Below are 56,280 nucleotides of genomic sequence, written 5' to 3'. Positions count from 1 at the left end.
ATCAGTCGCAATAAGCTGGTTGTCACCGTGTTTATCGCTTTAACTGTTTGCCTTTACTTTTACCACCGACAGCAACAGGAAATCTCTAGTTATCGTTCTTTATTAAACGCACCTGAGGTGGATGATATTATTATCTTTGATACTGCAAAACGGTCTCAGCACCTTTATGAACCAGCTTTCCAAGTGCTGCAAGTTACCGCATTATCCGATGACTATATAGAAGTAAAAGCAGGTGCATTTACCTACCGTACCATGCGCAATATTACCCGTGATATTCGTGTCAGTATGCTAATGACAGACCGCTACTTTAAACCACAAAAGCAGACTCTAGAAAAAAGTAAATTACTGGATTTACTAGATAATGAAACGATAATGTCAGTCTATCGCCCTGTTGGTATTCATGTTTTAGGCGGCGTAGTCAGGCCAAGATTTAAAAAGCCTAAACCGCTTTACCATGGGCCAAACATTTCGGCACAAAACCAAGATGCGATTCGAGCTTATCATCGAGAAGAATTTGAAGCCGCAAGACAGGGGTTTGCCGATACAGCTAAATCTGGCAATCCATGGGGACAATATAACTACGCAACTATGCTACGTGATGGTGAAGGAGGTGTTAAAGATATTCCAGCGGCAATCCATTGGTTACAGCTTTCCGCAAAGCAAGGAAATCACAAGGCCAAAGCTGCGTTAGATACGCTGTGTAAAACCCATCACTGCCAGACTACGAATAACTAGTTGTGGTTTTGCTTATGATAGGCAGTTGTCAGTATATTTTCTTCAAAGTCCGACTGGTTTAACGGCTTAGAGTGAAAATATCCTTGTGTCATATCACATAGCAACCCTTTTAAGAACATGCACTGAGCTGGAGTTTCGACCCCTTCAGCGATGACTTTCAGATTGAGTTTATGTGCCATCAAAATAATAGCACTAACTAACGCTTTGTCCTCTTCGTCTTCAGGCAGATCGCGGATAAAAGTTCTATCTATCTTCAACTTAGATAAGGGGAATCGCTTTAAATAGCTCAAAGAGGAGTACCCCGTTCCAAAGTCGTCAATAGCCAGCTCGACTCCCAACGCTCGCAGCGCCTTTAACTGTGCCAATATTTTATCTGAATTATCAACTAACACCGATTCGGTAATTTCTAATGTCAGATACTTTGCTTCCAGTTTTGTGTCTCTCAATACTTTTTTGACAAGCTCAACCATATCTTGACGTTTAAATTGAATGCTGGACACATTAACCGCAATAAAAAGAGGATTGCCATAATTGTCTTGCCATGCTTTAGCCTGTGAACAAGCATGATAAAGCACCCATTCACCGATGGGTAAAATAAGGCCTAATTCCTCGCATACCGGAATAAACTGCTCAGGAGAAACATGTCCTAATAATTCACTTTTCCACCTCAGTAATACCTCGCAGCCCACTACTTCTGCGCTGCCTAGTTGGGCGAAAATCGGTTGGTATACTAATGATAACTCTCTGTTTGACAGCGCTTTGTGTAAGGCGCTTTCCAGCACACTTCTTGCCTTTGCATGTTGGTGCATAACCGAGGTATAAAATTGGAAGCAGTCACGACCATGATCTTTTGCTTTATACATCGCACTGTCGGCATTGCGCAATAGCACTTTACGATCAGCCCCGTCATCAGGGTACAAAGTGATCCCCATACTGCCGGACACATAGGCCTCATGTCCCTCCAAATGGAATGGGTTTGCCAATGCCCGCAATATTTTTGTCGCGATATGCTCCAAGTCACTAATTGAGCTGACATCTTGCAGTAGCAATGCAAACTCATCGCCACCGAGACGCGCTACCGTGTCAGAACTGCGGACGCACTTATGGATACGACTTGCTGCTTCTTTTAGCAATAAATCACCGATATGATGACCAAGGGTATCATTAACTGCTTTGAATCGATCGAGATCGATAAAGCAAATCGCAATCCGTTCGTCTAATTGCGCAGCGCGCTTTAGCGCTAGGTCAAACTTCACATGAAAATGATGACGATTGGCCAGCCCCGTCAAACTATCAAAGTTAGCCTGCTGCCACATTAGCTGCTCATTGCGCTTTCTAGACGTAATATCACTGAAAAGCGCAACATACATATCAATTTCTCGCGCTTCGTTAAATACAGAAGACACTTGTAGCCAACTTGGATAAATTTCGCCGTTTTTACGCTTGTTCCAAATTTCCCCTTCCCAATGACCTTTATGAATTAAGTCTTCATACAATCCGTTGAAAAATCTATCATCATGCCTGCCTGAATTTAATAATGACGGTGTCTGGCCGATAACTTCGTCTACGCTGTAGCCGGTGATCTCAGTAAAGGCACGATTTACCATCTGAATATGATTGTGTTTGTCGGATACCAGCACACCTTCTGATGTTGTGGCAAATACTGTGCTGGCTAAGCGTTGCTCACGTTCATTCTCAAGCTCTAGGGTAATATCTTGTATAACGTAGATAAACCCGAGCCTAGCCTGATTTTCACTCACAACAGGTGCACACAATACCCTTACGTTTAAATAGTCAAAGCGCTCATCTAACTTACACTCTATCGTGCCTTCTTCTAATAGGCGCTCTGAATCCAGCACGTCAAATAAGGTATAGATAGATTGGGATTTTAAACTATCAAACTCTCCCAACTCTTTTAGTACCGCGCCATTCACGGCCTCTATGTGATGGGTTTCATCAGTAAAAACCAAGTAGGCGTTAATGCTATCGAAGATAGCACTAAGCTTTGCCCCTTGCGCTTGTGAGCGCTGATTAGAACGCTTAAGCCTCACCAATACTGCCATCAACACCGCCATAGAGAGGATCAAAACCGCAATTACGGCTGTTAGCAGCACCACTTGTACCATATTGGCTTGCTTGATCTTCTCCGTCTGCAACAGGACTTGTTGCTCAAGGTTAGCTTGATAGTGCCATAGGTCTTGTTGTAATTTGCGCTGCTCGCTCATGTCTTGAATGATTGACAGTAACTTGGGGTTGCCATTTAAGTCTTCAAAAGGTGTGGAATGCACGCTCACCGTTTTTATGCTGCCATCGGCGATTTGATGCTGAAAGATAAAGTAATTACGCCCCTCATTTAATGCGGCTTGACGCTCATTAGCAACTTGTTCGGCAGTAAATAAGTTGATGTCTTGAATAGCTTTACGCTCTAACGTTGCCTCACTATAACCATAAAACGCTGCTGCTGATTTATTGGCATCTACAATTTTACCTGTGGCAGGGTCAATGATTAGCATCACAGCACTATGGTTGGAAAAAGTATAATATGGCAGCTCAGTTGCACCTGCGCCCAAGCAAACAAGCGACAGCAGACATCCAAGCATTTTCGACAACAACTTCAAACTCTGACCCCTTAGGATATCGATTTATCTAACTGCAGCAGCTATAGAGCAAAGGGCATGTGAGCGACATCTTACACCAACTGCGCTTAAAATTCGCTCCATGTAAGGGAGTAAACCCAACGCAGACTGCGTTAACTTTGGCATTAAGTACCCTATACTTTGGATAAATGATGCTTTTTTAGCAGCCAGTTTTAGCGTATTCCTTATCCAAACCTCAGGCCATGTAGACTTTTGTTTTTTTCATGAAAAAAAACTCAACACACTCGTCTTTAGATAACAATTTATACACCTGACCAAACCAACTGACAAGACGGTGCATTCTGAAAATATGGTCTAATTCGCAATAATGTCAATTTGCTTGCTAAACCATTTACGCTTCCAACTCGTACAGCTAGGAAAAATATACTTAGTTGATATACTAAACCAAACTTAACTCATAGTGCGCCAATGAAATACCAAGACTTACGTGATTTTATAAAACAGCTTGAAAAGCAAGGGGAACTTGTTCGCGTCACCCAGCCTATTTCTACTAAACTAGAAATGACTGAGATTGCCGACCGAACGCTTCGTGCCGGCGGCCCCGCCATTTTATTTGAAAACCCTATCGGCTTCGATATTCCCGTTTTAGCCAATCTTTTTGGTACCCCGAAACGTGTTGCTATGGGTATGGGGCAAAATGATGTCAACGAGCTAAGAGAGGTTGGCAAACTGCTCGCGTTTTTAAAAGAGCCTGAGCCACCCAAAGGGATTAAAGAAGCTCTGGGTCAAATACCGGTATTTAAACAAGTGTTAAATATGCCCGCCAAAGAGGTAAAAAAAGCCCCATGTCAGGAGGTTGTACTTAGTGGTGATGAAGTTGATTTAACCAAGCTACCTATCCAGCACTGTTGGCCCGGTGATGCTGCACCTTTGATTACTTGGGGCTTAACGGTTACCAGAGGCCCTTATAAAAAGCGCCAAAACTTAGGAATTTACCGTCAGCAACTACTCGGTAAAAATAAAATAATCATGCGCTGGCTCTCACATCGAGGTGGCGCACTAGACTTTCAAGAGTGGTGTAAAGAGCACCCGGGCGAACCATACCCGGTCTCAGTTGCACTGGGCGCCGATCCAGCAACTATTTTAGGCGCCGTTACGCCGGTGCCGGATACTCTGAGTGAATACGCATTCGCAGGGTTGCTGCGTGGTAGCAAAACTCAGGTCGTCAAATCTATCTCGAACGAACTTCAAGTTCCAGCAAGTGCCGAAATCGTCTTAGAAGGATATATTCAACCGGGCGAGCTCGCGCCAGAAGGTCCGTATGGCGACCACACCGGTTACTATAATGAAGTAGATGACTTCCCTGTGATGACGGTCACTCATATTACCCATCGTAAAGATCCAATTTACCACAGTACGTATACTGGCCGTCCACCTGATGAACCAGCGATTCTTGGTGTTGCCCTTAATGAGGTATTTGTTCCCATCCTACAAAAGCAGTTTCCAGAAATCGTCGATTTTTATCTTCCACCAGAAGGCTGCTCGTACCGTATGGCGGTCGTCACCATGAAAAAGCAGTATCCGGGGCATGCTAAACGCGTCATGATGGGAGTATGGTCTTTCCTACGTCAGTTTATGTACACCAAGTTTGTGATTGTTTGTGATGATGACGTCAATGCAAGAGATTGGAATGATGTGATCTGGGCTATTACCACCCGCATGGATCCTGCAAGAGACACCACCCTAGTTGAAAGCACACCTATTGACTACCTAGATTTTGCTTCGCCTGTGTCAGGACTTGGTTCCAAAATGGGCATGGATGCCACAAACAAGTGGCCAGGAGAAACTGACCGCGAGTGGGGGGAGCCTATTGTGATGGATCCTACGATAAAACAACGTGTTGATGAAATCTGGGACAGTCTCGGGATAGACATCAAATGACATATATCATCTAACATTGTTCACTTAGCTATGCTAGAGTGCACAGACTTTAGCCACGTGCTTAATAAAGGTAAGGTATGCAAGTATTAGCAGCAGAGGTTGTTTCTATTACACCTCTTACAGAATTTGTTCACAAAGTTATTTTAAAACCTGAAGAGACAGTCAAGTTTGAAGCCGGTCATTATCTGCAAGTCGTACTTGGAGAAAAAGACAAGCGCGCTTTTTCTATCGCCAGTAGCCCATCGACTCAAGATCAACTGGAATTACATATCGGTGCCTCTGGTGCAGACTCTTATGCCATGCAATCTTTAGAGCACCTACGTCAGGCATTTGATACCAAGCAAACCGTACAGTTAGAGGTGGGTCTTGGCATCTCGCAGTTACGCACGGATCAAAACCGCCCAGTAGTATTACTGGCGGGCGGCACAGGATTTTCTTACGTAAAATCAATGGCTGACTATCTGGCTGAAACGGGATACGACCAACCCGTACTGTTTTACTGGGGCGTAAAAGAAGAGTCAGCACTTTATGCAAAAGCAGAAATGGAAGCTTGGGCATCATCCAACAAACACTTTCAATTTATTCCTGTAGTAGAAAATGCCAGCGATGCTTGGCAAGGCCATCGCGGCTATGTACATCAAGCTGTGATGAAAGATATTGTTTCGTTAGAGCCATACAGCATCTATATGGCTGGGCGCTTTGACATGATTGGCATCGTGCGTGATGATTTTATCAACCATGGCGCAGAGCGTGAGTTTATGTACGCAGATGCCTTCGCGTTTATTAAGTAACCAGAACTAAGTTATTTAATAGCAATTTATTCAATGTGTGACTGGTCGTCAGTCACACATTGAAAAAACAGAACAAACCAATCAAAACAATCCATTTTACCAAAAGTCACTCGCCCGCTATTCTCTTCGTACACACAAAGACCGCGAGAAGTATGATGAGTAAACTCTATGTTCGTGACATTATGTCACCCGATTTTCCAGCACTAACCGCTGACACTGAACTTACTGATGCCATTACTTTGCTGCAAAAGCATCATTTAATTGGTGCTCCTGTGGTAGATACACAGCGTCATCTGGTTGGATTTGTATCAGAACAGCAAATGCTCAAGCCTTTGCTTAATTCCAGCTACTTTTGCGATGGTAAAGTGCAGGTAGGAGATTTACTGGCAACGCCTGCCCTGAGTGTTGAAGCTGCAACAACCGTTGTCGACCTAGCACAGCGAATGCAGCAAAATAACCCTAAGGTTTATCCTGTCATAAACGAAGGTAAAGTCATAGGAATTGTGACGCGTAGCCAAGTGGTTGCGGCACTCAAAGAAAGTTATCTTAGCTGTGCGGGATAATCCCACACAGCTAGTTCAATTTAGGCTTCCTTTGCAAGTAAGGCTTTTTTATCGGCCTCACTTAAAAAAGCAATCTCAACTGCATTGCGCTGCGCTTTATGGATATCACTCAAGTCTAGACCTGCCGCCGCAGCTGCATGGCTATACTCGTTATCTAGCTCAATACCTTGAACCGCAGGATCGTCAGTATTGATGGTTGCCAACACGCCATGATCTAAAAATGCTTTTAACGGATGCGTGGTTAAGCTTTCGACAGTGCTTGTTTGGATGTTACTGGTTAGGCAAGACTCGATCCCGATACGATTATCACGTAAATAGTCCATCAGAGCAGGGTCATGGATTGCTTTAACTCCGTGACCGATACGTGTTGCACCAAGCTCCTTAATAGCTTGCCAGATACTTACCGCGCCCTCAGCTTCGCCAGCATGCACGGTCACACCAAGATAAGCATCACGAACCTGTTTGTAATGTTCAATAAACAGCTCGCCAGGGAAGCCCAGCTCGTCACCCGCGAGGTCAATCGCAACTAACTGCTCCTTAAAGGCAAGTAGCGCGTCTAGCTCATATTGGCATTTCTCAACACCAAATGTGCGTGACATAATGCCAATCAGGTTAACCTGAATGTCTTGACCCTTGACTGCACTTTGCACTCCGTCGACTACGGCTTCAACCACGCCCTGCGGGTGTAGATTATGGGTTTTTGCCATGTAGTAAGGGCTAAACCTTAACTCAGTGTAATCAATACCTTGTGCAACTGCGTCGGCAACATTTTCCACTGCAATACGGCGACAAGCACCGTAGTCACCTAGTACCTTTACACCCCAATCTAGTTTTTCAAGAAACGCCATGAGGTTGGGGGCATTGTCTAACACTTGCACATGGGGGCGCAGGCTTTCAATATCTGTAGCAGGGAGTTCCATATTAAACTGCTGGCCAAGTTCTAAAATCGTTGTCGCACGAACGTTACCATCTAAGTGGCGATGTAAATCTAATAGCGGAAGTGTGTTATTGATCATAAGAGGCTCGATTTGCAGTTAAAATTTTTGGGATCATACGCACCTAACCTAAGATAGCAAGGACAAATGTCAGTCTTGAGTATAGCTAACTTTAATACAAAAAAGCCTGCACATCGCTGGGCAGGCTGTTTGTTACGATTTTGCGATTAAATACGCTTTTTCGTAGGTATGTATTTTTTCGTAGGCGAGCTGAGCTTGTTTACTCCAGCGCGCTTCCCATGGGTGGGCACTTAATGAGTCAAAAATCTTAGCGGCGAGTTCATAATCCGCTTCTGCGTTACAAAGGCACGCAAGTGCAAACAATAGCTCTTTATCATCAGGGTGCTTCTTCAACTGTTGTTGTAAGGCTAATTTAAGCTCTGCGTTAGCCTGTGTATTGTATTGCAGATATTCAGCCAATTGATGATATTGACCCTGCTTCAATAACTTCTTCAAGTCTCCAGTGACTTCTGCAATACGCCCCTGTTGTAACTTAACTTTGGTTAGCGCAGGTACTGCATGTGCCTTTACAGCTTTAGGTAGCATATTAAACAAAGTGTCAGCTTGTTCTGGTGTGGCTGTAAACAAGCGCTCAAACAGAGTTTGCCACTGTGCATCACTCCAATTTAGCTTTTTATGCCACTTTGCAATTTGTGTCGTGGCTTGTTCAGACTGCTGCGCCTCAACACATGCTGCAATATACCCACTTAGCACCGCAGCGGTTGGCTTCGCCGCTGACATTTTGTCATCTAATAAAGCCAACGCTTGCTCACTATTATTGGCTTCAAGCCACAGCGTCGCAAGCTGTCCTTGGTTATCATCGGATATCGCTTCTAACTCAGTATTGGCTTTAACAATATCCCCTTGCTTCAAAGCTGCTTTTGCAGCGATGGCGCGAACATAGTCTTGACGCTCATCTGGCTGCGGCGTTTTTGCTAACAACGTTGCGGCTTGCTCTACTTCACCATTAATTAATAGCCACAAGCTTTCATCCCAAGCTTGCTGCGCTTTTAATTTACGCTTTCTTGAAAAGTGACCTTTGGTATTTATTAGGTGACGCCACGACCAACGCACTATCTTACCCAGCAACACTAAAGCTGTGATAGCGAGTAATAACAAGATAGTGAAAGACACTATGCTGCCTTCAATCGTAGTTTGATTGAAGGAGATAAGCACATAGCCTTTTTCATCAATCAGTAGATGGCTCGCAGCTAAGGCAATGAAAATGAGTACGAAAGTAATGATTTTTGCCATCATTTGAGCCACCCCTTCACAGCCGCAGGCGTTGCTAGTTCAACAGAATCTTGGCGTTGCACTTCGCTGCGGCTTAGTTTGTGCAGCGCCTGTTGCATCGCATTCACCGAGGGGTGCTGGGTGTCAAAATAACGCGCCAGTGTTTCGGCTGCACCATCAAGGGCACTAAAATAAATGCCTGCTTGTTGATCCATTAGTGCCGTTTGCGCCTGAGTCAAATAAGCACGTAGCTGAGCGCGAATAAGTAGCTGTTCATTCTTATCAAGGAGCGGGTCGATGATCACTTCGTCATGATGGCGTATGGTAATAAAGTCATCAACTAATCTCTGCCAAGAGCGCTGTAAGTTTGCTTTCCAATCATCAACCTGTTGCGATAACACAGCGTCTTCACTCACACTCGTTTGGGGGATCTGTTTGGTTTTAATCGTTAGCACGTCAACCTGAGACAGCAAGCCATGAAGCTCGAAATAGAGCGACTCTGTTTGTGGTTTGGGCAAAGCTTTCAAGGTAGCAATGTCGGTGGCAATCGCCTGTTTCACCACTGCGGTGTTGGACTCAGACGCTAAGCTCTCTAACAACCGCTCAAGGATAGCAACAGCACCAAGGTAATCTTGTTCTGCTGCAACCTTAAACGTAGCTAAGCGCTGTAAATATAAAGCTTCTGAGGCAACTGCACCACTTACTTGCTGCTGCGCCTTAGCAAGCGTCTGCATAAGCTGTGTATCCACATTTTGCTGTTGCTCAGCCAATCGCTTTGTGACATCACCTTGCAGCGAGTCGAGCACTTTTTCTACCCGCTGAAGTTGTGATTTAGCGCCATTCAATTGTGTACTTAGGAGCTGATTTTCCGCGCTAATTGCTTGATTAGCCAATAATGTTTGTTGCAACTGTTGTTGTTGCTGTAGATAAACATAGCCAGCACCAGTACCACTACCAAGCGCGACGAGTAACGCCAAGAGCGCAACCTTACTCACTCTTGTTTTTGCTTGATGTGATGCGACCGTTTGCTCAACTGCTCTTTGTGTTTGCTGAGTATTTGTATGCTTTGTTTGCGATTCAGACTGAGTCATTTTGCGCCCTTGCTGCCTGGTATAGTCGATGATACTCCCTGCGATGGCACGATTATCAGGGCCATGACATACCACAATTTGAGACTGTTCAATGTTATAGGATTGCTGTACATGCTCAGCAATACGTTGGCTCACAACAAAGAAAGTACGCTGAGCCAACCAATCTTTACTTGCTGACGACTGCGTATTAAAAATCGCATCCGCTGCACTGTTACTGGTAATGACTATACCTTCAATCTGCTGGCTTCGCCAGTGGTCTAACCAGCTATCCGAGGTATCCTTTACCGCTGTGCGCTCATACACCGCCAAGCTATCAACGATGGCACCTCTTGCTTTGAGGGTTTGGGCAATAACGGGACGCCCACTTTTGCCTTTAACCAACAATACACGTTTACCCTCAACCGACGACAGCTGCCGAAGTGCAAGCAACCCTTCAGAGTCTGGTTGCTTAGGATATTTAGCCTTGATATTAAGAGTTTGCTGTATAGCATCGGCCGTGCCTTCACCAACAGCAAAGGCTGCGCAATGCCCCGCTAATGGTACTGCTAATTGGCTAAAATAGCGCACTGCATCTGGTGATACGAAAATGGCTAACTCGGCTTCATGTATCATCGCCTGAGCCGCGTCACTAACCGCGACTTCATTTAACCTTAGTACAGGGCAAATCACAGAGCTTATCTGCTGCTGTGACAATAACCCAGATAACGGCTCAGATTTTCCAACAGGTCGAGTCAGCGCAACTTTCATTTAAGCGTCCTTATAAACCTCAGCTAAAATCTTGTCTGCTCCTTGTGCAAGTAACGATTCGGCGAGTTGAATGCCAAGTTGCTCAGCCTCTGCGACAGTACCACGGCACTCACCACGCAAGATTTCACTACCATCAATTGCACCGACTAGACCTCGTAAGTGTACTTGATCACCCGAAACTTCAGCGTACGCACCGATTGGAACCTGACAGCCCCCCTCTAAACGACGGTTCATTGCTCGCTCAGCAAGTACACGAATGCGCGTGTCAGTATGTTCAAGTGGTGCTAAAAAGGCTTTGGTCTGTGCATCATTGCTACGACACTCAATGCCCACCGCGCCTTGACCATTTGCCGGTAACGAAGCTTCAGGCTCAATATAGCTTGCGATTCTATCAATCATTTCTAGACGGATAAGTCCCGCTGCGGCCAAAATAATGGCATCAAACTCACCGGCGTCCAACTTGGCTAGGCGGGTGTTCACATTCCCCCTCAAGTCCTTAATTACCAGATCAGGACGTGCCGCTCGAATTTGACACTGGCGTCGTAAACTAGAAGTGCCCACTATTGCACCTTTTGGTAGCTCTGCCAGTGACGCATAAGTATTAGATACAAACGCATCCCTTGGGTCTTCTCGCTCACAAATAGTGTGCAGTTCTAGCCCTTCAGGAAAATCAACAGGCACGTCCTTCATTGAGTGCACAGCAATGTCAGCTCTGCCCTCTAACATTGCCTGCTCCAGCTCTTTTACAAAAAGCCCTTTACCGCCGATCTTGGCCAAAGGTGTATCTAAGATTTTGTCGCCTTTCGTCGACATTGGCACAAGCTCTACTTTTAAGTTTGCATGGTGTTTTTCAAGTTCAGCTTTTACAAACTCAGCTTGCCAAAGCGCTAACGCGCTTTTACGAGTCGCAATACGTAATACGGAAACTTGTTCTGTCATGATTTGCCTTTTGCGTTAGTACAGCAACTCAAAGCGTCGCTGTATATTCTTATATTTGGTAACTTGGCCGCACAAATGAACGGCCTCAGCATGAGTGGGTCAGATCATTGCTGTGTATTATCAACGATGCGAAATGACTTCTGTGCTAATAACTGTCCAGCATTCGTTACTACTTCAACTCGCCAGTCGCCAGTTTGACTCGGCATAATATTTTTACTCGAGTAGGTTCGATAACGCATCGCTTCAATAGGTAGTTCAACTTCAGCCATTAATTCATCTTGATGAAACCACAAGTGCGATACAAGCTCCCCCTTGAGAGCATGTACTTCAGTGAAAAAGTAAAGTTTCTCTTTGATTTGCGCTGCGGAGATAATGTCTTTGAGTACATTAGTCGGCTCGCGATTATCAACCATCGTGGTTAACACCGCTCGACTAATAAATTGTGTATCAATCTTTGCTCCCAGCGCTACGCTTGCTACCTGCGCATCTGGGTTAAATCGCTTTATCTGCCCTGTTTCTGTTTCTGTTTCTGTTTCTGTTTCTGTTTCTGTTTCTGTTTCTGTTTCTGTTTCTGTTTCTGTTTCTGTTTCTCCAACAGGTTGCTGCACCACTTCATTCAATGCAAGATCTGAAGCGGTATTCGTGGTAAGCACAGCTGTAACAGGCGATTCATTGTCAGCTGTTCCTTGCGCTACACTAGGTAGAGCCTCACTCGTGTCTAACGCTACAGCCATATCATCAGCGCTGTCGATATCAATCGTGGCGGCGACAACTTGGCCATCATCTTCGTCAGCATTCACACTGTTGACGACACCGTAGACACCCGCAGTTGCAATGCCAGCAAATGCCACCGTTGCCATAAAAATGCGCTTCCAGTGCCATTGATAGGTCACCGCTGAGGGCTTTGAAGGCTGCTTACTCACCGACGTTTTTATGACAATTTTTTGTGACATTGCTTTGCTCCTGTATCTGTCACCTGCATGTGATACTAAGTGATATTAATCACTCAGTCTTTCAATAAGCCAAGCACGAATGGCTTTTAATTCTTCAAGACAAACCTGATGCTCCATGGGATAGTCTTGCCAGCTTACCTCATAACCTTGCTGCTTTAATGTATTAAAGGCTTGTTCACCAGCAAACACTGGAACCACTGGATCTGCACTACCGTGTGCCATAAAAATCGCAAGTTCAGTTTGCTTCGCTTCTGCACTCAGTTTTTCAGGCACACACATATAAGTAGATAGTGCCATGACACCAGCTAGTTTTACAGCCAAACGCGGTGCAAGATGAAGCGCAATCACGCCACCTTGAGAAAACCCAGCAAGAATAATACGGTTAGCTGGAATACCTTTATCTAACTGTGCCTGAATTAACGCTTCAACCTGAGCTGAAGAGTCTCGCACACCTTGCTCATCCGCTCTTTTATCCAGATCAAATGATTTAATATCATACCAAGCACGCATGACCATACCACCATTTATGGTGACCGGCTGCTCTGGTGCATGTGGAAAAATAAATTGTACGCCTAATTCACCTGGTAAGTTTAGCTCAGGTGCAATCGGTAAGAAGCCATTACCTGAGTCGCCCAAGCCATGTAACCAAATGATGCTCGCTTTATGCTCTCCCACGGCGGGGTGTTCTACAAACTCCAACATCAATCGTGCTGCCACTCTATAGGGGTGTTTGCTTGCTTCGTGGCTGCGTCGCTCATAAATTGCCAAAACTCAGCACCGGAGCGATTATCAATCCACTGATCACCACTCAATTCAAAGTGATGACCATTAAACTTAGTCGCCACCCATACTTGGTGCAATGGTGCTTGTTTGTTGATAACAATTTTGCTCTTGTCAGGGAAAATAATCTCTAGAATTCCCGCTGCTGATTCGTAATCTAAATCAGCGTCACAATCATCGATCTGCTCTTCAATAGTCAACATTAGCGCATCGGCTAACTCATGATATTCACTTTCTGTCATCGTGATTTCCTCTTACTGACGCACTACGGCATGGTGCCTAAGCTTAACTCGCTATTTGAGCAATTTGATGAAGACGAAATTTCAATAGCGAAAAGCTGCTTTTTTTATCAATTCTGTTACTCTGCGATTATAAAGGCACTGACACGAATTATCTAATGAAAGCGACACCTTATAAATTTAGCGTAACGGCACTTGTTTTTACTACTTTAATCGGATTATCGGGTTGCGGTCAAAGCGGTCCGCTTTATTTGCCTGAGCAACAGGCTAAAAAATCAAACCAATCGAAAGTAGAACAAGCAAACCAGCCTGCAGCAGAACAACAGGAGCGTTAAAATGGATTATTTCAATTACCGAGATGGTAAGTTATTTGCAGAGGATGTCTCGATTAGCGATATAGCCAAGCAATATGGTACTCCCTGTTATGTCTATTCGAAAAAAACCCTCGTTAGGCATTATCACGCTTTTACGGATGCCGCAGCCGGTCATCCCCACTTAGTGTGCTATGCAGTAAAAGCAAACTCCAATATTGCCGTCTTGAATGTCTTAGCTCAGCTTGGTTCTGGTTTTGATATTGTGTCAAAGGGTGAACTTGCTCGTGTACTTAAAGCCGGTGGAGATCCACAAAAAGTCGTCTTTTCTGGTGTCGCAAAAACAGAAGATGAAATCGCGTTTGCGCTTGATACTGGTATAAAGTGTTTTAATGTTGAATCGATTGCAGAGCTTCACCGGATCAGTGAAGTAGCGACTAGGCTAGATAAAATCGCGCCTGTTTCATTGCGCGTAAACCCGGATATTGACGCGAAGACTCACCCTTACATTTCGACGGGCTTGAAAGAAAATAAGTTTGGTATTGATATCAAGGCTGCATTTGATGTGTACCAGCTCGCCTATGCCCTACCTGGCTTAAAAGTAGTTGGGATCGACTTCCACATCGGGTCTCAGTTAGTTGAGGTTAATCCATTTTTAGCCGCTTTAGATAAAGTGCTTGCGCTAATCACACAGCTGGAAAAAGCGGGGATTTACTTACATCACTTGGATATTGGTGGCGGCCTTGGTGTACCATATGATGGTGAAAAACCACCGCACCCGAGTGCATACGCTGCAGAAATTAAAGCCAGACTGGAGCAATTTACTGATCTAGAACTTATTTTTGAACCCGGTCGTGCCATCGCGGCAAATGCGGGGGTTCTAGTCACTAAAGTCGAATTTATTAAGCCAACTGCACACAAGCACTTTGCAATTGTTGATGCCGGCATGAACGATATGCTGCGCCCGTCGCTATATCAAGCTTGGCAAAATATTGTGCCAGTCACGCCGCGAGACGATGTAGAGTCGATAAATTATGACGTGGTTGGCCCTGTATGCGAAACAGGTGACTTTTTAGGTAAAGACCGAGTACTAAAACTAAAAGCAGGTGATCTATTAGCACAACGCAGTGCTGGTGCCTATGGCTTTACCATGAGCTCAAATTATAACTCTCGCCCTCGTTGTGCAGAAGTTATGGTGGATAACGACCAGCATCACTTAATTCGCCAAAGAGAACCACTAGAGTCTCTGTGGCAATATGAACAACTACTGCCACAATAACCCAACTTAGTACATAACCTAGGGGGCAGCATAAAGCTTTACATTAAGCCGCTTCCCTAGTCGATGTATCCATGGCAAAGTATTAGCAAAGTGAGGACATGGTTTTATACCAAAAGATAACCACTCTATGTTTATAAACTTTTCAAAAATGCACGGTTTAGGCAATGACTTTGTGGTGATAGATAATGTCACTCAAAATGTATTCTTGTCTCGAGACCAAATAAAAAAGCTTGCAGATCGCCATTTTGGCATTGGCTTTGACCAGTTATTAATGGTCGAGGCGCCTTACTCTCCCGACTTGGACTTTCATTATCGTATTTTTAATGCTGACGGTAATGAAGTTGAACAATGCGGTAATGGTGCCCGTTGCTTTGCCCGTTTCGTACGGATGAAGGGACTCACCAATAAGCACAAGGTGAATGTATCCACCAAAGGGGGCAATATTACTCTGTACATCGAGAAAGACGGTCAAGTGACAGTCAATATGGGCAAGCCAAATTCGAATCCACAAGCCATTCCGTTTCGTGCAAATAAGCAAGAAAACACCTATATTTTAAGAGCTGATGAACATACCGTGTTCTGTAGTGCCGTATCGATGGGCAACCCACATGGTGTAATCATTGTGGACAGTATTGACACCGCAGATGTTCACACGCTTGGTCCTTTACTAGAACACCATGAACGATTTCCACAAAAAGCCAACATCGGCTTTATGGAAGTCGTATCTAGAGAGTATATAAAGTTACGGGTGTGGGAACGCGGTGCGGGTGAAACCTTGGCATGTGGCACTGGCGCTTGCGCTGCTGTAGTTACCGGTATTATGCAAGGAAAGCTGGATGAAACGGTTAGGGTTGACCTACCTGGCGGCAGCTTGCAGGTGCGCTGGGCAGGTCAAGGCCAAGTGGTGAAAATGACCGGACCGGCGGAACACGTTTTTGATGGACAAATAGCGATATGACCCAAAAAGAAAGCGAGGTGACAGAGCAACACGTTGTAGAATACCTACGCGCGCACCCTGACTTTTTATTGCGCCATCCCTATCTTATGTTGGAGTTGAAATTACACCACCAACAGCAAGGATTACCTGACCTTTCCTTGCATCAACAGCGCCTGTTGCGACAGGAAGTCGACACGCTAAAACAGCAGATCCGCGACATGATTGAACATGCAACGGCCAATGAGCTGATCTTCAAGCAGCTTACGCAATGCCAGCTGGCCATCATGCGCTGTACGGAGCTAAACGCGATTAATGACACATTGGCACAACGCTTTGATGCCTACAGCGACATTCAATGTAAGCTTATCAGTATTGACGACTCAGTGTCTGAATTGGTTACAGCGAAGCTAACCAGCAGTAACTGCTATCTCGGTCGTATCAGCCAGCAATTTGCAGCACAACTATTTAGCGACTTTGAGGTTGGCTCCGTTGCACTATATCGCATTTCGGCATCGGAACAAGGGAACTACATTCTCGCGTTTGCTAGCCGCTCAGCTGAACACTTCTCACCACAGCATGATAATATGTTGATCGCAGCATTTATCCAAACGTTAACGCTAAAACTCGAAGCGCTGGCATGACCCAAACGCCGCTAACCGATGAATGGGTAGAGCCAATCACCGCCTTTATGGCACACCTTCGCCATGAAAAGCACTACTCTGAGCACACCTTGAACCAGTATCGGACGCAACTCACTCAAGCAGCCTTATATTTTTGCCAGTACGCCAGTGCTTGGCAACAAGTTAGTGGCGAACAGATCCGTCGCTACAGCATGAAACTGCGAAGCCAAAATTACAACCCCAGAACCATCAACCTCAAACTCAGCTGTATCCGCAGTTTATACAAGTTTCTAAAACTAAAATCGCAATCAAAGCAAGCTGTCGTAAACCCGGCACAAGGGATCCGAGGCCCTAAATTTCAAAAGCCATTACCAAAAAATCTTGATGTCGACCAAATGGGACAATTATTAGAAATTCCATCCGATGATGCTTTAGCTGTTCGTGATAAAGCCATGATGGAATTAATGTACTCCAGTGGGTTACGGCTTAGCGAGTTAGTTGGTGCAAACCTATTGGATGTGAAAGATGGCGAGATCCGAGTGTTAGGTAAAGGTGGTAAAACCCGTATTGTTCCCGTTGGGGGCAAAGCGCTCAACGCATTAGACGACTGGCTGAATATCCGTTCACAGTATGCTCCGCCAGAAGAGCCCGCGCTTTTTGTCAGCAAATTAAAGCGCCGGATAAGTCCACGGCATGTGCGCGCAAGGATGAAAGAATGGGGGCTGAAGCAAGGGATAAGTACACCTATTCATCCACATAAACTGCGACACTCTTTTGCCACCCATTTACTTGAGTCTAGTGGCGACTTGCGAGCAGTCCAAGAAATGCTTGGTCACGCTAGTTTGTCAGCCACGCAGGTCTATACCCATTTAGATTTTCAACATCTAGCAAAAGTGTATGATAGTGCTCACCCTAGAGCGAAAAAACAAAAAGACGAGTAATCATGCGATTTAATAAGCCTATTTCAACTATCCGCGCGATTAGTTTTGATTTAGACGACACGCTATACGATAACCGCCCAATTATTATTGCTGCGGTTCAAGCAATGACCGATCACCTCAACGCTATCCCAAAATGGCGTGCCAAAGGGGAAACATTTTGGTTACAGTGTCGTGATCAAGCGCTCAAACAAGACCGGACGCTGGCGGAAAACGCCACTCGATGGCGTCAAGCTGCTCTCCATCTCGGTTTCACCATACTGGGATATGAACATGATGCAGCAACAGATGCTACTCAACGTGCTTACCAAGCGTTTGCAGATGCCCGTAGCAATATCGTCGTCAGCGACTCCGTTATCGACTTACTCACACAATTACGTCGTAAGTTTCATATTATCGCCATCACAAACGGTAATGTAGAGGTAGAGAAATTTAACCTAAGGAATAGCTTTGACTTAGTGCTTCGCGCTGGCATTGATGGTCGTGCTAAACCTCACCCTGAACTTTATCACCTTGCTTGTCAGCATTTTAATATTACACCAGAACAGTTACTCCATGTAGGTGATAGCCTAGATACGGACGTCCAAGGTGCACATCGCGCAGGTGCATCAAGCGTCTGGCTGCGCAATAACTTTACTCAATACCGCTATCAAGGATTAGCAAATATAGAAATAGATAACATACAGATGTTAAAAAACATGATGTAATGTTTCTCTACTGTGGTTGCATTCAGTGCTCGAATAACGTACTAATATTGACTTCCAAAAAACGATAATAATGGAAGTAAATTATGTCATCACAGGACACCACAAGTGATGTGGGCTTTTTTGGCCATCCCAAAGGCCTACTCACTCTTTTTCTCACTGAGATGTGGGAGCGCATGAGTTACTATGGCATGCGCGCCATGCTCGTTCTTTTTATGACCGCCACCTTACAACAAGAAGGACTTGGTTTTACAGTTGCATCAGCTGCTGCAATTTATGGTCTCTATACCGGCTCGGTCTATTTTTTAGGGTTACCTGGAGGCTGGATAGCTGACCGCTTGCTCGGTGGCCAACGTGCCGTTTGGTATGGCGGTATTATCATTATGATCGGCCATATTATTCTTGCCATACCCAGCCAATTTTCTTTTTTTGTCGGGCTCATTTTTGTTGCCTGTGGGACTGGGTTATTAAAGCCCAACATCAGCGCAATGGTTGGCCAACTTTATAGTGATGAAGACAATCGTCGAGATAGTGGCTATGCCATTTACTATATGGGTATCAACTTAGGCTCTGTGATTGGCTATATGGTCTGTGGCTATTTTATGGAAAATATCGGATGGCATTGGGCGTTTGGCGCTGCGGCTGTGGGTATGGCTATTGGCCTTATCACCTACCGCTTAACAGGTCGTCACATTGCAACTGTTGGCCATGTTCCAACTAACCCTATGTCAGCCAGCCAAAGTACTAAAGCTTGGAGCGCAATCGCCCTTGCCGTTGCGACTGTTGCTGCTGTGACAATTGCCACCTTTACCGGTGTACTGATCATCGACCCCGTTATACTGGCAAAATATGTCGCTATCGCCTTTACGATCACCTTTTTCTTGTACTATGGCTACATTTACTTTGCTGGTAACTTAGATGACAATGAAAAGCGCCGTATGTGGGCATTATTTTTGGTTTGCGTAGCCTCAACGTGCTTTTGGTCTGGCTTTGAACAAGCAGGTTCATCGCTGAACTTATTCGCCCGAGATTATACAGACCGCCTGATCGGCAGCTTCAGTATTCCTACAGCTTGGTTTCAGTCAACTAACGCTTTTTTCATCATTATCTTATCACCGTTTTTTGCCGCCCTTTGGATTAACTTAGCTAAGCGTATGGTAACGCCGACCTACAGTATTAAATGTGCAATCGGATTACTTATTATGGCAAGTGGCTTTATTGTCATGTTTTTCGCTTCTCAATATGCTGCACAGGGCTTGAAAGTAGCACCTATGTGGCTGATCACAACTTATTTTCTTCATACGGTTGGCGAGCTATGTCTAAGCCCGGTTGCACTTAGTGCAGTCAGTAAGTTATCTCCAAAGCGCTTTGCTGGACAGATGATGGGGGTATTCGTACTAACTTACTCTATTGGAAATATTTTCTCAGGTCTACTAGCAGGCAGCTTCGACCCTAATAATATCGCTGATCTTCCAAACCTCTATCTGCAAATTGCACTATTCACAATCGGTATTGGTGTTTTTGTAGGTGTGCTTGGATTAAAAACCAAGCATTGGGAGAAACAATCAGAAAAGCCGCTCACTGAGCAAACGGCTTAACCGCCATGATGTAAGTGTAGGGGCGTCATGCTCCTACATCTTCTCAAATTCAGCTGAAACCAACTGCCCTTCGTATGCCTTAAAGTGACCCACCCACTTGGGTGCAGCCACCTCTATGGTGTCATAAAAACGCTCAACTTTACCTAGTTTTGACGCCGCACTTTGTGGATCAAGATAACTAATACCATAAAACTGCCATGGTAATAGCACCTGAGATATTGATGCCAAACCAATCAAGTTGGCATTACGCAAAGACCATGCTTCTTGTAGTTTTACTGAGGTTACTTTACCTAACTTGTTCAACTCCATAAGCTGATGGCACCCCGTATACAATATTGTTTTGTGTTCAACATCTTGCCATTGAATAAGATGAGATTGCTGCTGCTCGATAAACAAGTCTATATCTGTTTTACCTTGATAACAGGGTGGCGTAGTCGGCTCATCAATGTGAAAGCGGCCTATCGTTAACTCAGACAACTTAGTGTTTGGAGTTTTGGTATATCTCCCCTCTTGAAAGAAAGCGACATGAGCATAGCGTGCAGTTAGCGCAGAGACATGATGTTGGCTTAAAGGTCGATTGATAATAGCAAGAGACTCATCTTCGACTTGCACCTTGGCATCAATATCGTGGATATTAATTAAGTTTGCCAATGCTACGGGCAATAAGGTAAACGCATATTGATAACCTACCAGCTTGTCGTGTTCAAACAAGAATGCGTGGTTACGGCCAATCGTGGCTAGTTTTTGGTGACTGTTAACCGGCCATACGAGTGTAAAACGCCCTATTTGCTGCTCTGCGGCAGTAAAGGTGTCACCCAAAGCTATCCCAAATACCTCTGTGGGTGTAATTGCGGTATCTTTAACTTGGGTCACCTTTTGCTCAGCACGCTTGGCGTTAAGATCAATTGTAATTTGAGATGAAACTGTGTGTGTCTTTTTGGAAAAAGCGGTCGCGGTAATCATTTCATAATTATCAGCCGTGATGGCTGTTTTTGTGCGGCATGCTGTCACAGGATAAGCAAATATGCGCCCTGATACAGCGACAAGTTTTCCATTATCTTTTAACCTCTCTTTTAGCACTACTTTGTCTATGATTAGGTCGCGACCTTGCTCTTCAGATTTCTCGATCAGCGCCTCAAATAGTGACCGTTTTACTCCATCTAGCAAGTCAGTGGCGACTGTTTCTATTTGCTCTCTACGGGGTTCTTTTCCCATTAACGTTGTGATTGAATCAAAGTGCTGCCGAAAAACATTGATAACCGTTGCACTCTCGTTAATGTCACAGTCACTGCCTTTCATCCATATTTGTGCAGCAGGTACGTGTGAGGAGAATATGACTAGGCTTGCCAACAAAACTTTTTTATTCATTTTTTTCCTTGTTCTTTGTCCTGACATTAACTTAACGCAAACCAATATGAACCTGTAGTTTTTATTGCGATTTTGCTACTGTACAAACTCTTTTTTCATAAAGGATAGCATCATCATGTCGACTGTTATGATCACAGGTGCAACAGGTTTACTTGGTCGCGCACTGTGCCAAAAAATAAGCCACCACCACACAGTTATTGGGTGTGGTTTTAGCCGTGCAGTGGCCCCGTTACACCAATTAGACTTAGGAGATCAAACAGCGGTGCTAAGCTTTTTAGACACACACCAGCCTGACTACTTGATCCACGCCGCTGCCGAAAGAAGACCCGAGTACTGTGAGCGTGACCACCAAGGGACGTTGGCACTCAATGTGGCTGCAACAGAGTTTCTAGCTAAAACATGCCGCCAACGGGGGATCCGCTTTTTCTTTATCAGTACCGATTATGTTTTTGACGGTACATCCCCCCCATACCTTGAGTCAGACCCAACGCACCCGATTAATTTTTATGGTGAAACAAAGCAAGCTGCAGAACGAGCAATTATAGCGGACAGTGAGTTACATACCATTGTTAGGGTGCCGGTGTTATATGGAGAAGTGACGACATTGGAAGAGTCTGCGGTCACGATTATCGCCCAGCAGCTACTTGATTCCCCAAGTGCTAGCCATGACCACTGGGCTATCCGTTATCCAACACATGTCGATGATATTGCATTAACGCTCAATGATATTATCGCCAACCCAGACGTGACAGGAATCATCCATATTAGTGGCAATCAAGCATTCACTAAATACGAGATGGCGACGATCATGGCGCAAATACTAGATGTGCCAAGCTATCTTGTGACTTCACAAGCGACACCGAGTGGTGACGCCAAGCGGCCAAAAAACTGTGCGCTCAAAGACACTAGGTTGTTACAGTATGGGATCAATCACCAGCGTGACTTTGCAACGGCTGTTGCAGACGTACTGTCTACTCATATGCTTCGTTGTCAATGAGGCATAACCTGACGGTGGGCTAAAATAGCCCATTTCGACCGAAGGGAACTTCCAAGGTGTTATCGCTAGCCGAGACGGGATGCCCTATCATTTCATCGTAGGCACTTTGATGCCTTATCACCATTTCCACGTAGCTAATATCAGACAGACGTTTTTGAATTTGCAGTGGGTTATGTGCTTTTAAAAACTCACCATTTTCCTCTTTGACATAATATTCTACGTTGTTTACAACTACACTCACCTGATAAAGCGCCAAATCTATCGAATGAACAATGACTTTTTGTAGTGGTTGATGGTGTTTTAGTTTTGAAAATAATATCGCCATGCTCAGCAAAGAGATCCAAATTTACAAGTAGATACATTACAATACGCATGGTACTCAATAACAGTTCAATTCAGTTTATGTCCTACCCAATGCGTTTAGCAAAATATCTCGGCCATTGTGGTGTCTGCTCACGGCGACAGGCTTCGCGTCTAATTGATAGTCAACGCGTGATGGTCAATGGTCGGCTAGCCAATCATATCGACCACATCACACCTGAAGACCATATCACTGTCGATAATATTGCTGTTGCTAAGCCCGAACCTAGACGACTATTTGCGTATTACAAACCGGTAGGTATTGACTGTAAAGTAAAGCCACACGACCCGCACAGTATTTATCATGTTTTACCTCAGTCCTGTCGTGTTTACCCAATTGGCCGACTAGATAAAGATAGCCGAGGGCTATTACTACTTACCAATGATGGTGAGCTATGCCAACGCCTGATCCATCCGGATCAGCATCAGGAAAAGGAATATGAAGTACAAGTCGACAAGCCTATTGATGCTGCATTTTGCGCCAAAATGGCAGCAGGCATACCAATCAAAGGGCAAGTCACCTTACCGTGTGTGGTAGAGCAAATTGCCCCCGATCGATTTAAGATTATTTTGCGCCAAGGCCTCAATCGGCAAATAAGAAAAATGGCGCATTATTGTGGCTACCACGTTATTGATTTGCATCGCGTCCGGATTGCAGCACTACAATTGACACAATTACAGATTGATAGTGGTGAAATAAAAGAAATTGCAGCTGACTTCTTTGCCCAAACTACAACCCACACACAACAATGATTGCAACAGCACATCCCATACCAAGTGCCCATACAATAGAGCGAAGTACATCGATATTCAGCCAGTAAAACACACAATACAGCGCCCGAGCCATAACATGCCCGATGGCTAACCACTCAATCAAAGGAGTATAAGTTTGGGTGCCAAATGCAACCGCCATGGCCACTGCAAAAACGGCTAATGACTCAAAACAATTTTGATGTGCCGCAAGCGCTCTGGCACCAAGCCCAGTTAATCTTTTTTGTTGCTCTCGAGGGTGTTTATTGTCGTAACCACCTTCTTTATTCATTGCAACTGCGACTGGAATTTTGGCAAAGTAAGGTAATAAGATGGCAAGAATTGCACAGATAATTAAGATGTTCAAAAGATACTCCTTCAACTATTAATATCGCGACTCTCAGTAGAGCAGAATAGTTAAAAAAAGAAAAGCCATAAGCTAGAACAACGGTTCTTACCTATGGCCAAATCTCGTAGCATCGATATTAATCTTAGCTCGATTTTTCAGATTTAAAATGTGGCAAATTGTCGCAGCGCTATTTTGTCGTCAGACTGCACAGTAAAATTGGGCTAGCCCATTGATAGTAAAATAAATTATTTTCACTATTATTATAATTCATTTATGCTTAATTGAGTCTTTATTGTATGCTGAGCTGCATCATCGACTGTTAGAGCTCAAGTATAATGTGGATCGTATTCACGCTGTTAGCCGCTTTCTCGCAAGCTTGGCGAAATGCTTTTCAAAGCCAGTTGAGCGCCAGTGCCTCAACGGCCAGTGTTACCCTCGCGCGATTTATTCTTGCAAGTCCCCTAGCCCTGTTATATTTGTGGCTACTCTACCAATTCAACCCAGTAGCACCGCTTGCCATTTCCACACATTTTCTCTTTTATGTCTTTGGTGCCAGCGTCATGCAAATTTTAGCAACGGGATTGATGGTCGTGCTTTTCAAGCAAAATAACTATGCCATCGGTGCTGGACTGGCAAAAAGCGAAGCGTTGGTTGCAGCTATGTTAGGTGTGCTGTTTTTTGGTTCTAGCTTAACTTTACTCGGGTGGTTTGGCGTTTTTATTGGCGCGATTGCTGTGATGCTACTCAGTGGCTTTAGTTTACGCACTGTAGAATGTAAAACCGCACTTATCGGGCTTGCTTGCGGTACTTGCTTTGCGCTTACTTCATTGTGGGTACGTGAGGCTAGTATAGCCACCGGTTTACCTTTTCCTCATAGTGCAGCTTTGGTGTTACTGCTGGTGTTATTATGCCAAACACTGATGTTGAGTATTTATATGACACTGCGAGAGCCTCAGTCATGGTTGATACTTTGGCGGCACCGAAAGCTGACCACTGCAATTAGCGTCAGTAGCTGTATTGGTTCTATTGGTTGGTTTAGCGCCATGAGCCTTGAGCATGTTGCTTATGTAAAAACACTCGGCCAAGTAGAGGTCTTTTTTACATTACTTATCTCTGTTTTGTGGCTCAAGGCACCGATAAAAAAGCGTGATTCAGCGGGACTGGTGCTGATCGCCATCGCCGCTGTTTTGGTTATGCTAACTTAAGTACCACGACGCCACTGATAATCAGCAACACACCCAAATAACGCATAAAGGTACTGGGATCTCCGTAAAAGGCGATCCCGACCAAAAATGTCCCCGCAGCACCAATGCCTGTCCAAACAGCATAAGACGTGCCAAGCGGGATCTGTTTTTGTGCCATCCATAACATCCATCCACTGAGCGCCATAAAGCCGACAGCGATACAAATTCCTAGCCATCTCGTCTCTGCTTGCTGCGCCATTTTCAAACCAACCGGCCAGCCTATCTCAAATAAGCCAGCCATAATTAAGTAAATCCATGCCATCGTTACTGCGCTTTCAACTCCACCGAATATAGATCTTTTCTGCGATCTCGTAAGTTACGCACAGTTCCTTCACTATGCAATATTTTGAGCTTATCTAAATCCAAATCACTGAATAGCAGCATCTCGGTATTGGGAGTGGCTTCGTTAAGCGCAGCATCGTGTGGAAAAGCAAAATCTGATGGTGTGAGTACTGCCGATTGCGCATACTGTACATCTAAACTCTCCACTTGTGGTAAGTTACCAACACTCCCCGCGATTACCACATAACATTCATTTTCTATTGCTCGAGCTTGCGCACAATGCCTAACGCGCAGGTAACTGTTTTTGGTATCTGTCCAAAATGGCACAAACAAGATGTCTAAACCCTTCTCAGCCATAATGCGAGAAAGCTCTGGAAACTCGACGTCATAACAAACCTGGATCCCGACACGACCGGCATCGGTATCAAACACCTCTATTTTATCACCACCCTTTATCACCCAATCATAGTCTTCATGTGGGGTGATATGAATTTTACGTTGCTCATCGACCTTACCCGAGCGGTGGCAAAGATAACTGACGTTGTAAAGCTTATCGCCTTCGAGCAATGGCATTGAGCCGGTGATAATATTGGCATTATATTCGATTGCCATTTGCGACATTGCTTCACGAAAACGCTCGGTATAAGTGGCTAAAGCACGAATAGCTTCAGTTTGATTTTTGTATTGGCCAAGTCCCATCAGGGGGGCATTAAAAAACTCTGGGAAAAGGATAAAATCACTTTGGTAATCTGACACCGTATCAACAAAGTACTCCACTTGCTGCATCAACTCCTCTACCGACTCCACACGACGCATTTGCCACTGCACCGCACCAACTCTCACAATGGTTTTTTTGCTCTCAATAACTGTATCTGTCGGCTCAAACAATATGTTGTTCCACTCTAATAACGTCGCGTAACCTTCTGAATCTTGATCTTCCGGCAAATATTGCTTGAGTAGACGTTTGACTTGAAAGTCGTTAGCCAGCTGAAAGCTCAAAATAGGATCATGAAGTTCTTTGTGATCTACTTTATTGATATATTCCATCGGCGACATGCTGCGGCGATATTGCTTGTATAATGGGATTCGACCACCAGCGAGGATCGCCCGCAAGTTATACTGACGACACAGCTCTTTTCGGGCATCGTACAACCGGCGTCCTAACCGCAGCCCGCGATGACTCTTGGCGATAACGACATCTAGACCGTATAAGGCATCTGCATTACTATCACTAAAAATTCGACTATGTGCATCCACAATATCCTCGTAAGTATGTGGATTCGAGAATGTTTGATAATCGACTTGCACACTCAGCGCGATACCAACAATTCGCTCACCATCCTTCACGCCAATTTGACCTTCAGGGAATTGGTCAATTAACCTGAATATAGTGTGGCTTGGCCACGCACCACCAAGATCAGGGTAGGCTTCGTCCATTAACTCCTTTACTTGATCATAATCGGACTTTTCTAGGTTACATAGCGTGATCCGCGCTTTTTCTATAGACATGTCGACTCCAAAGCTTAGGTTACCTTCTTGTTTCTATTCAATCCTAGTTAACCGTACTCGATACTAAGTAGATTAATCTGAGCTTAGAAGAAATAAGCAGCAAATCAAAACTAACCTTCTATACTTGTTTTATTGTGTATAACTCAAGAGTTTAGGTTTGACTAAACATCACCCTTACAGCAGGCCGGATCAAGTCGAGGCACTGAAATTTGCCTTGTTGCGTCGTGTCGCACTGTATTGCATGTGGCTGCACGTCATGCTTATCGGGGTATTTTGGCACCTACAAGTTGAGACGCTTGCTGTTGTCAATATTGGTAGTGTCACCATGTGGTATATCGGTATTAAGCTTATTGATAACAATAAGCCATCTCTCGCACTGCGTGTATTCTGCTTAGAGGTCGCATTGCACGCCATTTTAGTATGCGCCTACTTAGGAATGTCTCTTGGATTCCAATATTACTTGTGGACTGTTTCTTGTTTGATGCTGTTGGACTATCAGCTTAAGCTCAAACACGCAGTTATATACTCTGTCGTGCTTATCACACTTTTCGCCACGCTAAAATTGCTATTTGACGATGTCACCTACCACTACCGATACCAAGAGTTGGTGCCGTATGTGCATTTTGCCAATGTACTGATATGTGGTATCCCGATGATTTATACTATTAGTCATATTCGTAAAATGACTCTGCAGCAACGCGATGAGCTAGCAGAGTTAGCAGCACGTGATCCACTTACCAAGATGTTTAACCGCCGCTATGCTAAAGAGCTTATCACTCACGCGAAAGAAAGCTGTATATCGACGCATTCACCATTGTGTTTGGTGATGGCCGACATTGACCACTTCAAAAAAATTAACGATACCTTTGGTCATGGAAAAGGAGACAAAATTTTAAAGGCCGTCGCAAAGACAATACAATCACATATGCTTCCAGCGGATATTGCTGTGAGGTGGGGTGGTGAGGAGTTTTTGATTGTACTGGCGCCTTGCTCTGGCGATGAAGCAATACGACGCATCGAGCAATTACGCCAAGCCATCGCAAGCATCGAGTTTGAAAATAACATAATCAAAATCACCATGAGTTTTGGTATCACCAGCTGGGATCACAGCGAGTCTTTTGAGCAGGCCATTCATCGTGCAGATGCTGTACTTTACCGTAGTAAAGAATTAGGGCGCAACTGCATTACGACTGCGCCCTCAATGTCTACCATTTAAAAGTGCTAACCTCATATCACCTTACTGAGCATGGCTAAAATACGGTTATTGTGGTGAAATACGTATCTCGTGCATCAAAGATTGCGGTAATAAAGGCGTGTTATTTCCAGCGCTATACTCAGCAAAACCTGAACGATAAAAAGGCGAGAGAGGGTGCCCACTTTGCCCACCAGCCACCGTTAAAATCGCGTTTTTCAGGTGTCCGGGCTGTGCGATAAAACGCTGTGAGGCACCAAAGGCTGAACCTTGTACAGCTGGCATAAACGTATCACCAAATGCCGGTACGGTCGGCATATCCAATAACCCACTAAGCACGGGGATCTGCTTCGAAAATGGGTGCTGCACCTGAAGTGCATTCACCTCCCCCCAACGCCACGCCGCCATATTGCTACCATAAGCATCTCGCAGCCTTTGTTTTGCCAACTCATAGGCAGCAAGCTGCAAATCTTGCCAAGAGTCATATTGACCAAGCCAATCATCTGGCTGATGCCTTAACAACTGCCATAGCCCAGGCTCTAGGTAGCGCTTCACCGGCTTTAATGAAAGTTGTTCTTGCTGCAGTACAGCTTCTACAGGTGCGTACAAGGTGTCAATTAGTGCACTACGGTAATACTTAACTAGCGTATATCCAACAGAGTCAGCACAAGCACAAGCTTGCCATGCGTCGAGCTTTGCTAAGTCCTGCTGGTATTGTGATGCCGCATAGTGACGTAACAAAGCAACAAGTGACTCATGCCATGGTGCTAAAAATAAAGCTTGATTGTCCAATTGCAATTGATAAAAGTCGTTTTCAGTGAATGCTTGTTTTGCCACTAGGCCATCACGGATCTGCACCGCTCGTGCACCTAAAGCATAACCACCGTCACCAAAGCGCTGATCGTCCTTTACCGAGACAACTCTTGAGTTAGCTGTCCACAATTTACCATTCGGTGGATTTTTCATGACTGGGCGGCTCATTTCGTTATCTTGCCATGTTTGCTCATATGAACGCATTGCAGCAGCAGTGTCATGTGTTACTTTTCTCGCAGGCACCGCCCCCATTAATGTCCATGCGGCATCGCCTTGATTATCTACAACCATCAAATTCTGCACTGGAATACCAACCCTTGCTGCATGAGTAGCCGCCGCCGCTGCATCCGCCAATAGCTCCATTCCCACTAATTCCAAGTTAACGGCATAAGGCTGATGTGCAACCCAGCTAAGTGCATACTTGTCATCACCGATTTGCTTCACAGGACCAAAGGCACTCATTTCTAATTGATAAATATGCTCACTACCATCGGGTAGTTTAATGACTTCAGAAATAAACTGGGTTTTAGTATCGGCAGCTAACGCCACCCAATCAGCCGTATCGACATAGCTATTAGTGAACCCCCAAGCAATACTATTATTACTACCAACAACTATCGCAGGCGCACCCGGTAAAGAAACTCCGGTTACCTGCACAGCCTGCCCTTGATGTTGATAGTTTAATTGTGCACGGTACCAGATTGAAGGAACATTCAGGCCCAAGTGCATATCGTCAGAGAGCATAGCAGCGCCAGTTTTCGTTAACGCGCCCGTCACTGCCCAGTTGTTACTACCATACAACGGCTGATCTGCGATTGCGCTGGGAAGGTAAGTGGTCAGCGGTTGCGGTAACGTTGGAATAGTCGCAGCTGCTGAGTCTATTACGCTGTTATCTAATGCGGCTTGATATCGACTTGGCTGTAGAATAAAGTCAAGCATCTCGTGGCCAAATTTTTGCTCTAATACGATGAGCGCTTCGTCACGTTCATAGGTGCCTGCTTGCAAATCTAAGTACATACCAAAGATAGTCAGCAGGCTATCTTCAGGTCGCCAAGCTTTTGGTTCGGTGCCTAGTAACAGGTATTCAAAGCTGGTAAAACCCGACTGTATACGGCCATCATTCACACCTTGAGTATACCTAGTTAGGATTTGCTTATGTGACTGCGGTAAAGACATTACGATTTGTCTTGCAAGCTTTCTGAACTGATGAAAACGCATCTTTTCATCGCGCTTGATTGCCGCAGCACCAAACAATTCGCTAAGCTCACCTGCGGCATTGCGCCTTAATAAATCCATCTGAAAATAACGATCCTGTCCATGCGCAAAACCAAGTCCATATGCAGCATCAGCTCGAGAGCTCGCAGATACGACAGCTTGGCCTAACGCATCTCGAGCCAACACCACTGGTGCATCTATCCCCGTAGCACTCCCCTTTCCATCTAGCGCAGGAAGGCTTAGCGCCAAAGCACCATAAATACCTGCCGTTCCTATTAACAACAATAAGAACACAACCATGGTAAATCGTTTAATCCAAGTAAACATGAATATCCTTAATTTTTTCAGCTACGCATTTTAGGCCTAGAAGATATAGCACGTCATCGACTTATAGACCAACTTTGCCATAACCATGAGGCAATCAAGTTAAAGCATTTTATTTTTCAATTAGATTTCGCTTTGCGTGTACTGAACTATAGTTAATGCATCGTCTTAAACACAATAGCTCCATGACTTCAGAACTATCAACTTCACCACTTAAATTTCGCTTTATCAAGTCTAGCTTCTGGCTATTGCTCGTCTTGATCATAGCCGTAGCATGGTATGTTGATCAGGTTAATTATCGCCGTCTTGTTGCTATGGAAAAGAGCCGAGCTACCGAAGAAGTGAATGTATATCGTACCAAGATAGAGGGTGTGCTCACCAAAAATGTGCAACTGGTTAGAGGGCTTGGAATTGCACTTGCCGACCAAACCACGCTTTCACAACTTCGCTTTGAGCAACTGGCAAGACCCCTATTCGAGACCAGTCAAGTACTCAGAAATATTGGTGCAGCCCCAGATATGCGGCTTGATTATGTCTATCCACTACAGGGTAATGAAAAAGCCATAGGCCTGGACTACCGCACTCATCCAACACAAAAATATGGCGCTTTACTCGCAAAAGAAAGTCGCGAAATAGTAATGGCTGGACCTATAGAGCTATTACAAGGTGGGACTGGGCTCATTGCTAGAATCCCTGTGTTCAAGGATAAAACACAGTTTTGGGGATTGTTATCCGTCGTGCTGGATATGGAGAGTTTATATCAACAAACCAACTTAATGGCACTGGAAAGCCGATACCTTGTTGCGATTCAAGGCGTTGATGATAAAGGCCAAGAAGGCGAGTATTTTTACGGCAGCAGCAATATTCATTCTTTGTCGCCTATCGCTTTTAGCGTCAATGTGCCATCAGGGCAGTGGGAATTATATGCAGCCCCGAGGATAGGCTGGCAGCCAGAAGCCGCTTCAATATGGCCTTTTCGGCTCGCCATCATCGCACTTATTATCATTTTTATCGCTGCGTTTGTCTTTATCACCCGATTACTAACCCAGTTGCAACGAAACAGTGCAGCACTCACTAACATGGGCATATTAGCTGAAGTAGGCGCATGGGAAATCAATGTGAGTACGCGTGATATTATTTGGTCAGATGTAACGCGAAGCATTTTCTGTGTGCCTAGGCACTTTCAACCAACATGGATGAATACCACAGAGTTTTTTAAAGCTGGATTGCATCGAAGACGTCTGCAAGAGTGTATTGATAGCATCATCAAAACCGGCTCCGAGTTTGAAGGGGAGTTCATCATTCACACCCTGAATGCGGACGAATTATGGGTCTTAGTAAAAGCGCGCTCAGTACGAAAAGGCAAACGCACGACCCATATTTTTGGTTCAATCCAAAATATCAACAAGCGCAAGTTAATGGAAATGGAGCATGACAAATTTGCTAAAAATAATGAACTACTGGCTTATTTAAGTTCTCACGAGGCACTACTGAATAACCAGCTAAATAAGGCCTTTTCGCTATGCGCTGAAACATGTAAAAAAGGGGTAGAGGCAAATAAAGTCAGTATCTGGCAGTTTAATGATGATAAAACGCTTCTTATTCCCGTGTGCTTCTCTAATGCTACGGTAGATAATCTAGTGCACTTCCCACCATGGCGAAAAGCCATTGCACCTGCTTTTTTTAATGAAATAGAAACTGGACAGCTGATCGTCGCGCAACAAGCTGAAAATCATCCAGCAACACTGGCATTATCTGCAACTTACCTTGAGCCATTTGAGATTAAAGCCATGCTTTGCTGTCCCATAAGCCATAAAAATAATACCTTAGGTGTGCTGTGTTCAGAGTATGAAATTGACAATCCAGCATGGGGGCAAAGTGATATTCGGCTCACCAAATCTATTGCCGCGATGCTCGGTAGCTTATTTATCAACAAGGCGCATCAACGAGCAAGAAACCAAGCCATTATAGATAAAGATCTTGCTGAACAATCAGCAAAGATGAAAGCAGAGTTTTTAGCTAGTATGAGCCACGAAATCCGCACCCCACTGAATGGGGTAATGGGCATGATAGAACTTGCCATGCATTCAGAGCTAACAGCAACTCAGCACCACCAGCTTACTCTGGCGCATAGCTCTGCAAAATCACTCCTCACAATCATTAATGATATTCTCGACTTTTCCAAAATCGAAGCGGGAAAACTCACAATTGAGCTGGTTGAGTTTGATTTAATAGAAATGCTAAGCAATATGCTGTGCAGCTTTGTGCGCACGGCGGATGCCAATAACAACAAATTACATATCGACTTGTCGGGAATGAAGGTAAGAAAGGCGCAAACTGATCCAAACCGGCTTAAACAGATACTCAATAACTTACTCAGTAACGCCATCAAATTCACTCATAATGGGTCGGTTACGCTCAGCTGCCACACTGAACAAATTGGTGAGCAAACACACTTGTGGTGTAGTGTTGAAGACACTGGGATAGGCATCTCTAAAGAAAAGCTTAATAAGGTGTTTGACTCATTTACACAAGCAGATCTTTCAACAACGCGCCAATATGGTGGTACCGGACTTGGACTGACCATCGCAAAGCAACTTAGTCAATTACTCGGTGGCGACTTGCAAGCATTCAGTAAAGAAGGTATTGGCAGTACTTTTTCTTGTCATGTACTGTTGAATCAAGCGCAACCTATCCCTGTACAGACACATGCTGACGACGCGACCTTGTATGTATTAACTCAAGCAGCTGAAGACTATAATAAGCTACTTAAACCATGGAACATTACTTGTCTTCGCGTTGATCAAATAGAGACCCTGCTCACTCAGCTTCAAAGCCCTCCATCACATCTAGCCGTCATTTTAGATGCCGAACAGCTATGTGCAGCACCACTCACACAACAACAAACACTAAAAACAGCATTGCTCGAACTCAAGGTAGTGCATGCGGTTGCAGTTGAGGAGCAACATAATCTTGCCATCGATCTTTTTAGTTACTGTGAGCGCGTTTACTATCCAATAACTCCCCATGCCGCACTCAGTGTATTCAATGCAACATTTACCCATCCGACGCAGTCCAGTAGTAACCATACCTCCAATGATGAAGCACCGCTGCTCGGTCGCACCGTATTACTGGTTGAAGACAATAAAATCAATCAAACTGTTGCTACCACTATGTTAGAACGCCTAGGTATCACTGTGGTATGCGCAGAAAATGGCGAGTTGGCACTTACCCACCTACAGTCAATAAAAGTACCTTATGACCTGATATTTATGGACTGCCAAATGCCTATTATGGATGGTTACCAAGCTGCCCAACAAATACGCCAAGGCGTTGCTGGAAAAGTACATCAAGGTTGTGTGATTGTTGCACTCACCGCCAATGCGATGCAAGGTGATAGAGAAAAGTGCCTAAATGCCGGCATGGATGACTATCTCAGTAAGCCAATTAATTTTGATGACCTGAAAGCGAAAATATGGCAGATGCTGCCACCAGAAGACAGCCGATTTGACTCTTCTATTACACAACAAAATTAGCTCACCTACTTTGCTACCTGATTGATTAGCGTTATATTAATCCTTACCAAGGCGATGCTAGCAACCACAATGACAATAAGGAAAGCGATGCAACTCGATGCTCATGAACAACGTGTACTAGGTAGTTTGATTGAAAAGCAAGTCACAACTCCTGAACAATATCCCATGTCTCTTAACAGCCTTACCAACGCATGTAACCAAAAGTCCAACCGTGATCCGGTGATGGAACTTTCTCAACATCAAGTTTTAGACACCCTTAAGCGCTTGCAAGAGAAACGCCTGATCACCTGTGACGAGGCATTATCTGGTCGCGTAGATAAGTATAGCCAACGCTTTTGTAACAGTGACTTTGGCCACTTGAAGGTAGACGCTAAGCAAAAGGCCATTGTTTGCTTGTTACTGTTGCGAGGCGCGCAAACACCTGGCGAATTGAGAACTCGTAGTAATCGCTTAGCCGAATTTTCATCGGTCCAAGAGGTTGAGTCCACACTTGCCACTATGCAGCAAAACGAACACGTTATGAAACTTGCTAGAGAACCCGGTAAGCGAGAGAGTAGGTACCAACATTTATTCGGCGATCAAGCAGAACAAACCAGCGCCATCGCCAGCGATTCAGAGCCAGCAGTACAAAGCCAGACAGAGCTTGAGAGCTTAATGGCTGAGATAGAGCAGCTAAAACAAGAGCTGGCTACAATCAAACAGCATTTAGGACTTTAAAAAACACGCTCATCACAACATAATATAAGCTTATAGCCCCCGAAAGTATTGAGGAACCAGTATGCGTGAAGCAATCATAGCTGAAATGAAAGTTCAGCCTGTTATTGACCCAGAATTTGAAGTTAAACGACGGATCGCTTTTTTGAAAGCGCGGTTACAAGCCTCTGGCTGCTTCACTCTCGTACTTGGGATCAGTGGCGGTGTCGACTCTTCAACCTGCGGACGCTTATGCCAGTTAGCCATTAATGAACTTAACGCAGAGCATGAAACGGGTGCTTATCAATTTATCGCTATGCGCCTACCTTATGGTATCCAAGCAGATGAAGATGAAGCTCAACTTGCACTTGATTTTATTCAGCCGAGCCAGCGCTTAACCGTGAATATTAAACCTGGTGCCGACGCTATGCACGAGCAAGCGTTGGGCGCAATGGCAGGAAGTGCGCTCACTCTACCATCTCAAACCAGCGTCGATTTTATCAAAGGCAATGTCAAAGCACGCCAGCGCATGGTTGCGCAATATGAAATTGCCGGCCTTACTCGTGGCCTAGTTGTTGGTACTGACCATAGCGCAGAGAATATCACCGGCTTTTACACTAAATTTGGTGACGGAGCATGTGATCTCGCCCCGCTGTTTGGTCTATCGAAACGTCAAGTTCGCTCGTTAGCCGCATACCTAGGCGCTCCAACTGGCCTAGTAAACAAAACGCCAACGGCTGATCTTGAGTGTGATCGCCCAGGTCTTGCTGATGAAGAGGCATTGGGCTTGAGTTATGACGATATAGATGACTTCCTTGAGGGCAAACCTATCAGTGATGAAGTGAGTGAAAAGCTCATTACCATTTATCAGCGAACACAGCACAAACGCCAACCTATCCCAACGGTTTACGACGAGTTATAACTCAATTTCTGACGGTGCAGTGCTTGCATTGCACCACAGCCATTACTTTACTTAACCTCTCAAGGTGACTGATTTATGAGCCAAGCAGCTGCACCTATCTTAATAACTGGCGGCGCCCAGCGCATTGGACTTGCTATGGTGCATCATTTTATCGCGCGCCAACAGCCGGTCATATTAACCTATAGAACCAGGCACCAAGTGATCGATGAGTTAGAGACACAAGGCGTCACTTGTATTCATGCTGATTTTGATGAGCCAGATACAATTACCAAACTGACCACGGACATTCGCTCACGCACAAACACACTACGCGCCATTATTCACAACGCATCAAGTTGGGATTGTGAAGCCAATAACCCTGACTACGCAACTCTGTTTGACAACATGATGCGAATACATGCAAAAGTACCCTATTTGATTAATCAAGCATTAGGCGAGTTATTGGCTGACGACGATGCCATTGGTGATGTGATCCACATTACTGATTACGTAGTAGAAAAAGGTAGCCCAAAACATATTGCTTATGCCGCAAGCAAAGCAGCACTAGATAATCTAACGCGATCATTTGCCGCCAAATTTGCATCTAAGGTCAAAGTTAATAGCATTGCACCTTCACTGATTATCTTTAATCAAGATGATAGTGAACAATACAAAGCTAAAACATTGAAAAAGTCTATCATGGGAATAGAGCCTGGGAGCAAAGAGGTCATTAACAGCGTTGAAATGATCTTAAATAGTAATTACATGACGGGTCGTACGATACAAATCGACGGCGGTCGTCATTTGAGGTAGCGCATTATGCAAGACGAATTACGACAGAGTTATAAATCAATCATAGCAGCCGTTGGCGAAGACACGGGTCGAGAGGGATTACTAGATACCCCCAAACGAGCAGCAAAGGCAATGGAGTATCTGACTCAAGGTTACCGACAAACATTGGATGAAATCACCAACAATGCTGTGTTTACCTCAGATGCAGATGACATGGTATTGATCCAAGATATTGAACTGTACTCCATGTGTGAACACCACCTTCTGCCTTTTGTGGGGCGTTGTCATATTGCTTATATTCCAAATGGCAAAGTACTTGGATTATCAAAGTTTGCACGTATTGTTGACATGTTTGCACGACGCTTTCAAATCCAAGAGCAACTTACCCACCAAATTGCCAAAGCTGTAGAAGAAGTAACAGGCGCCAAAGGGGTCGGTGTCATTGTTGAAGCTAAACACATGTGCATGATGATGCGTGGCGTAGAAAAGCAAAACTCCAGCATGCGCACCTCGGTTATGCTTGGTAACTTTAGAAGCGACCCTAAAACACGTAACGAGTTTTTGCAGTTAGTGAAAGGATAAGTACTGTATGTCCAATGCCATCATTAAAGTAACAAATCTAAGACTTCGCACTTTTATTGGCTTTAACCCTGAAGAGCGAGAAAAAAAGCAAGATGTCGTTATCAACCTTGAGATCCACTATCCGGCGGATACGGCATGCTTAGACCACGATAATGTCACCCACGCGCTGAACTATAAAACCGTGACTAAAGCGGTTATCTCCGTGGTTGAAGAAGGGCATTTTTTGTTACTTGAAAAGTTGGTTGCCGACATTCTGTCTGAGTGCCATCGTCACGAAGATGTTACTTATGCAAAAGTAACTGTGGATAAGCCTCATGCACTCAGATTTGCAGACTCGGTTTCTTTGACTCTCGATTGGCACCGAAATAAGCGGTAAATAACGTTGCCCTTCCTTGCCTTATGACATCACCTGTAGGGCAAGGAATATCACGAGCGCATAGCGTACTCCTTTTCCAAGCGCCACTAATAAAAAGAACCAAGTAAATGACGTTCTTAAAGAACCTGCCACCACGGTCAACGGATCGCCAACAATAGGCAACCACGCAAATAACAATGAAAACTTACCATAGCGGTTAAAGTGGGCACATGCGGCATCATACTGCTTTTGAGAAATTGGAAACCACCGCCTATCCCGCCACTTGACGATAAACCACCCTAAATAATAATTCACACAGCTCCCAAGCAAATTACCAGTTGTTGCCGCAACCCATAACCACAGCAACTCACCTTGTTGTTGTGTCACCAAGCCGCTGAGTGCTAGCTCAGAGGAGGCAGGAAGTAAAGTAGCAGCAATAAACGCAAGTCCAAATAACGAAAGATAAATCATAGTGACGAAGGTGATACCAATCTGCGTTAGTAATTAGGTTTTAAGAAATTATCCAAGTGGGGCAATATACTTAAATACACGTCATACTTCAAAAATACTCACACGCTCATAGGACAAAGCATGAAAACAATAATAAAACCCTTGCTGCTTGCTACTTTGCTCACAACCGGGCTAAACGGATGCAGCACGTCTCATGAAGTACCAATTGCATCTGGGTATCAAACCTATATTCAAGTGGGCGAGCGCTTTAAACATCTAAACCTAACCGATATTAACGATAACAAAGTCACATTTGAAGCTGAGCACAAAAAACTGGTGATATTATTTGCAACTTGGTGTTCTGACTCTCAGCGGCTATTGAACGAGTTACAAGCGTCTTCATTACTCAACATGTCAAATTTAACGATTATTGCCATTGGCCGCGAGCAAAATCAGACTACACTGAAACAGTTCAATGATACCCAAGCACTACCTATCCACTTTGTCGCTGATCCTAACCGTACGATTTACAACAGCTATGCAAATAAAGGGATACCTAGGTTAATATTACTCGATGAGCAAAATAACGTATTACAGACACTTATTGGCGAGCAGCCAAACACATTATCAAAACTACGCTGGAATTAATGAGGTACTACCATGACGCCTGATGTTGTTAGCATTCTTACCATGGCAAAAGTGATTCAAACCGCTGTGGCACCGGTGTTTTTAATAACAGGGATTGCAGCGACCTTAGGGGTACTGTCAAATCGGTTAGCGAGAATTACTGACAGAGCGCGCTTGCTAGATAGAAAAATCAATAGCACACAAGACGAAGAGCTAAAAATGCACTTTTGTCGTGAAATGCGAGCTTTATTAAAGCGCTCTCGCTTTATTCATATCGCATTTAGTATGAGCGTCCTTAGTGCACTTTTAGTTTGTGCCGTGGTTATGCTCCTGTTCATGTCACACTTGTACAGTATGCCACTTGGCATTACGCTGTCAGCTTGCTTTATCGCTGCAATGGTTTTACTGATTGGTGCATTTGTTTCCTTGCTAGCAGAAATTTTTCTTGCTACCCGTAGCATGCGTCGAGGTATGATATTCAAAGATATTGAGAGCTAACATCGGTAAATTATCGATGACATTCATCGCAATTGTTTGCTTGTATTTAAAAGTTACACTGACAATAGGGAAAATAATTAGGGGTTTACGACTATGAAGAAACTACTTACCGTCACACTATTAAGCTGCCTTGCGGCAACCGCACAGGCGAACACCATGTTTGAATCTGCGGAAGATGCCATTCAATACCGTCAAGCATCTTTCCAGCTGATCCGCTTCCAAATCGGTAACATGGGGGACATGTTAAAGGGCAAAGTACCTTTCGATGCCGAAGCATTTAAGCAACGCGCACAAAATGCTGCACAATTATCAAAAATGCCATGGGAAGCTTTTATCGAAGGTTCAGATAAGGGAAGCACTGACGCACTACCGGCCATTTGGTCAGACCGCGCTGAGTTTGATGGCAAAGCCAAAAAGTTTGCCGAATACGCACAAGCACTAGCGGTAGCTGCAGAATCAGGTGATAAGAAGATCATCGCTTCAGCATTTAAAGACTGGGCGAAGGGCTGCAAAGACTGCCACCAGTCATTCAAAGACTAAACAAAACAGCCGCGCATGCGGCTGCTTATGAGGTCTGTGAGCTGGTGTGTAATCCGTTTCAGGCCTTTATACCTCTGGCCTTACGTCATCCAACCACCCTATTACCTAGCGATAATAGTATTCACAACTTTATTCGTGATAGACGTACAATATCAATCGTCAATATAGTCGAAATCATCGTAGCCTAGATTTCTACGTAGGCGTTTTTGCTCTAAGTAGTCGTCTAGCTTTCTTTTGACTTTACGTTTTTGCTTATCATGTTGGTTACGACCCAACTTTTCAAATTCATCATCAGCAAAATCATCATCAAGCGCATCGTAAGAGAATGTCTTACCCACAACTTACTCCAAATAATATAGTCATTAATAAAATGAGAACCGTCTCTCAAGATCACTATTTAGCGTTAAATTTGCATTCTTAAAAGTGAGACTTTTTTGTCTTCACAATAAAAAATTTTTATCGGATTGTAGAAAGTGATAAGAATAGCTAAATTTTAGTCAATTCCATTATTTTTTAAACACTTCACTCCACACCTAAAAACCACAACATTCTGATTATATTAAACTTATTAATTGGCACCTTTTTTGTAATGTCATATTTGTCACTGAGCCAATAAGGATTGACTATGAATAAAATTATCTTACTAACCGCCGCAACAATGATGAGCACCACGGTTGCAGCGCATGAACAGCATACCGTTACCTTTAACGATGAAAATTGTGAAGTCGAGTTTCAAAATGACGTTCGTATCACACCGGATAATTTAGTTATCACCACAGCAAGCCATGCAACAGCAGAGATCACCAGTCAAGGAACCCTTACGCTCAATGGCGACACCATCCCCCTCAATCAACAACAACAAGCAATGCTAACGCAATATAGTGAACAATTAAGAGGTCGGCTGCCCCAAGTCGCCAATATCGCCTTTGAGGGCATCAAACTAGCAGGAGTTGCGCTCAACGAGGTTGCCACAACATTCAACCTAACCAATCTCGATGATATTCATGCAGTGATAAACGATTTTGAAACTCAAGTACACGGTACATTTTACCAGCAAGGTGCATTCGTCATGGGCAAACAAACCTTCGATGACTTTGGTAGTAACTTTGATGAGCAATTTAATGAAAAAGTAGAAACCGTTATCAAAGGAGCGATGATGCAATCAATCGGCAGCTTACTTGTGACGATTGGCACTGAAATGTCAAATTCAAATGGTGATATGAGTGCTTTTGAGCAACGTATGGAAGACTTTGCGACACAAATAGAGACCAAAGTGACACAACAAGCACAAGCCATCGAGCAAAAAGCCGACAGCTTATGTGGTGAGTTTGAGCAGATAGCCCATCACGAAGCCATTGTTGCAAACGCTATTCCTGAGATGTCCGCCTATCAGTTATTTAAATTTAAGTAATACCATTAAAGGGGGTCAGATCCCCCCTTTTTCTTTGTATTTCAGCCAGTTTACCCAATGTTACAATGGCTTGTTCCAATTCATCTGACCATGGTAAGCCATAGCTTATACGAATACAGTTTTGATATTTTTTACTCGCGCTAAAAAGCGTGCCAGGTGTGATGCTAATACCTGCTGCTAACGCTTGCTGGAATAAAACAGCGCCATCTACTTGCTTACCCAAATCTAGCCACAGCACGCACCCACCTTTGGGGCGACTAACACGAACCTCATCCCCAAATGCAAAATTTACCGCAAGGATCATGCGATCACGATTTTCAATGAGCCGTTTGCGAACGAGCTTTAAGTGGCGCTCGTATCCTCCTGAGCTGAGAAAATCCGCTAAAGCCCATTGGTTCATCAAAGAGGATGAACAACTCAATGCGCGTTTGATACGCTTCGCTTTTGCACTAAATTGTGACGCTACCATCCAGCCAACTCGGTAGCTTGGTGCTGCCGTTTTTGAAAATGAAGCACAGGTGATCACTAACCCCTTTTTACTGTAAGCCTGCGCAGGTATACCACGCTGTTCGGTAAAGTAGAGATCGCCATATACATCATCCTCTATCAGCACCACCTCTCGCTGCTCCAGTAACTCCACTAATTGCGCGCGTCGAGCATCTGGCATATAACTTCCCAGCGGGTTACTTATACTGGTAGAAAAGACGCAAGCACGAATATCATGTTTATCCAAAGCTTTCTCTAAATCATCAAGCCAAATACCATCGTCAGGGCACACAGGTATTTCAATTGCTTTCAGCCCTAAGTTTTCTACTAGCTCAACAATGCCGAAGTAGCATGGCGACTCAATAGCGATGACATCACCAGGGTGTGTTACCGCCTGTAGCGCAATTGCTAGCGCCTCTTGAGCACCATTAGTAATAACAAGCTCATCCATGCTAACTGCCAGCCCCATATCCAAATAACGCCTTATTATTTGTTTTTTTAAACTATCCAAACCATCCATCGGACCATAATTAATCAACTCACTGCCAGCTTCTTTCATCACTCGGCGCATGATTTTTGCGAGCACCTGCTCTGTACCTGCGATCGCAATTGGATTTGCAATCCCCAGTGGCACAGCGTGCGATTGATGAATGCCACAGTACACCTGCTCAATCAATGCCTGTTTATTCACAACGACAGGGTTGGCTGGCAATCTTGCGCGTTTCGGTGAATGTTTTACAGGAGGATCTTCACATAAGAAATAACCTGACTTTTCTTTCGCGATGACCTTTCCTTGCGCCTCTAGTGTTTGATAGGCCTGCTTAACAGTTGGAATACTGACATTCAGATTTTGCGCCATTGCGCGAAGTGATGGCAGTTTTTCTCCCGGCAAAATAGACGCTTGCTCCGCCATTAATAAAATCATTTGGATTACTTGTTGATATAAAAAAGCGGATTGCTGACGCTCGATCACTGTACTCATAAATAAAATAATCTGTATAGGTTTAAAATAACAAATTCTGTATATAGCTTATACAGAATAGCAGCGTACACTACGCACATCTACTGTTGTTTTAATTTAGAGCCGATCATGAAAAATCTGTTTCTCTATACTATTACCGTGTTGATATGGGGCTCAACTTGGCTGGCCATCGAGTATCAGCTAGGCAACGTTAATGAGTTTGTATCACTATTTTACCGTTTTGGTCTTGCGGCGATCTGTATGTGGGTATTTGTTTTTTACAAACGGGTGCCGATGCGCTTTTGCCGCCGCGATCATGGCTTTTTTATTTTACTCGCTCTGTGTAACTTTGGTGCTAACTATTTATTTCTGTATTGGGCTCAAGCACATTTAAATTCGGCAATGGCTTCGATTGCATTTTCTTTATTGCTAGTCGTCAATATCATTAATACAAAGCTGTTTTTTGCCAAGCCAATTGCCAAACGTATTTACTTTGGTGCGTCGCTCGGCACGCTTGGTATAGTCAGCTTATTTTGGCACGATTTGGTCGCATTTGATTTGCAAAGCGATGCCTTCATGGGGTTATTATTAGCTCTATCGGGAACAGTAGTCGCGTCACTTGGCAATATGGTGAGCGTGCGTAACTCAAACCAGCAAATTGATGTAATGGCAGGAAATGCTTGGGGTATGCTATATAGCGCCATCATGCTGGCCACTTATGTGGCCTTCAGTGAGCATCAATTTATCAACCAAGCTCCTGCATCTTATTGGTGGTCACTTATTTATCTTAGTGTATTTGGCACCGTCATTGCTTTTGGTTGTTATTTCTCTTTGCTCAAGAATATTGGTCCAGAGAAAGCCAGTTATTTAATTGTGTTATTTCCGTTTGTTGCTGTAGCGTTGAGCACTTTGTTTGAAGGCTTTGAATGGCAACAAAATACGTTCATTGGATTTATTTTGGTCATCCTTGGCAATGCAATTGTATTAACTCCTTTGGATCGCATTTACACATGGTTGTCCATTCGGTCCCCAGTTAGAAGTTGAGGTTTTACCAATACTTTGGCTTCTTACTTTTTAGCGCCATTTTATGATGGCGCTTTTTTTATGCTCAACGCTTGGCGGCAACATGTGATGGTTGCTGGTGTGCGCCCAACAATTTCACCATCGGCCTCAATATCATATCCCGCTTGTGCTATACAAAGTTCGGTAATACGGTCGTGATGCACATTTTTCGCGCCAATATGGCGCTTAAGCAACATACTGGCAAATACTACCACCCGCTGCCAATGTGTTTTCGGTGTAAACCACAGCAGCTCCAATTGCCCATCATTCAAGCTGGCCATAGGCGCAGGAGTTAGCCCTGCACCAAAGTGTTTACCATTGGCGAGCAACAGCATCATACCGTGCTCAGGCCATGTTTTACTGTGATAGCAGATTGATTTTGCACTAAATAGCGAAATTAATCCCGCATAGGTATAGCTAAGCTTTCCCAAGCGCTTCTTTTGCCCCAAATTATTCATTACATGCGCGTTAAACCCAACGCCTGCAACATTAACAAACCAGCGGCTATCTACTTTACCCAAGTCAATATTGGTAACTTGATCTGAAAATACGGCAGCTCGCCACTGTGCTTTGGAGTAGTTAAACTGCCGTGCAAAATCATTACCCGTACCAGCAGGAAGCAAGGCGAGTGGATTATTACGCCGAGCGATGGCGTTGGCAACTAAGTGTAAGGTGCCATCTCCACCAATTACTACTACTGTCGTCCCTGTCGTCGTCGCTTTTACTATTGCATCTCTGTCTGATACAAAGTTGCCGGTGGTATTAAACCAAGTTGCCGTTATCTGCTGTTGTTTTAATTGTTGCTTTAACCATGCGATCTGCGCATCTCCCTCAGCACCCGATAAAGGGTTAACCACCACCAGCATAAAGCCTCTCAAATACAAAAAATCAACTTATATGAATAAACAACCAATAAAACAATTGGCACACAAAACAAAGAAAACCAAACAAATGATTTAATTGAAGTTAATCGAACACAAGATAAATACCCATTCGCATAAATATGCAAAACCACAATTTTACAAACAGGGAAAAACACAAAATACATTAGTTATTTTTATCCGAAAACAGTAATTTTTATCGTTTTAAATTTGAACAAACTGCGTGCAAAATAGCCTTGTTTTCAACCATAGTTTAATTAGGAGCCAGACATGCTTAATTCAGCTGCGCCTTGCAGCCCATCACAAAACACGCTTAACCAAACGCAAGCAACGAAACAACGTCGACTCAATTTGACGAAGTGGCTCGCAGTCTGTGGTCAACACTTAGCGTTAAAAGGCGTGATTATGTATAAGTAAGTCTGCACAGAGCATGGCGTCCCAACCCGCCATGCTCTCGTCAGCATTTGTTTAAATAGACCACAAAAGCATCACTTCAACCAGTACTTTTGATAAAATCCCCCTGTCAAACCGCTAATTTCTGGCACAATTTTAAAAAAAACCTATTTTTAGAACATTTTTTAAGCAAACAGTTTAAAAATGGTTTACAGCGCTTAAATCGCTAAGTATTATCTTTGCCCATGGAGAGATGGCTGAGTGGTTGAAAGCACCGGTCTTGAAAACCGGCATACGTTAATAGCGTATCTAGGGTTCAAATCCCTATCTCTCCGCCATTTTTAAAGTATTGCGCCGGAGAGGTGGCCGAGTGGCTGAAGGCGCTCCCCTGCTAAGGGAGTATAGGGTTTGTAGCCCTATCGAGGGTTCGAATCCCTCCCCCTCCGCCATGACTTATAAGAAAACCGCTTAATTGCGGTTTTTTTATGCCTGAAATTTATCACGTTCATATGACAACTGGTCAGATGTCTTTAACCTATGCTATGTTGATATCTGATTAGGGATATGAGTATGACTAATGAAAATCCATACCTTAGAAGGTTATATTCAACATATTTATTTGGTTGAGCACGGCTCAGAGCTACTGTTACTTGATGGCTGCTGTCGTGCCGATGTTGACGTGGTCTGCCATTTTATTCAGCAACTACAAAAACCTCTTAGTGCACTCAAACTTATTGTCGTCACACATATGCACCCAGATCATGCCGGTGGTGCGCACAAACTCAGAAAACTCACGGGCGCTAAAATAGCGACGGCAAATGCACCCAGTCAGTGGTATCGTGGTATCGATGGTGTCATGATGCACCTTTCTGATATGGCGTTGGCTCTATGGGTTGCAGGAAGAAAGCGTAAAGCGAAACGTAACCTGTGGTACCCAAGACGCCTTGCACCAGACTTTTTCTTGGCCGATGGTGATAAGCTGCCTTATTTCGAGCAGTGGCAAGCTATTCATACCCCAGGCCATACTGACAGAGACATTAGCTTACTACATCAACCTAGCGGGCGTATGTATGTTGCAGATTTGACCGTCAAGGTAAAAGGGCAGTTTGTTGCACCCTTTCCAGTCTTCTATCCTCGATTATATCGATTGTCGCTAGCCAAAGTAAAAGCATTGCAGCCTCACTCCTTGATATTGGCACATCAAGGAGAAGTGCCTGCAAGCGACATTGATTTCGATGCGTTAATCGCAAATGCGCCTAAACAACCAATGACCCATTGGCGCTCTGTGAAAAAGAAAACAAAGCGCGCTTTGGGTCTCGGTCGCTAATTAACAACATGAAGCAGCGCCTCAATATCTGCCTGATCGTTATAAATGTGAGGTGAAACACGGATACCGTAACGTCTATTATCAACTGCAATGTTGGCTTGCTTAAGACGCGATCTGACTTGTTCATGATATGGCCCAAAATCTAGAATAGCGGTTCCAGAACACATACTCTGATCTGTCGGAGAGTAATAAAATTCAGGTAATGCCTTTTGGAGTTTTGCCAACAAGGTAACGTTGTGTTCACGCACCGTGTTAATACCTACGTTTACAAAATAATTCAGGCTATGACCTGCATAGATATATGGCGCAACGCTTGGTGTGCCTCCCCAAAAGCGTAGCGCACTCTCATTAGGTTCAAAATGATGGATATTAAACTCGAATGGGTTTTGATGAGAAAACCAGCCAACATCTTTTGGTTCGCAATAAGGTAGGATACTTTTATTCACCCACATAAAACCAGCCCCGGGACCTGCACAACTCCATTTAACACAAGATCCTACGACACAATCAGCATCCCATTTATTTAAGTTTATAGGCAGCACACAAAGTGACTGAGCGATATCAATAATGGTGCGACAACCCTGTTGTTTTGCATATTGAATAATTTCAGCCACCGGTGCCTGCTGGCCACTATTGGAGTATACATGGCTCACAAAAACCCAATCAATTTGCTCATCGATATATTGCTGCCATACCGCAAGATCATACATATCAAATGACTCTGGAATATACACAATCTCGACATTATCCAACGCATTTTGTAGCGCAAATCCCATGCTCGGGAAATCTTGTTCACTCATCAATACACGAACTTTGCGAATACCACTCTCAGGCAAGCTCATCGCCCACTTTGTTAAGCCGCTAGACAAATTGGTTTGTGGACAAAATAGCCTAGCTTCTGAGCTCAGCAATTCAGCCAGTGCACTGGTAAATCGCTCGATACCATCGAGCCATTGCTGCCAAGGTTCTTGATTCTGCTGCTGCCATGGCATAATAAACTTCTGTTGAAAATCAGCCTCGGCTGATTTCAACATACGACCAACTGAGTGACTTAATAAATAATGGCCAGGCGCTAAGTGAAAATCATCTTTAAAGGTTGTCATTCTGTTCTCCTAGCGCCTCACGCAGTCGTTTCAAGTCATTGTATCGTGTAAAGATATCGTCGCGGTTAGCCGCCGCCCTACGATCGCGCAAGTCCGCAAGCTGCTGCAATAGGACTTCTAAAGGTGGACCACTGGCTGTCACCTTACTCAAATGCTGTTGCTGCATCGCCTGCGAAGGTTTGGCAATATACTTTTCTACCAGTTGATTATGATGCTGAATAGCTGTATCGCCATGGAGTTTACATACTTGCACAAACAAATTAGCAGCAGGCGCAAACCACTCACGCTTTGGTGTATTCAATGCTGCCAAAAAAGCATCCATAAGATTAGGTGTACGCATACACTCTCGTAATGTAGCTTGATCTTCAGGCATCATAAATAAGAATTTTTCCACCAGCATTTGACCATAACTAATATCATTAGCTGGACACAATCCCAACATCATATCGATAACATTGATACCCGCAAAATCTCCAGCGTTAGCGCCACGATAGACTTCTTTACCAACTCGGTATGGTTTGTAGTAAGGGCGCACCACATAGAAGAACGCTTCAGCGTCTAAGGCATTAAACAATGCTCGATTAGACTCTATTACTTCAAGCAGCGCTTGCTTAACTTGTTTGAGTAGCACCAATGACATGGGATGAGAAATGCCCAAATGATGTACCTTCATTAACGATTCGGACGCTCGTTTATAGGCAAGAATAGCCTGAGTATTGTAGTCAATAAATAAGCGCTCTGCGGGGTGTGAAGTAAAGCGTTTATATACCCCATTCACTGCGCGATTATGGGTAGTGAGATGTGCGGTAGCAAACCTTGGTGTAACCCCCAAAGAGGCACCAATGTGCATAGCAAGTGCAGAAGCTTGTTTTAATGGCGAAGCCTGTTCGCGACTTGGTTCGGTAATTTCATGACGCCGACATGCGGCCATAAAAAGCCCAACATTGCCTAATAAATCAAAAGCTTGATCAAATCCTTCATCGGTATTGCCTTCCTCCAATAAGGCTTGGATCAGTCGATTACCTTCTTCTTGTAACTGTATTTTTAGTGCTTCGCCAACGCCTTCAACGTTCGCTTTATCTTGTTGCTGCCAGTAAAGGTGCTCAAGCTTATCGTTTATGTCAACAAACTGCCCTCTGATCCAAGCATCAAATTGTACGGCTAATGAACTCATGATTACTTCTCGTGATTATTCCATTATTAAGGCTAACAAATCACCAAGAGCATAATTTGCCAATTTTCTCTAAAAGTTTAATACTGATTAGCAATAATCACTCTTTTATTTCGCTTATGTCAGAAAATCTTGATGCTAAGGACAAACTGCTCCTGGCCGCATTACAACATAATGCCCGTTTGAGTAATGCCTCACTCGCTGAAAAAGCCAACCTTTCTGATACCCCTTGTCTACGACGCGTAAAGCGGTTACAAGAGACGGGGGTGATTTCTGGTTATCATGCTGCACTAGATAGAACGCAGGTTAATTTGAGTATCTTGGTTTATGCGTTTATAAAACTCAGTGAAAATACCGCAGCTGCTGCCCAGTTATTTGAACAACACGTAGAATCTGAAGATCAGGTGATCAGCTGTTCTGTGATCTCTGGCAGTTATGATTATTTATTGGAAATCGTAGCAAAGGATTTACCTAGTTATGAGCAATTTGCCAAACATCAACTGGGCGCCTGTAAGGTCATTAGCGGGATTGAATCAACGATTGTCCTAAAGCAAACTTTTGCAAAACGCATATTACCGATCCGTTGAGCGTTTTTATTGTCACGTGATCTCGCTATACTGCTTCAAACCTATAGCTTAAAAGGATTGAATATGCGTCACTACTTCACCTCCACAGTACTAGCTTGTAGCTTGCTTGTTTCACCTTTGGCCATTGCCCAAGATTGCACAACCCAAGTAAGTGATATGTCGCTATTCACCAAAAGCAAAGCATCAGGGTTATTTCGTGAAGCAATTGATAAAGGTCCTGTCACTATTGATATAACGAATATAACTAGCTTTGACGATTATATTCGCTCGACCAAAGCAGTTATTGAAAATCGCAATCCTCGCGCCGCACTACCATGCCCGTTAATGACACCGACAGCAAGATTGCTGAATCTTACAAACCCGAAGGTAAGTGATCTGATTGCGCCATTTACACTTGACCATGGCAACAAAGATAAGGCTGTGCTGCTTATCCATGGGCTAACTGACTCTCCTTTTACTTTTCACTATCTCGCAGCAGCGCTCTATGAAGCAGGATACAATGTCAGAACCATGTTATTGCCAGGTCACGCCACCGCAGCGAGTGATTTAACCGAAGTCGATATCGACGATTGGCAAGCACATACAGATTATGCCATTTCACAGACGAGCAAAGATTTTACGCATTTTTCCGTACTTGGCTATTCTACAGGTGCCGCTTTGATGCTTAGTAGCATAGCGAAGCATAAGCCCAATAATTTAGAAGCTGTTGCACTGATCTCTCCCGCTACAGAGCCACATAATAAGAATGGTTGGCTCGCCAAATGGATTGATTACGTGCCATTTGTCAATTGGATAGATGAAGACGCTGATTTGGATTTCGCCAAATATGAATCTTTCCCGTGGCATGGCGCAACGTTGGCCCATCAGGCTATGGCACCACTCAAATCACTCTCTACTTTGCCAAATGTACCGATGTTCATCAGCTATAGCGATGTTGATACCACTATAGACAATCATGCAACGGCAAAGTTACTCGAAAAGTGGCAACCTAAGTCAGCATTGACCCAATTTATCTACTCGGAAACGCCATCGACTAAGCTGGGTGTGAATTATCGGAGCGTGAGAGCCGACAACATTATCGATATGTCTCATATTGGTATTTTACAGCCACCTGATCATATTTTTTATGGCCAAAAAGGTCCTTATCGTAACTGCACCAGTTACCACTTAAAAGACCAAGCCTTCGTTAACTGCCGCACTGGTAAAACTGTCCATTTTGGTGAGCGTCACGAAGAAAACATGAAACAACACAAACCTTTGGCACGGATCACATTTAACCCTGATTACAGCAACTTTGAGCAAGCACTGCTCGCATTTTTTGACGGCCACAATGACTGAGTACCAACACAGATTTATTCATTCTCTGACAGAAGTGACAGAAGCGCAGTGGGAACGTGTTTCACCACCACATGTATTTACAAGTTACGAGTGGCTGCTTGCATTAGAGTTAAGCGGCTGCACCAGCAAAGAAACGGGCTGGATACCTCATCATCTAATGATTGAACGCCAAGGTGAGTTAATTGCGATTTTGCCAGGTTATATTAAATCGCACTCTTATGGCGAGTACGTTTTTGATTGGGCTTTTGCTGAAGCCTACGAGCGTCATGGAGTAGATTATTATCCTAAATGGCTGTGTGGCGTCCCCTTTACGCCCACGCAGGGACCAAGAATCTTAACTAAAGCACCCTCTGCTGATCTACTTGAATATATTAACGCGACGCTCACGAGCCTCGCTCCACTGGGTATTAGTGGCGTCCATATTAATTTTTGTCAACAAAGCGACTTACTCGCTCAAAGTCATTTAACGATGCGCCGCAATGTACAATTCCATTGGCACAATAAAGGTTACGCAGGGTTCGAAGATTTTCTCGCGCAACTCACATCAAGAAAGCGTAAAATGGTCACAAAAGAACGCCAAGCCGTGACTGCCCAAAGTATTAATATCAGTTGGATTGATGGCAAAGAAATAAGCACAGCACAGCTCGATGCCTTTTTTCTCAGCTACCAACTTACCTACCTTAAACGCTCACGACACCAAGGCTATCTCTCGCGCGACTTTTTCCAGCAAGTTATCACCTCAATGCCAGATAAGTTTCGCCTTTGCTGTGCCTACTTAAACCACGACATTATTGCCACTAGTTTATACCTTGTGGATAGTGACACCTTGTATGGTCGCTATTGGGGCGCGATTGAGGATAGTTACGACTTTTTGCACTTTGAGCTGTGTTACTATCAAGGTATAGAGTACGCCATTGCCAACCAACTTGCAGTCTTTGATGCCGGTGCTCAGGGTGAGCATAAGCTGGTGAGGGGCTTTGAGCCGGTGTGGAGGCAATCGTATCACCGCTTATTTCAACCTGACTTTCAGCAGGCGCTTGAAGACTTTACCAAGCGCGAAGCTGATGCACTCGAGCATTACTTTATCGAGTGCCAAGCAAAGCTACCGTTTAAACACCAATAAGCGATTATTAGCCGGCATCGCATAGTCTTGCTGTAGTGTAAGTCCTTGCTCTTTAGCAAGCGCCAATACCCATTCTTGATCGCGAATACCACTATTCTGGTCTTGCGACTTTAGATAGGCATCAAACTCTCGATTACTTTCGCTGGTAAATTCGCCTTGATAATTAAACGGCCCATAAACTATCAGGTAGCCGCTTTCTTTAAGGTGTTGTCCTACTCCAGTGATTAAACGTTCCACGAGGGTTGATGACACAATGTGCAAGGTATTAGCGGTATAAATCACATCATAACGCTGATTAATAGGCCACCCATGGTGTAAGTCTAGCGCCAATGGCGGTAAAACATTTTCAAGCTCAGCGTCATCCAGCCACGCATAAATACCAGCGTGATTGACCTCTCTATCTGCTGTTTGCCATATTAAATGCGGTAATGCCGCAGCAAAGTGCACTGCATGCTGACCCGTACCAGAGCCTATCTCTAGGACTTCCAAAGGCTTGCTTAGATAAGGAGTAAGCTTTTCTAAAATCGGATGTTTATTGTTTTCACACGCTTGAGAGTAAGGTTTTGTCATCTCGTTTGCACTATTTTGATCAAATTATGCGCCTCATTGAGGCAAGCCTTTATATTAATTGCAAGGTAAATAGCCCAAAGTTTCACTAAATGATTAAAACTCAGAAAGAAATTTATTTTGGTACGACTTCTGCTAAGTTTAAAGAGTACTAAGAGGAGAAGCGAGCATGAAAATTTCAGAGATCACCCAAATGCCTAGCCAACTAAAAAGCGAAGGACTTGTCCTGAAGCAGCGAAAAAACGCGTTCACCAAAAGCCGCGCCTATCGGCAAGAAGTCGCTAATCTTATGCAGCTTGAAGAGCAAGAAAAAGAACATTCCGAACAGCAGTATCTCCTTGGTTATAATTAACACTCACTTTTTAAATTCATTTCAGACTCATAGTGAGCTGCTATGCTGAATACCAAACTCAAGTTTGGTAGGGTAAATACAAAAGCTTGAATTGCTAACCAAACGATGTAATGATAATTGTTATCATTACATCGTTTGGTTTTGTATCTATGCAGCTTGCTACTTTATTACAGACTTACCGTGCGAAGCTTAATCGCCACTGCCAGCGGCCACAACTAGAGGCCCCGCTCTTAGTTGCTGAATATATCTCAGCAGGAATAGACATGGCTAAATGGTATGAGCGCCACAATAACCCGCTGCTGCAAGAGTTTTATCTCAGAAATACATTATCTGAGCTATTAGAGCAGATTGCCGATCCTCTCGTTGATACAGCCATACGTAAGCAATGTATGGATCAATTATTCAAGCCTTTGCTGGCATTAAAACGGTTTTATAAACATCACCATACTTCGTCGCAGCAATTTCTTAAGCTCCAGCGAGATGCGTGCCAAACCTGCCAGCAGTTTAACCCTTTTTATTAGGAGCAACGATGACTACTTTTCGTCAAGAATCCGATAGTATGGGAACACTAGATGTTCCAGAGCATGCGCTCTACAAGGCGCAAACACAGCGTGCAGTAAACAACTTTCCTATTAGTGGTATCACCATGCCAAGTAGCTTTATCAAAGCGCTGGCCTACATCAAACAAGCTGCAGCTGAAACCAACCAATCCCTTGGCCATTTACCAAGTGACAAAGCAAAAGCAATAGTGACTGCCTGCCAACAGCTAATTGATGGCAAACACTTAGATCAATTCCCAGTTGATGTCTTTCAGACTGGTTCTGGCACCAGTTCAAATATGAATGCCAATGAGGTGATAGCCACATTAGCCTCACAACTTAGCGGACTGACTGTACACCCTAATGACGATGTTAATATGGGTCAAAGCTCGAATGATGTGATACCAACAGCCATTCATGTCAGTAGTGCAATTACTGCTGTATATGACCTATTACCCGCACTAAAACACTTATCTCGTAGTATTGAACAAAAAGCAGAACAAGTCGGTCATCATGTCAAAACCGGCCGAACTCATCTAATGGACGCAATGCCTGTGACATTCGCACAGGCATTAAGTGGCTGGCAAGCGCAAGTAGACAACGCTTGTCAGGGAATTGTTCATTCATTAGAAAAAGTGTACGAGTTAGGTCAAGGTGGAACGGCGGTAGGCACAGGTATTAATGCCGATCCACAGTTCGCGAAATTATTTAGCCAAAACCTGAGCACTAACATCGGGATCCGATTTAGCCAAGGCAGTAACTTTTTTTACCATATCGGTTCACAAGACGCGATTGTGGGACTTTCTGGACAACTTAAAACTTTTGCCGTGGCGCAAATGAAAATCGCTAACGATTTACGCTGGATGAATTCTGGTCCCCTTGCTGGATTAGGTGAAATTGAGCTTGAGGCGCTCCAACCCGGCTCTTCCATTATGCCAGGAAAAGTAAACCCCGTTATTCCAGAAGCAGCAGCAATGGCCAGTGCTCAAGTGATAGGTAATGACGCCACAATCAGTGTTGCTGGGCAATCTGGTAACTTTGAGCTAAATGTGATGCTGCCAGTGATTGCATTGAATGTATTACAGAGTATCGAAATTCTCTCAAACACAGCACGACTTCTAGCTGATAAAGCCGTTGCCAGCTTCACAGTTAATGAAGTAAATATTCAAAAAGCTCTGGCAAAAAATCCGATCCTTGTGACTGCACTGAACCCTGTGATCGGGTATGAAAAAGCAGCACAAATAGCCAAACTAGCATACAAAGAAGGTCGCCCTATCATCGAGGTGGCTGCGGAGCAAACCGATCTGAGTGAAGCTGAGCTCAAGTCATTACTTGACCCGAACAAACTTACCAAAGGCGGTTTATAAATAAATCCTTTTCAGCCTGTAAGGATACAGGCTGTTGAGCTTGCTATTCCTCAAGGACTTGCGTAGTTTAATTAGCAAACATGAGGAGAGCATATAATGAACAAAATGATCCCCACCTTACTGGTTACATTTTTATTATTTGGCTGCCAGGGAGAAGCAATTAAAAAAGATGTAACAACGCAAAATACCACTAACGCACAGCCGCAGAGCGGGCTACAAGCTGAAGATAAAAAACCCAAAGAGACAAACTTAGCCATCCAAGTAGACAGCCAAAAACTAGATAGTTCAGATATTGCCGCCTACAAACAATCACTAGAAGGCGTAAGTGCTGACAAAAGTTGCGATACTAATACACAATGCAAAGTGATCGCAGTTGGCGCTCGAGCCTGCGGCGGCCCTTCTTCTTATTTGGTGTATTCAACAAAGTCTGCGAATGAAAAACAAGTAATGCAGTTAGCGGATCAAATCACAAAGCTTGAGCGTGCTTTTAATAAGCAAAATCAAATGATGAGTATCTGTCAGCATTTAATTGAACCGGCAACACAATGCGTTGAAAATAAATGTGTTAAACTCCAAAAGAACCATTCTGCATACTAGAGGCAATTAATGAAGTTAGCTATCTCTCTCACTTGCATCAGTGCACTCCTTATAGTGCTACCTGGCTGTGAAATGACATCAACTAGTGTAACAAGTAGCCTAGATAGCCAATATACGCTCTCAGATATCAGAGCTAGTATTAAGTGTGATGCAAGCTACCAATGTAAAGTGGTCGGTATAGGTGAGCGATTGACATGTGGGGGTCCAAGAGAATATATAATTTATTCGACCAAACATACCAATGAACAAGAAATTGAAAAAGTCGTCGCCAATATTACCAGACAAGAAAAGCTGGATAACGAAGAAAAAACACCAGCGGTGAGTTGTGAGCCAGTGATGCCAGTGCAAACACTATGTATTGCCAACACTTGCCAAGCAGTACCACTTTAAACTGACAAGTGCTTAAATCATCGTGCAAGTTCACTGATCACAGAAACAAGCATGACTAAAAGCCCACAAATACTTGCATTGATAATGTACTTTACTTCGAGCCGCTTTTTCACCCAGTAGCTGTACATAAAACGAATTAGGTAAGTGGCTGAAGTACCAAACAGTGCAAATATAACTAATAGCGCAATTAAATGAAATGACACACTAAGTCCCTCTGTTTTTAGTCAATCATATCGTTAATTAGCCCTTCCATGTAGCCCTTATTACATAAAACCGAATAGTTGATCACACCAGCAAAAATACAATAAGAACAGCCTACTATTTCTTCTGTCGTACAGATGCACAGCTCGGCGGGTAAACCGCCTCCTACCAGTGCTGCACCTTGTTGATGTTGTAGTGGGAGCGTTTACCTCGCGATGTTGCAAAGTTGGATGTTTTATTCTTTTTGTTTGATAGACCCAACAGCTCGGCGGGTAAGCCGCCTCCTACCAGTGCAGCACTATGGTGGTGTCCTGGTGGGAGCGAGTTTACCTCGCGAGGTGTTGATTATCTTGTGAGGTTTTCTTTTCAAATCCCACATAGCAAAAAAAACCGTCGCATTGCTGCAACGGGTTTGACGTACATGGATGCACTAATGTCGATTAGATTCATGGATGAATGCGGTTAATCGGCCTTTTATAAGGCCCTGGCTCGCTACGAAGTAGGATGTTCTACTTTCACATGGGAAGCCCACACTATCATTGACCGGGGCCGACCCTTCGCGGGGCTCGCCTTCGGCTGTTTTGTTTCACTTCTGAGTTTGGGTGACGAGAAACCGAAGCACCGCTTCGCAGTTCGAGGAAATGAGCGCAAGGACGCGTGAAGGGGAGATACTACATGGAAGTACTTTACTTCAAACGCAAAAAAGCCCGACTCTCTCGAATCGGGCTTTCTCTAATAAGGCCCTGACGATGTTCTACTTTCACATGGGAAGCCCACACTATCATCGACGCTGTTTTGTTTCACTTCTGAGTTCGGCATGGGGTCAGGTGGTTCCAAAACGCTATGGTCATCAGGAAATTCTGTTCATTAATGAAGTATCCTTCATTAATATAAATCTGGAAAAAGCTATTAAATTCTTTGTCTACTTTAGTCTATTAACTTCTGTCGCTAAACCACTTTGGCGTTGTATGGTTAAGCCTCACGGGTAATTAGTACGAGTTAGCTTAATGCCTCACAGCACTTCCACATCTCGCCTATCAACGTTGTAGTCTTCAA

58 protein-coding genes, 2 tRNA genes and 2 rRNA genes (1 of these 62 only partly in view) are annotated in these 56,280 nt (G+C 44.1%); 38 read left to right on the top strand and 24 right to left on the bottom strand.

All coding sequences use genetic code 11. The features are described 5' to 3' along the window. Window positions 1-735, top strand: the 3' portion of a protein-coding gene (locus F9Y84_RS17290; protein WP_128731206.1) for a tetratricopeptide repeat protein. The gene continues 51 nt to the left of window position 1, outside the view; the window shows 735 of its 786 coding nt (coding positions 52-786); the start codon falls outside the window, past its left edge; the stop codon is at window positions 733-735. Here F9Y84_RS17290 and F9Y84_RS17285 read toward each other — a convergent pair. Then, entirely contained in the window at window positions 732-3,344 is a 2,613-nt protein-coding gene (locus F9Y84_RS17285) for a sensor domain-containing protein (protein ID WP_147389237.1), read from the bottom strand. The genes F9Y84_RS17290 and F9Y84_RS17285 overlap by 4 nt on opposite strands. Before the next feature lie 456 nt (window positions 3,345-3,800). On the opposite strand from F9Y84_RS17285, the gene ubiD reads away from it, so the two are divergent. The 3 genes from ubiD (at window position 3,801) to F9Y84_RS17270 (ending at window position 6,627) form a co-directional block, all read left to right on the top strand. Then, window positions 3,801-5,273 carry a 4-hydroxy-3-polyprenylbenzoate decarboxylase gene (ubiD, locus tag F9Y84_RS17280; RefSeq protein WP_125253627.1) on the top strand — a complete coding sequence of 491 codons (1,473 nt, stop codon included), beginning with the start codon at window positions 3,801-3,803 and terminating at the stop codon, window positions 5,271-5,273. 77 nt (window positions 5,274-5,350) lie between these two features. Further along, window positions 5,351-6,064, top strand: coding sequence for an NAD(P)H-flavin reductase (gene fre / locus F9Y84_RS17275; RefSeq protein ID WP_147389213.1), 714 nt, complete (start codon window positions 5,351-5,353; stop codon window positions 6,062-6,064). A 155-nt stretch (window positions 6,065-6,219) separates the two neighbouring features. Next, window positions 6,220-6,627, top strand: a complete 408-nt coding sequence (locus tag F9Y84_RS17270) for a CBS domain-containing protein (RefSeq protein WP_147389238.1) — start codon at window positions 6,220-6,222, stop codon at window positions 6,625-6,627. Between the two features lie 20 nt (window positions 6,628-6,647). On the opposite strand, the gene add is transcribed toward F9Y84_RS17270, so the two are convergent. From add to cyaY, 7 genes are all read right to left on the bottom strand, one after another. Continuing rightward, entirely contained in the window at window positions 6,648-7,643 is a 996-nt protein-coding gene (gene add / locus F9Y84_RS17265) for an adenosine deaminase (RefSeq protein WP_147389214.1), read from the bottom strand. A gap of 132 nt (window positions 7,644-7,775) precedes the next feature. Continuing rightward, a complete protein-coding gene (locus tag F9Y84_RS17260; protein ID WP_147389215.1) occupies window positions 7,776-8,879 on the bottom strand; it encodes a heme biosynthesis HemY N-terminal domain-containing protein in 1,104 nt (367 codons plus the stop codon). Beyond that, on the bottom strand, window positions 8,876-10,693 hold the full coding sequence (locus F9Y84_RS17255) for a uroporphyrinogen-III C-methyltransferase (RefSeq protein ID WP_147389216.1): 1,818 nt from the start codon (window positions 10,691-10,693) through the stop codon (window positions 8,876-8,878). Before F9Y84_RS17255 ends, F9Y84_RS17260 begins: the two co-directional genes overlap by 4 nt. Beyond that, window positions 10,694-11,632, bottom strand: coding sequence for a hydroxymethylbilane synthase (gene hemC, locus F9Y84_RS17250; protein WP_128731202.1), 939 nt, complete (start codon window positions 11,630-11,632; stop codon window positions 10,694-10,696). It lies immediately after the preceding gene. Window positions 11,633-11,736: 104 nt separating this feature from the next. Further along, window positions 11,737-12,585, bottom strand: a complete 849-nt coding sequence (locus F9Y84_RS21990) for a DUF2914 domain-containing protein (RefSeq protein WP_176033716.1) — start codon at window positions 12,583-12,585, stop codon at window positions 11,737-11,739. A gap of 45 nt (window positions 12,586-12,630) precedes the next feature. Continuing rightward, window positions 12,631-13,287: an alpha/beta hydrolase gene (locus tag F9Y84_RS17240; protein ID WP_147389217.1), complete on the bottom strand. Its 657-nt coding sequence runs from the start codon at window positions 13,285-13,287 to the stop codon at window positions 12,631-12,633. After that, the gene (gene cyaY / locus F9Y84_RS17235) at window positions 13,287-13,607 is read right to left on the bottom strand and encodes an iron donor protein CyaY (protein WP_147389218.1); all 321 of its coding nucleotides are present in this window, start codon (window positions 13,605-13,607) and stop codon (window positions 13,287-13,289) included. The genes F9Y84_RS17240 and cyaY overlap by 1 nt, the downstream gene beginning before the upstream one ends. 155 nt (window positions 13,608-13,762) lie before the next feature. Between cyaY and lptM the strand changes: the two genes are divergently transcribed. From lptM to F9Y84_RS17200, 7 genes are all read left to right on the top strand, one after another. Then, window positions 13,763-13,939 carry an LPS translocon maturation chaperone LptM gene (lptM, locus tag F9Y84_RS17230; protein WP_128731199.1) on the top strand — a complete coding sequence of 59 codons (177 nt, stop codon included), beginning with the start codon at window positions 13,763-13,765 and terminating at the stop codon, window positions 13,937-13,939. Between the two features lies 1 nt (window position 13,940). Next, the gene (gene lysA, locus F9Y84_RS17225) at window positions 13,941-15,194 is read left to right on the top strand and encodes a diaminopimelate decarboxylase (RefSeq protein WP_147389219.1); all 1,254 of its coding nucleotides are present in this window, start codon (window positions 13,941-13,943) and stop codon (window positions 15,192-15,194) included. A gap of 127 nt (window positions 15,195-15,321) precedes the next feature. Then, the gene (gene dapF, locus F9Y84_RS17220) at window positions 15,322-16,152 is read left to right on the top strand and encodes a diaminopimelate epimerase (protein WP_125253616.1); all 831 of its coding nucleotides are present in this window, start codon (window positions 15,322-15,324) and stop codon (window positions 16,150-16,152) included. Then, window positions 16,149-16,772: a DUF484 family protein gene (locus tag F9Y84_RS17215; protein ID WP_147389220.1), complete on the top strand. Its 624-nt coding sequence runs from the start codon at window positions 16,149-16,151 to the stop codon at window positions 16,770-16,772. The genes dapF and F9Y84_RS17215 overlap by 4 nt, the downstream gene beginning before the upstream one ends. Then, a complete protein-coding gene (xerC, locus tag F9Y84_RS17210; protein WP_147389221.1) occupies window positions 16,769-17,692 on the top strand; it encodes a tyrosine recombinase XerC in 924 nt (307 codons plus the stop codon). Before F9Y84_RS17215 ends, xerC begins: the two co-directional genes overlap by 4 nt. A gap of 2 nt (window positions 17,693-17,694) precedes the next feature. Beyond that, window positions 17,695-18,396: an HAD-IA family hydrolase gene (locus F9Y84_RS17205; RefSeq protein WP_128731195.1), complete on the top strand. Its 702-nt coding sequence runs from the start codon at window positions 17,695-17,697 to the stop codon at window positions 18,394-18,396. Window positions 18,397-18,479: 83 nt separating this feature from the next. Continuing rightward, complete coding sequence (locus F9Y84_RS17200; protein ID WP_147389222.1) at window positions 18,480-19,991, top strand: peptide MFS transporter; 1,512 nt, start codon at window positions 18,480-18,482, stop codon at window positions 19,989-19,991. 33 nt (window positions 19,992-20,024) lie between these two features. On the opposite strand, the gene F9Y84_RS17195 is transcribed toward F9Y84_RS17200, so the two are convergent. Further along, a complete protein-coding gene (locus tag F9Y84_RS17195; RefSeq protein WP_147389223.1) occupies window positions 20,025-21,359 on the bottom strand; it encodes a hypothetical protein in 1,335 nt (444 codons plus the stop codon). 115 nt (window positions 21,360-21,474) lie between these two features. Between F9Y84_RS17195 and F9Y84_RS17190 the strand changes: the two genes are divergently transcribed. Further along, window positions 21,475-22,356, top strand: a complete 882-nt coding sequence (locus F9Y84_RS17190; RefSeq protein ID WP_147389224.1) for a dTDP-4-dehydrorhamnose reductase family protein — start codon at window positions 21,475-21,477, stop codon at window positions 22,354-22,356. 19 nt (window positions 22,357-22,375) lie between these two features. Here F9Y84_RS17190 and F9Y84_RS17185 read toward each other — a convergent pair whose 3' ends face one another. Then, on the bottom strand, window positions 22,376-22,681 hold the full coding sequence (locus tag F9Y84_RS17185; protein WP_128731192.1) for a DUF6482 family protein: 306 nt from the start codon (window positions 22,679-22,681) through the stop codon (window positions 22,376-22,378). A 77-nt stretch (window positions 22,682-22,758) separates the two neighbouring features. Between F9Y84_RS17185 and F9Y84_RS17180 the strand changes: the two genes are divergently transcribed. Next, a complete protein-coding gene (locus F9Y84_RS17180) occupies window positions 22,759-23,469 on the top strand; it encodes a pseudouridine synthase (protein WP_125253638.1) in 711 nt (236 codons plus the stop codon). Here the strand turns inward: F9Y84_RS17180 and F9Y84_RS17175 are convergent. After that, a complete protein-coding gene (locus F9Y84_RS17175) occupies window positions 23,447-23,833 on the bottom strand; it encodes an MAPEG family protein (RefSeq protein ID WP_147389225.1) in 387 nt (128 codons plus the stop codon). The two genes, F9Y84_RS17180 and F9Y84_RS17175, sit on opposite strands and share 23 nt — an antisense overlap. Before the next feature lie 317 nt (window positions 23,834-24,150). Between F9Y84_RS17175 and F9Y84_RS17170 the strand changes: the two genes are divergently transcribed. Continuing rightward, window positions 24,151-25,020 (top strand): DMT family transporter, encoded by an 870-nt coding sequence (locus tag F9Y84_RS17170; RefSeq protein WP_147389226.1) that lies wholly within the window; start codon window positions 24,151-24,153, stop codon window positions 25,018-25,020. Here F9Y84_RS17170 and F9Y84_RS17165 read toward each other — a convergent pair. After that, a complete protein-coding gene (locus tag F9Y84_RS17165; protein ID WP_128731190.1) occupies window positions 25,007-25,321 on the bottom strand; it encodes a DMT family transporter in 315 nt (104 codons plus the stop codon). The genes F9Y84_RS17170 and F9Y84_RS17165 overlap by 14 nt on opposite strands. Before the next feature lie 2 nt (window positions 25,322-25,323). After that, window positions 25,324-26,850, bottom strand: coding sequence for a carbon-nitrogen hydrolase family protein (locus tag F9Y84_RS17160; protein ID WP_147389227.1), 1,527 nt, complete (start codon window positions 26,848-26,850; stop codon window positions 25,324-25,326). Window positions 26,851-27,007: 157 nt separating this feature from the next. On the opposite strand from F9Y84_RS17160, the gene F9Y84_RS17155 reads away from it, so the two are divergent. Continuing rightward, window positions 27,008-28,066, top strand: a complete 1,059-nt coding sequence (locus tag F9Y84_RS17155; RefSeq protein ID WP_147389228.1) for a GGDEF domain-containing protein — start codon at window positions 27,008-27,010, stop codon at window positions 28,064-28,066. A gap of 45 nt (window positions 28,067-28,111) precedes the next feature. Here F9Y84_RS17155 and F9Y84_RS17150 read toward each other — a convergent pair whose 3' ends face one another. After that, window positions 28,112-30,397 (bottom strand): penicillin acylase family protein, encoded by a 2,286-nt coding sequence (locus F9Y84_RS17150; protein ID WP_147389229.1) that lies wholly within the window; start codon window positions 30,395-30,397, stop codon window positions 28,112-28,114. Window positions 30,398-30,579: 182 nt separating this feature from the next. Between F9Y84_RS17150 and F9Y84_RS17145 the strand changes: the two genes are divergently transcribed. The 6 genes from F9Y84_RS17145 (at window position 30,580) to folX (ending at window position 37,274) form a co-directional block, all read left to right on the top strand. Then, window positions 30,580-33,930 carry an ATP-binding protein gene (locus F9Y84_RS17145; RefSeq protein ID WP_147389230.1) on the top strand — a complete coding sequence of 1,117 codons (3,351 nt, stop codon included), beginning with the start codon at window positions 30,580-30,582 and terminating at the stop codon, window positions 33,928-33,930. An 87-nt stretch (window positions 33,931-34,017) separates the two neighbouring features. Further along, on the top strand, window positions 34,018-34,647 hold the full coding sequence (locus F9Y84_RS17140; protein ID WP_147389239.1) for a YceH family protein: 630 nt from the start codon (window positions 34,018-34,020) through the stop codon (window positions 34,645-34,647). Between the two features lie 61 nt (window positions 34,648-34,708). After that, a complete protein-coding gene (gene nadE / locus F9Y84_RS17135; RefSeq protein WP_147389231.1) occupies window positions 34,709-35,545 on the top strand; it encodes an ammonia-dependent NAD(+) synthetase in 837 nt (278 codons plus the stop codon). Between the two features lie 75 nt (window positions 35,546-35,620). Beyond that, on the top strand, window positions 35,621-36,337 hold the full coding sequence (gene folM / locus F9Y84_RS17130) for a dihydromonapterin reductase (RefSeq protein WP_147389232.1): 717 nt from the start codon (window positions 35,621-35,623) through the stop codon (window positions 36,335-36,337). Window positions 36,338-36,343: 6 nt separating this feature from the next. Beyond that, on the top strand, window positions 36,344-36,898 hold the full coding sequence (gene folE, locus F9Y84_RS17125) for a GTP cyclohydrolase I FolE (protein WP_147389233.1): 555 nt from the start codon (window positions 36,344-36,346) through the stop codon (window positions 36,896-36,898). Between the two features lie 7 nt (window positions 36,899-36,905). Beyond that, window positions 36,906-37,274, top strand: coding sequence for a dihydroneopterin triphosphate 2'-epimerase (gene folX / locus F9Y84_RS17120; protein WP_128731992.1), 369 nt, complete (start codon window positions 36,906-36,908; stop codon window positions 37,272-37,274). 21 nt (window positions 37,275-37,295) lie between these two features. Here the strand turns inward: folX and F9Y84_RS17115 are convergent, their stop codons facing one another. Then, a complete protein-coding gene (locus F9Y84_RS17115) occupies window positions 37,296-37,724 on the bottom strand; it encodes a YqaA family protein (RefSeq protein WP_128731991.1) in 429 nt (142 codons plus the stop codon). Window positions 37,725-37,844: 120 nt separating this feature from the next. On the opposite strand from F9Y84_RS17115, the gene F9Y84_RS17110 reads away from it, so the two are divergent. From F9Y84_RS17110 to F9Y84_RS17100, 3 genes are all read left to right on the top strand, one after another. After that, the gene (locus F9Y84_RS17110; RefSeq protein WP_147389234.1) at window positions 37,845-38,351 is read left to right on the top strand and encodes a TlpA family protein disulfide reductase; all 507 of its coding nucleotides are present in this window, start codon (window positions 37,845-37,847) and stop codon (window positions 38,349-38,351) included. 12 nt (window positions 38,352-38,363) lie between these two features. Continuing rightward, complete coding sequence (locus F9Y84_RS17105; RefSeq protein WP_125253595.1) at window positions 38,364-38,828, top strand: DUF2721 domain-containing protein; 465 nt, start codon at window positions 38,364-38,366, stop codon at window positions 38,826-38,828. A gap of 93 nt (window positions 38,829-38,921) precedes the next feature. Beyond that, window positions 38,922-39,368 carry a c-type cytochrome gene (locus F9Y84_RS17100; protein WP_125253594.1) on the top strand — a complete coding sequence of 149 codons (447 nt, stop codon included), beginning with the start codon at window positions 38,922-38,924 and terminating at the stop codon, window positions 39,366-39,368. A gap of 152 nt (window positions 39,369-39,520) precedes the next feature. Here F9Y84_RS17100 and F9Y84_RS17095 read toward each other — a convergent pair whose 3' ends face one another. After that, a complete protein-coding gene (locus F9Y84_RS17095) occupies window positions 39,521-39,706 on the bottom strand; it encodes a PA3496 family putative envelope integrity protein (protein WP_147389235.1) in 186 nt (61 codons plus the stop codon). Between the two features lie 287 nt (window positions 39,707-39,993). On the opposite strand from F9Y84_RS17095, the gene F9Y84_RS17090 reads away from it, so the two are divergent. Continuing rightward, window positions 39,994-40,779, top strand: a complete 786-nt coding sequence (locus tag F9Y84_RS17090; RefSeq protein WP_147389236.1) for a DUF2884 family protein — start codon at window positions 39,994-39,996, stop codon at window positions 40,777-40,779. Here the strand turns inward: F9Y84_RS17090 and F9Y84_RS17085 are convergent. Beyond that, on the bottom strand, window positions 40,772-42,247 hold the full coding sequence (locus tag F9Y84_RS17085; RefSeq protein ID WP_128731988.1) for an aminotransferase-like domain-containing protein: 1,476 nt from the start codon (window positions 42,245-42,247) through the stop codon (window positions 40,772-40,774). The genes F9Y84_RS17090 and F9Y84_RS17085 overlap by 8 nt on opposite strands. A gap of 108 nt (window positions 42,248-42,355) precedes the next feature. On the opposite strand from F9Y84_RS17085, the gene F9Y84_RS17080 reads away from it, so the two are divergent. After that, window positions 42,356-43,270 carry a DMT family transporter gene (locus F9Y84_RS17080; RefSeq protein WP_125253591.1) on the top strand — a complete coding sequence of 305 codons (915 nt, stop codon included), beginning with the start codon at window positions 42,356-42,358 and terminating at the stop codon, window positions 43,268-43,270. Window positions 43,271-43,311: 41 nt separating this feature from the next. On the opposite strand, the gene F9Y84_RS17075 is transcribed toward F9Y84_RS17080, so the two are convergent. Beyond that, complete coding sequence (locus tag F9Y84_RS17075; RefSeq protein WP_125253590.1) at window positions 43,312-44,154, bottom strand: diacylglycerol/lipid kinase family protein; 843 nt, start codon at window positions 44,152-44,154, stop codon at window positions 43,312-43,314. Window positions 44,155-44,439: 285 nt separating this feature from the next. Between F9Y84_RS17075 and F9Y84_RS17070 the strand changes: the two genes are divergently transcribed. The 4 genes from F9Y84_RS17070 (at window position 44,440) to F9Y84_RS17055 (ending at window position 45,889) form a co-directional block, all read left to right on the top strand. Beyond that, on the top strand, window positions 44,440-44,586 hold the full coding sequence (locus F9Y84_RS17070; RefSeq protein WP_167508226.1) for a hypothetical protein: 147 nt from the start codon (window positions 44,440-44,442) through the stop codon (window positions 44,584-44,586). 223 nt (window positions 44,587-44,809) lie between these two features. Next, a tRNA-Ser gene (locus F9Y84_RS17065) sits at window positions 44,810-44,900 on the top strand. 18 nt (window positions 44,901-44,918) lie between these two features. Next, window positions 44,919-45,011, top strand: a tRNA-Ser gene (locus F9Y84_RS17060). Window positions 45,012-45,139: 128 nt separating this feature from the next. Then, on the top strand, window positions 45,140-45,889 hold the full coding sequence (locus F9Y84_RS17055) for an MBL fold metallo-hydrolase (RefSeq protein WP_125253589.1): 750 nt from the start codon (window positions 45,140-45,142) through the stop codon (window positions 45,887-45,889). On the opposite strand, the gene F9Y84_RS17050 is transcribed toward F9Y84_RS17055, so the two are convergent. Together F9Y84_RS17050 and F9Y84_RS17045 are read right to left on the bottom strand one after the other, a co-directional pair. Beyond that, complete coding sequence (locus F9Y84_RS17050) at window positions 45,886-46,992, bottom strand: aminotransferase class V-fold PLP-dependent enzyme (protein WP_125253588.1); 1,107 nt, start codon at window positions 46,990-46,992, stop codon at window positions 45,886-45,888. The genes F9Y84_RS17055 and F9Y84_RS17050 overlap by 4 nt on opposite strands. Next, a complete protein-coding gene (locus F9Y84_RS17045; protein WP_147391140.1) occupies window positions 46,979-48,166 on the bottom strand; it encodes a PrnB family protein in 1,188 nt (395 codons plus the stop codon). Before F9Y84_RS17045 ends, F9Y84_RS17050 begins: the two co-directional genes overlap by 14 nt. A 116-nt stretch (window positions 48,167-48,282) precedes the next feature. Between F9Y84_RS17045 and F9Y84_RS17040 the strand changes: the two genes are divergently transcribed. The 3 genes from F9Y84_RS17040 to F9Y84_RS17030 all read left to right on the top strand — a co-directional run bounded on the left by F9Y84_RS17040 (window position 48,283) and on the right by F9Y84_RS17030 (window position 51,211). Further along, complete coding sequence (locus F9Y84_RS17040) at window positions 48,283-48,750, top strand: Lrp/AsnC family transcriptional regulator (protein WP_125253586.1); 468 nt, start codon at window positions 48,283-48,285, stop codon at window positions 48,748-48,750. A 63-nt stretch (window positions 48,751-48,813) separates the two neighbouring features. Continuing rightward, a complete protein-coding gene (locus F9Y84_RS17035; RefSeq protein ID WP_147391139.1) occupies window positions 48,814-50,088 on the top strand; it encodes an alpha/beta hydrolase in 1,275 nt (424 codons plus the stop codon). Continuing rightward, entirely contained in the window at window positions 50,081-51,211 is a 1,131-nt protein-coding gene (locus F9Y84_RS17030; protein WP_147391138.1) for a GNAT family N-acetyltransferase, read from the top strand. Before F9Y84_RS17035 ends, F9Y84_RS17030 begins: the two co-directional genes overlap by 8 nt. On the opposite strand, the gene F9Y84_RS17025 is transcribed toward F9Y84_RS17030, so the two are convergent. Then, window positions 51,191-51,781, bottom strand: a complete 591-nt coding sequence (locus F9Y84_RS17025; RefSeq protein ID WP_147391137.1) for a DUF938 domain-containing protein — start codon at window positions 51,779-51,781, stop codon at window positions 51,191-51,193. The two genes, F9Y84_RS17030 and F9Y84_RS17025, sit on opposite strands and share 21 nt — an antisense overlap. A gap of 166 nt (window positions 51,782-51,947) precedes the next feature. Here F9Y84_RS17025 and F9Y84_RS17020 point away from each other — a divergent pair, with 166 nt between their 5' ends. The 5 genes from F9Y84_RS17020 (at window position 51,948) to F9Y84_RS17000 (ending at window position 55,023) form a co-directional block, all read left to right on the top strand. Then, a complete protein-coding gene (locus F9Y84_RS17020) occupies window positions 51,948-52,130 on the top strand; it encodes a hypothetical protein (RefSeq protein WP_125253582.1) in 183 nt (60 codons plus the stop codon). A gap of 110 nt (window positions 52,131-52,240) precedes the next feature. Then, window positions 52,241-52,651, top strand: a complete 411-nt coding sequence (locus F9Y84_RS17015) for a hypothetical protein (protein WP_125253581.1) — start codon at window positions 52,241-52,243, stop codon at window positions 52,649-52,651. An 8-nt stretch (window positions 52,652-52,659) separates the two neighbouring features. After that, window positions 52,660-54,036, top strand: a complete 1,377-nt coding sequence (locus F9Y84_RS17010; protein ID WP_125253580.1) for a class II fumarate hydratase — start codon at window positions 52,660-52,662, stop codon at window positions 54,034-54,036. A gap of 96 nt (window positions 54,037-54,132) precedes the next feature. After that, on the top strand, window positions 54,133-54,633 hold the full coding sequence (locus F9Y84_RS17005; protein WP_147391136.1) for a hypothetical protein: 501 nt from the start codon (window positions 54,133-54,135) through the stop codon (window positions 54,631-54,633). 9 nt (window positions 54,634-54,642) lie between these two features. Then, window positions 54,643-55,023 (top strand): hypothetical protein, encoded by a 381-nt coding sequence (locus tag F9Y84_RS17000; RefSeq protein ID WP_147391135.1) that lies wholly within the window; start codon window positions 54,643-54,645, stop codon window positions 55,021-55,023. Between the two features lie 17 nt (window positions 55,024-55,040). On the opposite strand, the gene F9Y84_RS16995 is transcribed toward F9Y84_RS17000, so the two are convergent. The 3 genes from F9Y84_RS16995 to F9Y84_RS16985 form a co-directional block, all read right to left on the bottom strand. Beyond that, complete coding sequence (locus F9Y84_RS16995; protein WP_125253577.1) at window positions 55,041-55,226, bottom strand: hypothetical protein; 186 nt, start codon at window positions 55,224-55,226, stop codon at window positions 55,041-55,043. A gap of 739 nt (window positions 55,227-55,965) precedes the next feature. After that, window positions 55,966-56,079: ribosomal RNA gene (gene rrf, locus F9Y84_RS16990) — 5S ribosomal RNA — on the bottom strand. Window positions 56,080-56,192: 113 nt separating this feature from the next. After that, window positions 56,193-56,280, bottom strand: a 23S ribosomal RNA gene (locus tag F9Y84_RS16985); the annotation flags it as partial.

Source organism: Pseudoalteromonas peptidolytica (assembly GCF_012641745.1).
Lineage (GTDB): Bacteria > Pseudomonadota > Gammaproteobacteria > Enterobacterales > Alteromonadaceae > Pseudoalteromonas > Pseudoalteromonas peptidolytica.
The sequence above is the reverse complement of the archived record's forward strand: the minus strand, read 5'-3'. Positions and strand labels throughout refer to the sequence as shown.

What these genes read in the sequence shown, in the direction of transcription:
- ubiD (WP_125253627.1), top strand. Translation starts at nt 3,801, where the DNA reads ATGAAATACCAAGACTTACGTGATTTTATAAAACAGCTTGAAAAGCAA.
- fre (WP_147389213.1), top strand. Translation starts at nt 5,351, where the DNA reads ATGCAAGTATTAGCAGCAGAGGTTGTTTCTATTACACCTCTTACAGAA.
- F9Y84_RS17270 (WP_147389238.1), top strand. Translation starts at nt 6,220, where the DNA reads ATGAGTAAACTCTATGTTCGTGACATTATGTCACCCGATTTTCCAGCA.
- add (WP_147389214.1), bottom strand. Translation starts at nt 7,643, where the DNA reads ATGATCAATAACACACTTCCGCTATTAGATTTACATCGCCACTTAGAT.
- F9Y84_RS17260 (WP_147389215.1), bottom strand. Translation starts at nt 8,879, where the DNA reads ATGATGGCAAAAATCATTACTTTCGTACTCATTTTCATTGCCTTAGCT.
- F9Y84_RS17255 (WP_147389216.1), bottom strand. Translation starts at nt 10,693, where the DNA reads ATGAAAGTTGCGCTGACTCGACCTGTTGGAAAATCTGAGCCGTTATCT.
- hemC (WP_128731202.1), bottom strand. Translation starts at nt 11,632, where the DNA reads ATGACAGAACAAGTTTCCGTATTACGTATTGCGACTCGTAAAAGCGCG.
- F9Y84_RS21990 (WP_176033716.1), bottom strand. Translation starts at nt 12,585, where the DNA reads ATGTCACAAAAAATTGTCATAAAAACGTCGGTGAGTAAGCAGCCTTCA.
- F9Y84_RS17240 (WP_147389217.1), bottom strand. Translation starts at nt 13,287, where the DNA reads ATGTTGGAGTTTGTAGAACACCCCGCCGTGGGAGAGCATAAAGCGAGC.
- cyaY (WP_147389218.1), bottom strand. Translation starts at nt 13,607, where the DNA reads ATGACAGAAAGTGAATATCATGAGTTAGCCGATGCGCTAATGTTGACT.
- lptM (WP_128731199.1), top strand. Translation starts at nt 13,763, where the DNA reads ATGAAAGCGACACCTTATAAATTTAGCGTAACGGCACTTGTTTTTACT.
- lysA (WP_147389219.1), top strand. Translation starts at nt 13,941, where the DNA reads ATGGATTATTTCAATTACCGAGATGGTAAGTTATTTGCAGAGGATGTC.
- dapF (WP_125253616.1), top strand. Translation starts at nt 15,322, where the DNA reads ATGTTTATAAACTTTTCAAAAATGCACGGTTTAGGCAATGACTTTGTG.
- F9Y84_RS17215 (WP_147389220.1), top strand. Translation starts at nt 16,149, where the DNA reads ATGACCCAAAAAGAAAGCGAGGTGACAGAGCAACACGTTGTAGAATAC.
- xerC (WP_147389221.1), top strand. Translation starts at nt 16,769, where the DNA reads ATGACCCAAACGCCGCTAACCGATGAATGGGTAGAGCCAATCACCGCC.
- F9Y84_RS17205 (WP_128731195.1), top strand. Translation starts at nt 17,695, where the DNA reads ATGCGATTTAATAAGCCTATTTCAACTATCCGCGCGATTAGTTTTGAT.
- F9Y84_RS17200 (WP_147389222.1), top strand. Translation starts at nt 18,480, where the DNA reads ATGTCATCACAGGACACCACAAGTGATGTGGGCTTTTTTGGCCATCCC.
- F9Y84_RS17195 (WP_147389223.1), bottom strand. Translation starts at nt 21,359, where the DNA reads ATGAATAAAAAAGTTTTGTTGGCAAGCCTAGTCATATTCTCCTCACAC.
- F9Y84_RS17190 (WP_147389224.1), top strand. Translation starts at nt 21,475, where the DNA reads ATGTCGACTGTTATGATCACAGGTGCAACAGGTTTACTTGGTCGCGCA.
- F9Y84_RS17185 (WP_128731192.1), bottom strand. Translation starts at nt 22,681, where the DNA reads ATGGCGATATTATTTTCAAAACTAAAACACCATCAACCACTACAAAAA.
- F9Y84_RS17180 (WP_125253638.1), top strand. Translation starts at nt 22,759, where the DNA reads ATGTCCTACCCAATGCGTTTAGCAAAATATCTCGGCCATTGTGGTGTC.
- F9Y84_RS17170 (WP_147389226.1), top strand. Translation starts at nt 24,151, where the DNA reads ATGTGGATCGTATTCACGCTGTTAGCCGCTTTCTCGCAAGCTTGGCGA.
- F9Y84_RS17165 (WP_128731190.1), bottom strand. Translation starts at nt 25,321, where the DNA reads ATGGCATGGATTTACTTAATTATGGCTGGCTTATTTGAGATAGGCTGG.
- F9Y84_RS17160 (WP_147389227.1), bottom strand. Translation starts at nt 26,850, where the DNA reads ATGTCTATAGAAAAAGCGCGGATCACGCTATGTAACCTAGAAAAGTCC.
- F9Y84_RS17150 (WP_147389229.1), bottom strand. Translation starts at nt 30,397, where the DNA reads ATGTTTACTTGGATTAAACGATTTACCATGGTTGTGTTCTTATTGTTG.
- F9Y84_RS17145 (WP_147389230.1), top strand. Translation starts at nt 30,580, where the DNA reads ATGACTTCAGAACTATCAACTTCACCACTTAAATTTCGCTTTATCAAG.
- F9Y84_RS17140 (WP_147389239.1), top strand. Translation starts at nt 34,018, where the DNA reads ATGCAACTCGATGCTCATGAACAACGTGTACTAGGTAGTTTGATTGAA.
- nadE (WP_147389231.1), top strand. Translation starts at nt 34,709, where the DNA reads ATGCGTGAAGCAATCATAGCTGAAATGAAAGTTCAGCCTGTTATTGAC.
- folM (WP_147389232.1), top strand. Translation starts at nt 35,621, where the DNA reads ATGAGCCAAGCAGCTGCACCTATCTTAATAACTGGCGGCGCCCAGCGC.
- folE (WP_147389233.1), top strand. Translation starts at nt 36,344, where the DNA reads ATGCAAGACGAATTACGACAGAGTTATAAATCAATCATAGCAGCCGTT.
- folX (WP_128731992.1), top strand. Translation starts at nt 36,906, where the DNA reads ATGTCCAATGCCATCATTAAAGTAACAAATCTAAGACTTCGCACTTTT.
- F9Y84_RS17115 (WP_128731991.1), bottom strand. Translation starts at nt 37,724, where the DNA reads ATGATTTATCTTTCGTTATTTGGACTTGCGTTTATTGCTGCTACTTTA.
- F9Y84_RS17110 (WP_147389234.1), top strand. Translation starts at nt 37,845, where the DNA reads ATGAAAACAATAATAAAACCCTTGCTGCTTGCTACTTTGCTCACAACC.
- F9Y84_RS17105 (WP_125253595.1), top strand. Translation starts at nt 38,364, where the DNA reads ATGACGCCTGATGTTGTTAGCATTCTTACCATGGCAAAAGTGATTCAA.
- F9Y84_RS17100 (WP_125253594.1), top strand. Translation starts at nt 38,922, where the DNA reads ATGAAGAAACTACTTACCGTCACACTATTAAGCTGCCTTGCGGCAACC.
- F9Y84_RS17090 (WP_147389236.1), top strand. Translation starts at nt 39,994, where the DNA reads ATGAATAAAATTATCTTACTAACCGCCGCAACAATGATGAGCACCACG.
- F9Y84_RS17085 (WP_128731988.1), bottom strand. Translation starts at nt 42,247, where the DNA reads ATGAGTACAGTGATCGAGCGTCAGCAATCCGCTTTTTTATATCAACAA.
- F9Y84_RS17080 (WP_125253591.1), top strand. Translation starts at nt 42,356, where the DNA reads ATGAAAAATCTGTTTCTCTATACTATTACCGTGTTGATATGGGGCTCA.
- F9Y84_RS17075 (WP_125253590.1), bottom strand. Translation starts at nt 44,154, where the DNA reads ATGCTGGTGGTGGTTAACCCTTTATCGGGTGCTGAGGGAGATGCGCAG.
- F9Y84_RS17070 (WP_167508226.1), top strand. Translation starts at nt 44,440, where the DNA reads ATGCTTAATTCAGCTGCGCCTTGCAGCCCATCACAAAACACGCTTAAC.
- F9Y84_RS17055 (WP_125253589.1), top strand. Translation starts at nt 45,140, where the DNA reads ATGAAAATCCATACCTTAGAAGGTTATATTCAACATATTTATTTGGTT.
- F9Y84_RS17050 (WP_125253588.1), bottom strand. Translation starts at nt 46,992, where the DNA reads ATGACAACCTTTAAAGATGATTTTCACTTAGCGCCTGGCCATTATTTA.
- F9Y84_RS17045 (WP_147391140.1), bottom strand. Translation starts at nt 48,166, where the DNA reads ATGAGTTCATTAGCCGTACAATTTGATGCTTGGATCAGAGGGCAGTTT.
- F9Y84_RS17040 (WP_125253586.1), top strand. Translation starts at nt 48,283, where the DNA reads ATGTCAGAAAATCTTGATGCTAAGGACAAACTGCTCCTGGCCGCATTA.
- F9Y84_RS17035 (WP_147391139.1), top strand. Translation starts at nt 48,814, where the DNA reads ATGCGTCACTACTTCACCTCCACAGTACTAGCTTGTAGCTTGCTTGTT.
- F9Y84_RS17030 (WP_147391138.1), top strand. Translation starts at nt 50,081, where the DNA reads ATGACTGAGTACCAACACAGATTTATTCATTCTCTGACAGAAGTGACA.
- F9Y84_RS17025 (WP_147391137.1), bottom strand. Translation starts at nt 51,781, where the DNA reads ATGACAAAACCTTACTCTCAAGCGTGTGAAAACAATAAACATCCGATT.
- F9Y84_RS17020 (WP_125253582.1), top strand. Translation starts at nt 51,948, where the DNA reads ATGAAAATTTCAGAGATCACCCAAATGCCTAGCCAACTAAAAAGCGAA.
- F9Y84_RS17015 (WP_125253581.1), top strand. Translation starts at nt 52,241, where the DNA reads ATGATAATTGTTATCATTACATCGTTTGGTTTTGTATCTATGCAGCTT.
- F9Y84_RS17010 (WP_125253580.1), top strand. Translation starts at nt 52,660, where the DNA reads ATGACTACTTTTCGTCAAGAATCCGATAGTATGGGAACACTAGATGTT.
- F9Y84_RS17005 (WP_147391136.1), top strand. Translation starts at nt 54,133, where the DNA reads ATGAACAAAATGATCCCCACCTTACTGGTTACATTTTTATTATTTGGC.
- F9Y84_RS17000 (WP_147391135.1), top strand. Translation starts at nt 54,643, where the DNA reads ATGAAGTTAGCTATCTCTCTCACTTGCATCAGTGCACTCCTTATAGTG.